44 protein-coding genes (1 of these 44 only partly in view) are annotated in these 45,629 nt (G+C 69.6%); 20 read left to right on the top strand and 24 right to left on the bottom strand.

What is annotated here, in order from left to right; all coding sequences use genetic code 11:
* Both AB0E78_RS35885 and AB0E78_RS35890 read left to right on the top strand, forming a co-directional pair.
* On the top strand, positions 1-356 hold the 3' portion of the coding sequence (locus AB0E78_RS35885; RefSeq protein ID WP_361841956.1) for a nitronate monooxygenase. It extends 1,294 nt beyond the left edge of the window; 356 of the gene's 1,650 nt are visible here — the last part of the coding sequence; the start codon falls outside the window, past its left edge; the stop codon is at positions 354-356.
* 100 nt (positions 357-456) lie between these two features.
* Positions 457-1,242 (top strand): metalloregulator ArsR/SmtB family transcription factor, encoded by a 786-nt coding sequence (locus AB0E78_RS35890; RefSeq protein WP_361841959.1) that lies wholly within the window; start codon positions 457-459, stop codon positions 1,240-1,242.
* Between the two features lie 452 nt (positions 1,243-1,694).
* Here AB0E78_RS35890 and AB0E78_RS35895 read toward each other — a convergent pair whose 3' ends face one another.
* Together AB0E78_RS35895 and AB0E78_RS35900 are read right to left on the bottom strand one after the other, a co-directional pair.
* Entirely contained in the window at positions 1,695-1,832 is a 138-nt protein-coding gene (locus tag AB0E78_RS35895) for a hypothetical protein (protein ID WP_361841962.1), read from the bottom strand.
* 129 nt (positions 1,833-1,961) lie between these two features.
* Positions 1,962-2,774, bottom strand: coding sequence for a GntR family transcriptional regulator (locus tag AB0E78_RS35900; protein WP_361842393.1), 813 nt, complete (start codon positions 2,772-2,774; stop codon positions 1,962-1,964).
* A 266-nt stretch (positions 2,775-3,040) separates the two neighbouring features.
* Between AB0E78_RS35900 and AB0E78_RS35905 the strand changes: the two genes are divergently transcribed.
* The 5 genes from AB0E78_RS35905 to AB0E78_RS35925 all read left to right on the top strand — a co-directional run bounded on the left by AB0E78_RS35905 (position 3,041) and on the right by AB0E78_RS35925 (position 9,288).
* Positions 3,041-4,309: an extracellular solute-binding protein gene (locus AB0E78_RS35905; RefSeq protein ID WP_361841965.1), complete on the top strand. Its 1,269-nt coding sequence runs from the start codon at positions 3,041-3,043 to the stop codon at positions 4,307-4,309.
* Between the two features lie 120 nt (positions 4,310-4,429).
* The gene (locus AB0E78_RS35910) at positions 4,430-5,335 is read left to right on the top strand and encodes a sugar ABC transporter permease (protein ID WP_361842396.1); all 906 of its coding nucleotides are present in this window, start codon (positions 4,430-4,432) and stop codon (positions 5,333-5,335) included.
* Positions 5,332-6,168 (top strand): carbohydrate ABC transporter permease, encoded by an 837-nt coding sequence (locus tag AB0E78_RS35915; protein ID WP_361841968.1) that lies wholly within the window; start codon positions 5,332-5,334, stop codon positions 6,166-6,168. Before AB0E78_RS35910 ends, AB0E78_RS35915 begins: the two co-directional genes overlap by 4 nt.
* A 118-nt stretch (positions 6,169-6,286) precedes the next feature.
* Positions 6,287-7,852 (top strand): beta-N-acetylhexosaminidase, encoded by a 1,566-nt coding sequence (locus AB0E78_RS35920; protein WP_361841971.1) that lies wholly within the window; start codon positions 6,287-6,289, stop codon positions 7,850-7,852.
* 65 nt (positions 7,853-7,917) lie between these two features.
* Positions 7,918-9,288, top strand: a complete 1,371-nt coding sequence (locus tag AB0E78_RS35925; RefSeq protein WP_361842399.1) for a cellulose binding domain-containing protein — start codon at positions 7,918-7,920, stop codon at positions 9,286-9,288.
* A 170-nt stretch (positions 9,289-9,458) separates the two neighbouring features.
* Here the strand turns inward: AB0E78_RS35925 and AB0E78_RS35930 are convergent, their stop codons facing one another.
* The 9 genes from AB0E78_RS35930 to AB0E78_RS35970 all read right to left on the bottom strand — a co-directional run bounded on the left by AB0E78_RS35930 (position 9,459) and on the right by AB0E78_RS35970 (position 18,086).
* The gene (locus AB0E78_RS35930) at positions 9,459-10,385 is read right to left on the bottom strand and encodes an endo-beta-N-acetylglucosaminidase H (protein ID WP_361841974.1); all 927 of its coding nucleotides are present in this window, start codon (positions 10,383-10,385) and stop codon (positions 9,459-9,461) included.
* A gap of 275 nt (positions 10,386-10,660) precedes the next feature.
* Positions 10,661-11,026 (bottom strand): hypothetical protein, encoded by a 366-nt coding sequence (locus AB0E78_RS35935; protein ID WP_361841977.1) that lies wholly within the window; start codon positions 11,024-11,026, stop codon positions 10,661-10,663.
* A 217-nt stretch (positions 11,027-11,243) separates the two neighbouring features.
* Positions 11,244-12,197: a YihY/virulence factor BrkB family protein gene (locus AB0E78_RS35940; RefSeq protein ID WP_361841980.1), complete on the bottom strand. Its 954-nt coding sequence runs from the start codon at positions 12,195-12,197 to the stop codon at positions 11,244-11,246.
* A gap of 156 nt (positions 12,198-12,353) precedes the next feature.
* A complete protein-coding gene (locus AB0E78_RS35945) occupies positions 12,354-12,815 on the bottom strand; it encodes a polyketide cyclase (protein WP_361841983.1) in 462 nt (153 codons plus the stop codon).
* A 119-nt stretch (positions 12,816-12,934) separates the two neighbouring features.
* Positions 12,935-13,840, bottom strand: coding sequence for an ABC transporter ATP-binding protein (locus tag AB0E78_RS35950; protein WP_361841986.1), 906 nt, complete (start codon positions 13,838-13,840; stop codon positions 12,935-12,937).
* On the bottom strand, positions 13,837-14,595 hold the full coding sequence (locus AB0E78_RS35955) for an ABC transporter ATP-binding protein (protein WP_361841989.1): 759 nt from the start codon (positions 14,593-14,595) through the stop codon (positions 13,837-13,839). The genes AB0E78_RS35950 and AB0E78_RS35955 overlap by 4 nt, the downstream gene beginning before the upstream one ends.
* The gene (locus tag AB0E78_RS35960; RefSeq protein WP_361841992.1) at positions 14,592-15,464 is read right to left on the bottom strand and encodes an ABC transporter permease; all 873 of its coding nucleotides are present in this window, start codon (positions 15,462-15,464) and stop codon (positions 14,592-14,594) included. Before AB0E78_RS35960 ends, AB0E78_RS35955 begins: the two co-directional genes overlap by 4 nt.
* A complete protein-coding gene (locus tag AB0E78_RS35965; RefSeq protein WP_361841995.1) occupies positions 15,461-16,516 on the bottom strand; it encodes an ABC transporter permease in 1,056 nt (351 codons plus the stop codon). The genes AB0E78_RS35960 and AB0E78_RS35965 overlap by 4 nt, the downstream gene beginning before the upstream one ends.
* Position 16,517: 1 nt before the next feature.
* On the bottom strand, positions 16,518-18,086 hold the full coding sequence (locus AB0E78_RS35970) for an ABC transporter substrate-binding protein (protein WP_361841997.1): 1,569 nt from the start codon (positions 18,084-18,086) through the stop codon (positions 16,518-16,520).
* A 434-nt stretch (positions 18,087-18,520) separates the two neighbouring features.
* Here AB0E78_RS35970 and AB0E78_RS35975 point away from each other — a divergent pair, with 434 nt between their 5' ends.
* From AB0E78_RS35975 to AB0E78_RS35995, 5 genes are all read left to right on the top strand, one after another.
* Positions 18,521-19,792, top strand: coding sequence for a serine hydrolase domain-containing protein (locus tag AB0E78_RS35975; RefSeq protein WP_361842000.1), 1,272 nt, complete (start codon positions 18,521-18,523; stop codon positions 19,790-19,792).
* Between the two features lie 262 nt (positions 19,793-20,054).
* Positions 20,055-20,894 (top strand): GNAT family N-acetyltransferase, encoded by an 840-nt coding sequence (locus AB0E78_RS35980; RefSeq protein ID WP_361842003.1) that lies wholly within the window; start codon positions 20,055-20,057, stop codon positions 20,892-20,894.
* 138 nt (positions 20,895-21,032) lie between these two features.
* A complete protein-coding gene (locus AB0E78_RS35985) occupies positions 21,033-21,443 on the top strand; it encodes an SRPBCC family protein (protein ID WP_361842006.1) in 411 nt (136 codons plus the stop codon).
* 114 nt (positions 21,444-21,557) lie between these two features.
* Complete coding sequence (locus tag AB0E78_RS35990) at positions 21,558-22,574, top strand: bile acid:sodium symporter family protein (protein WP_361842008.1); 1,017 nt, start codon at positions 21,558-21,560, stop codon at positions 22,572-22,574.
* 121 nt (positions 22,575-22,695) lie between these two features.
* On the top strand, positions 22,696-23,244 hold the full coding sequence (locus tag AB0E78_RS35995; protein ID WP_361842011.1) for a GNAT family N-acetyltransferase: 549 nt from the start codon (positions 22,696-22,698) through the stop codon (positions 23,242-23,244).
* Between the two features lie 20 nt (positions 23,245-23,264).
* Here AB0E78_RS35995 and AB0E78_RS36000 read toward each other — a convergent pair whose 3' ends face one another.
* The 5 genes from AB0E78_RS36000 to AB0E78_RS36020 form a co-directional block, all read right to left on the bottom strand.
* Positions 23,265-23,864, bottom strand: a complete 600-nt coding sequence (locus tag AB0E78_RS36000; RefSeq protein WP_361842014.1) for a TIGR03086 family metal-binding protein — start codon at positions 23,862-23,864, stop codon at positions 23,265-23,267.
* Positions 23,865-24,017: 153 nt separating this feature from the next.
* Positions 24,018-25,298, bottom strand: a complete 1,281-nt coding sequence (locus AB0E78_RS36005) for a YeeE/YedE family protein (protein ID WP_361842017.1) — start codon at positions 25,296-25,298, stop codon at positions 24,018-24,020.
* Positions 25,299-25,570: 272 nt separating this feature from the next.
* Positions 25,571-26,572 (bottom strand): serine hydrolase, encoded by a 1,002-nt coding sequence (locus tag AB0E78_RS36010; RefSeq protein WP_361842020.1) that lies wholly within the window; start codon positions 26,570-26,572, stop codon positions 25,571-25,573.
* A gap of 272 nt (positions 26,573-26,844) precedes the next feature.
* On the bottom strand, positions 26,845-27,729 hold the full coding sequence (locus tag AB0E78_RS36015) for a pentapeptide repeat-containing protein (RefSeq protein ID WP_361842023.1): 885 nt from the start codon (positions 27,727-27,729) through the stop codon (positions 26,845-26,847).
* A 98-nt stretch (positions 27,730-27,827) separates the two neighbouring features.
* Entirely contained in the window at positions 27,828-28,343 is a 516-nt protein-coding gene (locus AB0E78_RS36020; RefSeq protein WP_361842026.1) for a hypothetical protein, read from the bottom strand.
* A gap of 170 nt (positions 28,344-28,513) precedes the next feature.
* Here AB0E78_RS36020 and AB0E78_RS36025 point away from each other — a divergent pair, with 170 nt between their 5' ends.
* Genes AB0E78_RS36025 through AB0E78_RS36035 form a run of 3 tightly spaced genes read left to right on the top strand, consistent with a single transcriptional unit; the run spans position 28,514 to position 32,671 of the window.
* Positions 28,514-30,076, top strand: a complete 1,563-nt coding sequence (locus AB0E78_RS36025) for a GMC family oxidoreductase N-terminal domain-containing protein (protein ID WP_361842029.1) — start codon at positions 28,514-28,516, stop codon at positions 30,074-30,076.
* Positions 30,077-30,110: 34 nt separating this feature from the next.
* Positions 30,111-31,529 carry an aldehyde dehydrogenase family protein gene (locus AB0E78_RS36030; protein WP_361842032.1) on the top strand — a complete coding sequence of 473 codons (1,419 nt, stop codon included), beginning with the start codon at positions 30,111-30,113 and terminating at the stop codon, positions 31,527-31,529.
* A complete protein-coding gene (locus tag AB0E78_RS36035; protein ID WP_361842035.1) occupies positions 31,529-32,671 on the top strand; it encodes a M20 family metallopeptidase in 1,143 nt (380 codons plus the stop codon). Before AB0E78_RS36030 ends, AB0E78_RS36035 begins: the two co-directional genes overlap by 1 nt.
* Positions 32,672-32,745: 74 nt before the next feature.
* On the opposite strand, the gene AB0E78_RS36040 is transcribed toward AB0E78_RS36035, so the two are convergent.
* The 6 genes from AB0E78_RS36040 to AB0E78_RS36065 all read right to left on the bottom strand — a co-directional run bounded on the left by AB0E78_RS36040 (position 32,746) and on the right by AB0E78_RS36065 (position 38,597).
* Positions 32,746-33,543, bottom strand: a complete 798-nt coding sequence (locus tag AB0E78_RS36040; protein WP_361842038.1) for an SDR family oxidoreductase — start codon at positions 33,541-33,543, stop codon at positions 32,746-32,748.
* A gap of 119 nt (positions 33,544-33,662) precedes the next feature.
* Positions 33,663-34,259, bottom strand: coding sequence for an ATP/GTP-binding protein (locus AB0E78_RS36045; RefSeq protein ID WP_361842041.1), 597 nt, complete (start codon positions 34,257-34,259; stop codon positions 33,663-33,665).
* Positions 34,240-34,722 (bottom strand): DUF742 domain-containing protein, encoded by a 483-nt coding sequence (locus tag AB0E78_RS36050; protein WP_361842044.1) that lies wholly within the window; start codon positions 34,720-34,722, stop codon positions 34,240-34,242. Before AB0E78_RS36050 ends, AB0E78_RS36045 begins: the two co-directional genes overlap by 20 nt.
* Positions 34,719-35,183 carry a roadblock/LC7 domain-containing protein gene (locus tag AB0E78_RS36055; RefSeq protein WP_361842047.1) on the bottom strand — a complete coding sequence of 155 codons (465 nt, stop codon included), beginning with the start codon at positions 35,181-35,183 and terminating at the stop codon, positions 34,719-34,721. Before AB0E78_RS36055 ends, AB0E78_RS36050 begins: the two co-directional genes overlap by 4 nt.
* Positions 35,180-37,639: a nitrate- and nitrite sensing domain-containing protein gene (locus AB0E78_RS36060; protein ID WP_361842050.1), complete on the bottom strand. Its 2,460-nt coding sequence runs from the start codon at positions 37,637-37,639 to the stop codon at positions 35,180-35,182. Before AB0E78_RS36060 ends, AB0E78_RS36055 begins: the two co-directional genes overlap by 4 nt.
* Positions 37,640-37,814: 175 nt before the next feature.
* Positions 37,815-38,597 (bottom strand): MHYT domain-containing protein, encoded by a 783-nt coding sequence (locus AB0E78_RS36065; protein ID WP_361842053.1) that lies wholly within the window; start codon positions 38,595-38,597, stop codon positions 37,815-37,817.
* 420 nt (positions 38,598-39,017) lie between these two features.
* Here AB0E78_RS36065 and AB0E78_RS36070 point away from each other — a divergent pair, with 420 nt between their 5' ends.
* The gene (locus AB0E78_RS36070; RefSeq protein WP_361842056.1) at positions 39,018-39,497 is read left to right on the top strand and encodes a hypothetical protein; all 480 of its coding nucleotides are present in this window, start codon (positions 39,018-39,020) and stop codon (positions 39,495-39,497) included.
* Positions 39,498-39,638: 141 nt separating this feature from the next.
* On the opposite strand, the gene AB0E78_RS36075 is transcribed toward AB0E78_RS36070, so the two are convergent.
* A complete protein-coding gene (locus AB0E78_RS36075; RefSeq protein ID WP_361842059.1) occupies positions 39,639-40,073 on the bottom strand; it encodes an SMI1/KNR4 family protein in 435 nt (144 codons plus the stop codon).
* Between the two features lie 313 nt (positions 40,074-40,386).
* On the opposite strand from AB0E78_RS36075, the gene AB0E78_RS36080 reads away from it, so the two are divergent.
* From AB0E78_RS36080 to AB0E78_RS36090, 3 genes are all read left to right on the top strand, one after another.
* Positions 40,387-41,823: an FG-GAP repeat protein gene (locus AB0E78_RS36080; protein ID WP_361842061.1), complete on the top strand. Its 1,437-nt coding sequence runs from the start codon at positions 40,387-40,389 to the stop codon at positions 41,821-41,823.
* Between the two features lie 64 nt (positions 41,824-41,887).
* Complete coding sequence (locus AB0E78_RS36085) at positions 41,888-43,363, top strand: FG-GAP and VCBS repeat-containing protein (protein WP_361842064.1); 1,476 nt, start codon at positions 41,888-41,890, stop codon at positions 43,361-43,363.
* Positions 43,364-43,482: 119 nt separating this feature from the next.
* Positions 43,483-43,830: a hypothetical protein gene (locus tag AB0E78_RS36090; RefSeq protein ID WP_361842067.1), complete on the top strand. Its 348-nt coding sequence runs from the start codon at positions 43,483-43,485 to the stop codon at positions 43,828-43,830.
* A 109-nt stretch (positions 43,831-43,939) separates the two neighbouring features.
* Here AB0E78_RS36090 and AB0E78_RS36095 read toward each other — a convergent pair whose 3' ends face one another.
* Positions 43,940-44,899 carry a winged helix-turn-helix domain-containing protein gene (locus tag AB0E78_RS36095; protein ID WP_361842070.1) on the bottom strand — a complete coding sequence of 320 codons (960 nt, stop codon included), beginning with the start codon at positions 44,897-44,899 and terminating at the stop codon, positions 43,940-43,942.
* A gap of 208 nt (positions 44,900-45,107) precedes the next feature.
* On the opposite strand from AB0E78_RS36095, the gene AB0E78_RS36100 reads away from it, so the two are divergent.
* Positions 45,108-45,542 carry a peptidase inhibitor family I36 protein gene (locus tag AB0E78_RS36100; RefSeq protein ID WP_361842073.1) on the top strand — a complete coding sequence of 145 codons (435 nt, stop codon included), beginning with the start codon at positions 45,108-45,110 and terminating at the stop codon, positions 45,540-45,542.
* Positions 45,543-45,629 lie beyond the last annotated feature (87 nt).

Genomic DNA, 45,629 nt, shown 5'->3' on the forward strand with positions numbered 1-45,629 from the left:
CCGCCGTGCGCACAGCCCGTCGCCGCGTCTGCGACCTCGGCTACCTGCGTGCTCCCTATCGCACCGCCGGCGGCGCGATCGGCTATCGCTGTTCCGCCGAACCCGAGGCCGCCTATCGCCGCAAAGGTGGCTCGGACGCCGACACCCAGGGTCGCCTGTGCCTGTGCAACGGCCTGCTCGCCACCGTCGGGCTCGGCCAGCGTCGCCCTCGTGGAGAGGACGAGCCACCTGTCCTCACCTTGGGACAGGACCTGGACTTCCTCTCGGACCTGAGCCCGGACGGCGGCCCCTACCGGGCGGTCGAGGTAGTGGAGTGGATGACGAGGGGCGGGCGCGCAGCTGCGACCGCAGGGTAATACCGACGCATCAGGCCCCCCTCGCAGCGTCGTCCCACCTCCTCCCCGCTTGACATGCAACCAAATGGTTGCCAATTTGGTGGGGAGGGGGTTGGATGACATGGACGAGGCGTTCAAGGCGCTCGCGGACGCCAGTCGCAGGCAACTGCTTGACCGGCTGAACGAACGGTCCGGGCAGAGCCTGCGCGAACTGTGCGCTGAGCTGGACATGACCAGGCAGGCGGTGTCCAAGCACCTGGCGGTGCTGGAGGGCGCGGGCCTGGTCACAGTGGTCCGGCACGGCCGGGAGAGGCTGCACTACCTCAACCCCGTCCCCATCCACGACATTGCCGACCGCTGGATCGGCCAGTACGAGCGGGGCCGGATGGCCGCGCTCAGCAACCTGAAGCATGCCCTGGAAGGAACGGCTATGAGCAAGCCCGAGTTCGTCTACACGATCTACATCCGCACCACGCCCGAGAAGCTCTGGGAGGGACTGACCAGCCCGGAGTTCCTGAAGCAGTACCACGGAGGCTATGCACCCTCCTCCGACTGGAAGGTCGGCTCGAAGGTGCTGTGGCCGGTCGAGGACGGCGGCGAGCCGCAGGACCTCGGCCAGGTCGTCACCGAGTCGGAGCCCGGCAAGCGGCTCGCCTACACCTGGCACACGCTCCAGCCGATGCACGCGGAGATGTTCGGCATGAGCGATGCGGAGTTCGCCGAGGCGGCCAAGGAGCGCTCGAAGGTCACCTTCGACATCGAGCCGGCCGAGGAGCCGGAGCTCGGCGTGAAGCTGACCCTCACCCACGACGGCTTCACCTCGGCCGACTCCAAGATGCTCGAGGGCGTCAGCGGTGGCTGGACCATGATGATGTCGCACCTGAAGACGCTGCTCGAGCAGGCCTGACCGCGTCTCGATGGGCCACTGTCAGCGGATCGGCCGCCGCCCCTTCCTGCCTCTGCGGGTATCAGCCCGTTCTGACGGAGCGTCGTGCTGGTGACCTTGGCCTTTGGCCCTTGTGGAGCAGTCGTGTCCGTCGCCGGGCAGGCCCACGACGTGCAGTACGGGCTCTTCGCCTTCGGGGATCCGGAAAGTGAAGTTCGCTCCTGAGGGGATTGTTGTGAGGGAGCACTGGTCGCCGAAGGTCAGCGGGGGTAGGGCTGCCAGGGGCAGGCGGCCTTGTCCAGGGCGGACACCCCATCCGCGTGTGTGATCCGTGCGGGGAGGGTCCCTGTCCCCCCGACAGCCGACGGTGGGAGGTCGACGGCGTCACGCCAGGTCTGAAGGCAGATGAGAGCGACCTTGCGGCAGTGGCAGACACTCAGCTCAAGGTCTCCGTAGGCGTAGAGCCGGGGCCACTATCTGTTCCGGCTCATCGTTCCGATGTCCCAGGGGTCGCCGAGCGCTGCGGTTACATCGTTCCAGTCGGCTCCGCTGAACACCGGGCCCAGACGGCCCGTCCTGGCCATGCCGGTCAGGACATCAAGTAGCTGCACGAGGCGTAGCCTGGCAGTCGCCCTGACCAGCAGTCCAATGTCTTGATGGGTCCGCCCGCAGCATCCGACCGCTCGCCAACCGGGGTCGACGGGACGCGTGTCCTGCAAGCCCCGGCCCTGCCGCCCACTTCAGATCGCCTGCACATCGCCGTGGGTCGAGGAAGCGACCGTGTCGCGGTGGGCGAAGTCGCCGGGTGGGATGCCGGGGTGGTGGCTGGGCTGTGGTTCCGGTGCGGTCGCGGCCGGGCCGAGGGTGAGCCGGGAGACGATGCGGTAGCGGTCGCCGCGGTACAGCGAGTGCACGTACTCGACCGGGCAGCCGGAATGGTCCGAGGTGAGCCGCTCGACCAGCAGGGCGGGGGAGAGCTCGGGCACATCGAGCACCTCGGCCTCGGCCCGGGTCACCACCGTCGGCTCGATGGTCTGGATCGCTTCGCGGACGTGAACATTGTGATGCTCGCTCAAGTGCTCGTACAGATCGCCGTTCTCCAGCTCCTGCGCGGAGAGGCCGGGCACCAGATCGGCACGGATGTGCAGGTGCTCGATGGCCATCGGGGCGCCGTCGACGAGCCTAAGACGGGCCACGTAGACGATCCGGGCGGCGGGGGAGAGGCGCAGCTTGCGGCCGACGCGGGCGCCTGCCTGGATGGTGGTGAACTCCAGGAGCCGGCTGGACCAGGCGCCCCCCGCGCGCGGCACCTTCAGCCCGTGCGCGGGCGAGATCAGCTCCTGGGTGATTTTCTCCGGAGCGACGAACATGCCGCGTCCGTGTTCGCGGACGAGAACACCCGCCGCGACCAGTTCATCGACGGCCGCGCGCAGGGTGGGGCGCGAGACGCCCAGGTCCGCGCAGAGCGCACGCTCGGAGGGGATGGGATCGCCGGGGTGCTGTGACTCGACGAGCTGCAGGAGGTGGTCACGGACCCGCTCCCGTTTGAGCACCGCTCCCGAGGAGCGCCGCCCGACCCCCGCCTTTGCCGTCCCGCCCGTGTCGTTCGCGTCGGTGGTCACCTTCCGCCCCCTCTTGCCGTACGACCAGCTGTCTGACCAGTGCACCACGAAAGCATGGAGATCGACAACCAGATCATTAACTCCCGTGGTTGCAGCGGGGGTTGACGCATCCAATGGTCTATGCCAGCTTTCTCCCTCACCAGAGGTCACCTGACCAGTTAGAAGCTGGTCAGGTCCGGCACCCCCAGAGGTGAACCGTGAAGTTCCGTTTCCTTGCCGGTGTGTCCGCGCTCGTCGCGGTCGCCGGGCTCAGTGCCTGTTCGTCCGGCTCCGGTGACGGGGACTCCGCCGGCGGCAGGAAGAGCGCGATCGATGTGTGGCTGATGCGCGACAGCGTCTCGGCCGCCTTCCAGAAGGACTTCGAGAAGGGCTTCGAAGCCGCGCACCCGGACATCGACGTCCGCATCCAGATCCAGGAGTGGGACGGCATCGGCGAGAAGGTCACCGCCGCGCTGGCCAGCAACGACGCCCCCGACGTCATCGAGACGGGCAACACCCAGGTCGCCCAGTTCGCGCAGAGCGGCGGCCTGCTGGACCTGAGCGACAAGGTCGACGACCTCGGCGGCGACGCCTGGCTCAAGGGACTCGCCGAGCCGGGAGCCTGGGAGGGCAAGCAGTACGGCATCCCGTACTACGCGGCGAACCGCGTCGTCATCTACCGCAAGGACCTCTTCGAGAAGGCCGGCGTCGACGCCACCGCCATCAAGACCCGTGGCCAGTGGACGGTGGCGACGAAGAAGCTCAACAAGGGCTCACAGCAGGGCATTTACCTGCCTGGGCAGAACTGGTACACCTACGCCGGCTTCGTCTGGGACGAGGGCGGCGACCTCGCCACCGAGTCGGACGGCACCTGGAAGGGCTCGCTGGACAGCCCCCGGGCGCTGCGCGCCATGGCCTTCTACAAGAAGCTGCAGGCCCTGGGCAAGGGCCCCAAGGACTCCGACGAGGCGCAGCCGCCGCAGGCCGAGGTCATGGCCAAGGGCCAGGTCGCGCAGATCATCAGCACGCCGGGCGGAGCCAACGTCGTCACCCAGAACAACCCCGAACTCAAGGGCAAGCTGGGCTTCTTCCCGATCCCCGGCAAGACGGCCGACGTCCCCGGCGCGGTCTTCACCGGCGGCTCCGACCTGGTGATCCCGACGGTGTCGCAGCACCACGAAGCCGCGTACACCTTCGTCAAGGAGCTGACCGGCGACGCCTGGCAGAAGAAGCTGGCCGTCGCCATGAGCTACGTCCCCAACAAGACCACGCTCGCCGGCGCGGTCGCCTCCGACCCGGGCGCCTCCGCCATGGCACAAGGAGCGGCCGTGGGACACGCGACGCCTAACACGCCGGGCTGGGCCGCCGTCGAGGCCAAGAACCCCATCAAGGACTACTTGACCGCCGTCCTCACGGGAGGCGATCCGAAGCGCAAGGCCGCCGAGGCGTCCGACGCCATCACCAACGCCATGAAGTCCGGCTCCTGAAGCGCCCGTTGACTGCCCCGCACCGACCCGTTGACCGCCCCGCACCGAGAGGAGTGCGCCGTGACGATCGTCCGTGACCCGTTGGACCCGGTGGTCTCCCGCCCGCCTCGGCGTACGCCGATCACCAGCCGCCGCGCCACGACGTCCGGCATCTGGCCGTACCTGCTCGTGGCGCCCGCGGTCCTCGGAATGCTGTATCTGCTCGTCTACCCGCTGGCGCGGGCCGTCCTGATCTCCTTCCAGGACTTCGGTCTGCGCCAGCTCATCCTCGGTGACGCGCACTTCACCGGCTTCGACAACTACACGCAACTGCTGTCCGACCCCCGGTTCTGGACCGTGGTGCGCCGCACCTTCCTCTTCATGGCCGTCAACGTCGCACTGATCATGATCCTGTCGACACTCGTGGCCCTGATGGTGGAGCGGCTCGGGCGGTTCGGCCGCACGGCCGTGCTCAGCGCGCTCGTGCTCACCTGGGCGATGCCCGTGGTCGCGGCGACCACCGTGTTCCAGTGGCTCTTCCACTCCGAGTTCGGGATCGTCAACCACGCCCTCACCGGCCTCGGCTTCAGCAGTTTCGAAGGCTATCCGTGGCTGGCGCACGGACCGGCGGCGTTCGCCATCCTCGTCACCCTGGTCGTGTGGCAGTCGGTGCCGTTCGCGGCGATCACGCTGTACTCGGCGCTCACCACCGTGCCCACCGAGCTCTACGAAGCCGCGCGCATCGACGGCGCATCCGGATTCCGCATCTTCCACGCCGTCACCCTGCCGATCGTACGGCCGATCTTCATGCTCGTGCTCTCCCTCGAAGTCATCTGGACGTTCAAGGCGTTCGTGCAGATCTGGGTGATGACCCGCGGCGGCCCCGGCGACGCCACGACGATCCTGCCGGTCTACGCCGTGCAGATCGCACTGGCCCAGCAGCGCTACGACCTGGGATCGGCTGCGTCGATGCTGACCGTGCTGCTCATGTCCGGCGTGCTGATCGCCTACTTCCGCCAGATGTTCCGACAGGAGAATGAGCTGTGACGACCTCGCGCGCACTGCGCCGCCTGCCGCTCAACATCGCCGCGACCGTGACGGTCGTCGTCTGCCTCTTCCCCGTCTACTGGATGGTCACCACCGCCTTCAAACCGGCACGCGACATCCAGTCCGACACCCCTCAACTGCTTCCGCAGAGCTGGACCCTCGACCACTTCCGGCGTGCCATCGACGCGGACGGATTCGGCCTGTTCTGGCGCAACAGCGTGCTCGTCACCCTGGGTGCCGTCGCCCTCGCCCTGCTCGTCGCGCTCGGGGCCTCGTTCGCCGTGGCCCGGATGCGCTGGCGCGGACGCCGCCAGTTCATGCTCATGGTGTTCATCGCGCAGATGGCTCCGTGGGAGTCCCTGATCATCCCCGTCTACATCATCTCCCGGGACACCGGGATGCTCGACCGGCTGCCGACACTGACCCTCGTCTACTTCATGATGACGCTGCCCTTCACCGTGGTCGTGCTGCGCGGCTTCATCGCGACGATCCCGGCGGAGCTCGAGGAGTCGGCGCAGGTCGACGGCTGTACCCGGCTCGGCGCGTTCCGGCACGTGGCGCTCCCGCTGCTCGCGCCCGGCCTGATGGCCACGTCGCTGTTCGGCTACATCACGGCGTGGAACGAGTTCGCCTACGCCAACTTCCTGATCATCAAGCAGCAGGACCACCGGACGCTGCCGGTGTGGCTGTCCTCGTTCCACAACACCTTCGGCACCGACTGGGGCGCCACCATGGCCGCCTCGACCCTGTTCGCGCTGCCCGCGCTGGCGATCTTCCTGCTGCTGCAGCGGCACGTGACATCCGGGTTCGCCGCCGGCGCCGTCAAGGGCTGAGCCGCCCCTGCGTCCGACCCCCGCCGTGCCTGCCCTGCCACTGCGCCCGACCTGCCACCGCACGTGACCCGCTACAGCGCCCGTCCCGCATCCCTCCCGCCCGCACCGGAGGTCCGCCGTGCCCGCGCCCCGCCCCGCACTCGTGCCCGCGCCCACCCAACTGACCTACCGCCCGGGCCACTTCACGCTCAACCCGGACACCACACTGCGCATCACGCCGGGCGCCGAACCCGCCGCCACCCTGCTGCGCACCCTCATCGCGCCCGCCACCGGACTCCCGCTGAGCCCCGCCACCGACGGGCCGTTCGTTCTCGCCCTAGACCCCGGACTCGGCGGGCTCGGCGCGGAAGGCTACGGCCTGACGATCTCGTCCGACGCCGTCCTGTTGCGAGCCGCCCACCTCACCGGCCTGCTGCGCGGCATCCAGACGATACGTCAACTGCTCCCCGTCCAGGCTCTGGCGAACCGCGCCCGGCCGGGCGTGCCCTGGCGCCTGCCCTGCGTCGAGATCACCGACGTACCACGGCACGCCTGGCGCGGCTTCATGCTCGACGTGGCACGCCACTTCCAGCCCGTGGCATTCCTGCGCCGCTACGTCGATCTGCTCGCCCTGCACAAACTGAACGTGCTGCATCTGCACCTCACCGACGACCAGGGCTGGCGCCTGCCGGTCGCCGACTATCCGCTGCTGACCGAGGTGGGCGGACGGCGTGCCCAGTCAATGGTGGGCCCCGCCGGGTCGGGCGTCTTCGACGGGATGCCGCACGAAGGGAGCTACACAGAAAGGGAATTGCGCGACCTCGTCACCTACGCCGCCGTCCGAGGCGTCACCATCGTGCCCGAAGTGGAGATGCCCGGCCACACCCGCGCGGCCCTGGCCGCCTACCCCGAACTCGGCACCGCCCCCGGCCGCCGGCTCGACGTGTGGACCCGCTGGGGGGTGTGCGACACGGTCCTCGGCGTCCACGAGCCCGTCCTCGACTTCTGCCGCACCGTCCTCGACACCGTCCTGGACATCTTCCCCTCCCCGTACGTGCACGTCGGCGGCGACGAATGCCCCACGACCGAGTGGGCCACAAGCCCCGCCGCACAAGAACGCATCAAGGCCGAAGGTCTTGCAGGAACAGGCGAGTTACGAGGATGGTTCCTCGGCCAGGTCGGCGACCACCTCCTTGGACGCGGCCGGATCCCGACCGCGTGGGCCGAGACGGGGGAGGGCCTGCCGCCCGAGTTCACCGTCATGACCTGGCGCGATCCCGAGCACACCCGCATCGCCCTCAAGCGCGGCCACAACGTGGTCAGCAGCCAGCACAGCGCCGCCTACCTCGACTACGCCCAGTCCGCGTCCCCGGCCGAACCACCCGCCCAGCCCGGCCTCGTGGTCGATCTCCGCAGTGTTCACGACCACGACCCTCCCGAGGGCCCCGCCTCGGGAGGTGAACTCATCGGCGTACAAGCCCAGTTGTGGACCGAATTCGCCCCCACCGCGGAACACATCGACTACCTGGCCTTCCCCCGGCTAGCTGCGCTCGCCGACCGGGCCTGGCACGGCGCCTCCCCCTGGCCCCTGGCACGCGCACGCCTGATCGCACACGGCGACAGGCTCGCCGCACTCGGCGTGCGGCACGGACCGTTCGACCCGTACGTCCCCGTCCCCCACCGTTTCGGAGAGGAATCGACATGAGTCCCGCACGAAAGCCCTCCCGCCCCGCGCTCACGAGAACGGCACGCTTCGCCCTCGTCGCCCTGATGGGCTGCACCAGCCTGGCCGCGCTGCCCGCCGCCGAGGCCGGCGCCGCCGCGGGCGCCGTGTCGGTGCAGTACCACACCGGCTCCACCGGCAGCGACCAGGCCGAACCGTGGCTGAAGGTGAAGAACACCGGCACGTCCTCCGTGGCCCTGAGCGGCGTGAAGCTGCGCTACTACTTCAAGGCCGACTCGGCGAGCGCCACTTACCGCTTCGCCTGTTCATGGGCTGTGAAGGGCTGCGGCAACATCACCGGCACCTTCGGCACGCTCGCCCACCCGACCGCCACCGCCGACCGCTATCTGGAGATCGGCTTCAGCTCGGGCGCCGGTTCGCTCGCTGCCGGAGCCGACAGCGGCGACCTCCAGCTCCGGTTCTACCGCTCCGACTGGCAGTCCCTGAACCAGCGGGACGACTACTCCTTCAGCGCCGCGCAGAGCTCCTACGCGAACTGGTCGAAGGTCACCGCCCAACTGGAAGGAGCGACGGTCTGGGGCACCGCCCCCGAGGGCAACGACCCCACAGATCCGACCGACCCCACCGACCCCACCGATCCGCCCGGCCCCGGCGGGACCCTCTTCGACGACTTCAACTACACCAAGTACGACGACCCGGCCATCTCCGCGCACGGCTGGAACGTACGCTCCAACTCCGGTGGCCCCGGAGTGCCAGGAGCGACCTGGGCGCCGCAGAACGTGACGTTCTCCTCCTCCGGCGGCAACTCCGTGATGAACCTGGAGACGTCGACGGCGGGCACGGGCGAGAGCACCAAACAGACCGAAGTGCTCACCAAAGCCCTGAAGTTCAAGAACGGGACGTATGCGGCGCGCGTGAAGTTCAGCGACGCGCCCAAGAGCGGACCGGACGGGGACCACCTGGTGCAGACGTTCTTCACCATCAACGACCTCAAGGCGCCGATGGCGGACGACTACGCCGAGTACGACTTCGAGTACCTGCCCAACGGCGGCTGGGGCGAGCCGTCGAACATCCTCTACACGACGTCCTGGGAGACCTACAACCCGGACCCCTGGCAGGCAGTCAACCAGCACACCGAGAGCCGGCAGAGCTACGCGGGCTGGCACGACCTGATCGTCACGATCGACAACAACTCCATCCGCTACTACATCGACGGGCAGCAGTTCGGCACGCACGACGCCGCGTATCTGCCGGAGCGGCCCATGTCGATCAACTTCAACCAGTGGCTGATCGACCTCGCCGGACAGACCAGCACCAGCCCGCGCGCGTACGACCAGCAGGTCGACTACGTCCTGCACGTCAAGGACCAGGTCCTGACCCCCGCACAGGTAGCCGCCAAGCTGGCCGCATACCGCAGCGCGGGCACCGCCTTCGAGGACACGGTGCCCTCCTCGTGAAGTGAGAGAAGCTCACGGACAGCCGGTGCCCGCCCACCTGCGTCGTGGTGCGGGCACCCGCGTGACCGCGCCTCCGACATCGTTGTCGAAGGCGCGGCCTGCACGGTTCGCGGCCCTACGGGATGCGGCAGGCCCCAGGGGAGCGGCGTGCGACGGGACCTACCGCTGCCTTACGGCGTGTAGACGGCGCCACTGCCGTACAGATCCCTGGTGAACGCGGAGACGTCGGCGCTGCGGTCGGTGCCGTCGAGGTTGTACGTCAGATAGACGCCGTATCCCTCACTGACGGTGCGACGGGCGAGGCTGGCGGATGTGCTCTGCGAGGTTCCGCCGATCTCGACGGCCGCCGGCGACAGCTTCGACTTGGGCAGTGCGATGCCGGGGACCTGCCAGCTGCCGTAGTACGGGTTCCAGGCGTAGTCGAACTTGGAGGAGATGTTGACGCCGCCGTAGGACAGCCGGGACGCGGCCGGGCCGATGTTGTAGAGGCTGATGATCTTGTTCGGCATGTTCGCGCGCAGTGCCGTCACCAGGTGCACGAACGAGCTGGCGTTGGGCTGGCCGGTGCCGTTGTTGCCGTACTCGGCGTATTCGTCGTCGAAGTCGATGCCGTCGAGCCCGTACTTGGTCACGGTGTCCGACAGCTGCTTCGCGAAGGCCGAGGACGCCTGCTGGGACGGGAAGTTGGCGAACCCGGCACCTTGGTGGTTGCCGAGCACCGACAGGACGACCTTGATGCCCTTCTGCTGCAAGGGCCGTATCTCCGTGACAGCGTTGTCAAGGACGCGCTGCACGTTCTCGTTGAAGTGCAGATACGCCGCCTTCTTGCTCGTGTCGTAGTTGATGTTCGCCGCGAAGATCACGGCGACGTCGAAGACGTTGCCACCGCCGTTGGCGAGGGTGTACTTGCCGACATTTCGCATGCTGTTGTTGTTCACCTCGACGTACGCCACCGAGGTTGGCCCCTGTTTCGCGGCGGGAGCGGGAGCGGGGGCCGCTGCCGCGCCGGTCGTGGCGGTCGTGCCGAAGGCGAGGGCCGCGACGGCCGAGAGTGCGAGCGCGGCCACCCGCACTCTGCTCCGTACCAGAGTGAACATCGTTGATCGGTCTCCCATCGTGTGGTCGGCGCCCGGTTGTTCGGAAGCGCCGAGTGAAGCCTCCGAGTTTTCTGCGCCTGTGACTGAATCCTGAGAATCATGCGCGAACTCTTCACGGCTTACACATGCGCCTCACGACAATCTGGCGCCCGGGCCGATGAGAGGTGACGAGAGGTGAGGAGAAGTAGTGCCTTATATGGCTTCAGGCGTCAGGGTGGAGGCGGCTGAGCCGTCTCCACCCTGACGCCTGAAGTGGTGGGTCTATGAGGAAGAAGTCAGATGCGTCCATGTGTCAGCCGAGTCAGCGGTCCGCCCTGGATCTTCGCTGTCCGGCGCCCGGCGGTGAAGGAAACACCGACCACGCTGACCAGGCCCGCGGCGGCGCCTGCGGCGATGGCCTTGCGGTTCTTCACCAGGGTCCAGCCGGCGGCTGCCGTTGAGGTGACCTTGCCGGTGGCCGATGCGACCGTCTTGCTGCCGCTCTCGATGCCCGCGGCTGCGGCCTGCTTCGCACGCTGCGTCGCGTGACCGAGAGCATGCGCGCCGGAGCTGGCGGCGTCGGCCGCCTCCCCGGCGGACCCCTTCGCCTTCTCGGCGGCCTCAGCGGATTCCTGCTTGGCCTTCTGTGCAGTGGTGTTCACCTTGCGCGCCCCTGTAGTCGTGGTGGACCGCCCCTTGGCGGCTGTCGTCTTCGTGCCGTGCCGAGAGTTTCCGGCGCCGTCATCAGATCTTCTTCTCTCTTCAGCCATGCAGTCCGTGTTGCCACTCAACGCTTCGTGAAACTTGTAGTGTTCGACTCCGCTTCGTGGACCGGCAGCAGAGAACCGAGCGGCGTCAGGTACTTCGGGCCGCCGCACCTCACACCCCGGGGTCCGCCTCGACCGGCCCGGGCTTCAGGGCGCGCGCCGCCTCCAGTTGGGCCGCGAAGGACAGGCCAAGGAACAGGGCGATCGAGGTCAGGTAGGCCCACAGCAGCAAGGACATGAAGGCGCTGAGCGGGCCGTAGACGGTGTCGAAGGAGCCGCTGACCGAGAGGTACAGGCTCAGAAGTCCGGTCAGACCCGTCCACAGGATGAGGTAGACCGCGGCGCCGAACGCCAGCCATGTGTAACCGGGTTGGCGCCGCCGGGGCGCGCGCCTGAAGATGATGCTCGCCGAGACGAGGGCAAGCACGAAGCCCAACGGCCAGCGCAGCACCCCGAACACGGTGCTTGCCTGGTGCCCGACACCGAAGACCGTCACCGCCGCTGCCGCCAGGTCACGGCCCGCCACCATGATGACGAAGCCCAGCCCCAGGGGCAGGCCCGCGGTGACGGCCATGGCCAGGCCGCGCAGGTACTTCCGGTGGAAGGGGCGGTCACGTTCGTTGCCGTAGATCCGGTTGGCGCCGCGCTCGATCTGGCACATCGCCGTCGTGACGTTGGTCAGCGAGAATGCGAGGCCGAACCAGAGAGCGACTTGCGTGCCACCTCCCGCTGTACGGCGGCTGCGGGCCAGTGCCTCGTCCACGACATCGGCGCTCGGCCCTCGTGCCATGCGGTGGATGACCACCTCGGCGAAGCGGCCGACGTCCTGGGTGTGCAGCACGCTCGACAGGCCGACGAACACGATCGCGAGCGGGATGACCGCGAGGACCGTCTGCAGGGCCAGTGCCCGAGAGTGGCTGAACCCGTCGGCGTAGCGGAACCGCGTGAAGGCGTCGCGCAGCAGCCGCCAGCCCCCGTAGTGACGCAGCGCCACGAAGCCTTCGTCGCCGGAGAGCTCCTCGCCCTTCATGTCCCGCGTCTGGGGAACCGTCGTCGCCGTGCCCATACCCCGCCCCGATCCGTCGGCCGTACGCAGACAGAACGTTCCTGCGTGTCAGTACCCCGTGCCCAGGGTGCCGGCACGCAATCCGGTGGTGAGTGACGGGATGGGGGCGGGGGCGGGGGCGGGGCGGTCGAGGAAGTAGGACGCCGATTGTTTTCGCTACTCCACGTTCCGCGCCAGAATCCCGAGGGTCGCGCGGAGTGCCGCCTCGGGGATGACGGGGAAGATGCCCGCGTCCCGGTACCGTTCCTCGACCTCGCTCCAGTCGTAGTACGACGTGGCCAGCGTGCCGCCTTCGCGGGCCTCGAGTCGGTATCCGTACAGGTGCCGGATGGGAGGCTGCACCTGGCCGGAGATCGTCCATTCGATCTGGGCGTCCTGCTCAAACTTCGTGATGATCACGGTGACGTCGTACTTGCCCATCGGGTAGTCGTTCAACGCTTCACGGTCCATGTGGACGACAAATGTGTCGCCGACCCCGCGGGCAGGCTTGCCCTCGGCGGATTGCAGCATTCCTGAGCTGTCGATGGCCACATGTCCGGCCGGGTCGCACAGCAAGGCGAAGATTTTGTCCGGGGAAGCGGAAATCTGGCGCTGCACTTCGAATCGCTCTGTCGTCATGTGATCCACCCTTGCACGATCACGGAACCCGGGGCCAGCAAACGCCGGTGCTCGTGCTGGCGGGCGTATCGGCAGCGAGGTGAGCTTGACCCGCCCGCCCGCCCGCCAAGCCGGCCGGTTCACGAGGCGGCATGCAGCCAGCACGCTGCCGGGCCGAAGTCAGGCTCCCGCACCCGGCAGATGTCCATCACATGCGGGCAGCGGGGGTGGAAGCGGCATCCCGGAGGCGGGTCGGCAGGGTCGGGGACGTCGCCTGCGAGTTCAGCAGGCAGGGTCCCGAGGCCGTCGGGGTGGGGAATGGCGCGCAAGAGGGCCTGGGTGTAGGGGTGTTGGGGGGAGTTCCAGACGGCGGCGGTCTCGCCGACCTCGACGATCCTGCCGAGGTACATGACCGCGATCCGGTCGGCTATCAACCGGACCACGGACAGGTCATGGCTGATGAAGAGCAGGCCCGCGCCCGCGTCCACGGCCAGGTCGCGCATGAGAGCGGCTACCTGCGACTGGGCGGAGGCGTCCAGGGCGGAGATGGGTTCGTCGCCGATCAGCAGGCGGGGGCGGGCGGCCAGGGCACGGGCGATGGCGACGCGCTGGCGCTGCCCGCCGGAGAGTTCGTGTGGATGGCGGGTGGCGAACGAGCGGGGTAGGCCGACGCGTTCGAGCAGGTCGGCCGGGGTCTCGGAGTCGCCGCGGACGCGCAGGCCATCGGCGATCTGATCCCCGGCGCGGCGCCGCGGGTTCAGGGAGGCGTAGGGGTCCTGGAAGACCATCTGGATGCCGGTCAGCTCCCTGCGCCGCAGGCCGAGCGGGGTGACCGGCCGCCCGTCGAACGTGATGGAGCCGCCCGCCGCCGTGTGCAGCCCGCAGACGGCGCGGGCCAGCGTCGACTTGCCGCACCCCGACTCGCCCACCAGGCCCACGACTTCGCCCTTGGCGACCGTGAGGCCGGCCCCGGCGACCGCCCGGACGGCGGGCCGCCCGGGGGAGCGGTGCTCGACCACGAGATCGGTGATGCTGAGCAGGGTCACGGCAGGGCCTCCAGCAGGGAGCGGGTATAGGGATGGGAGGGCTTGCGCAGTACGGAGTCCCGCGGGCCCGATTCCACGACCAGGCCTTCACGCAGGACACTCACGTCGTCTGCGATCGCCGACATGACGCCGAGGTCGTGGGTGATGAGCAGGACGGCAAGGCCGAGTTCGTCGCACAGCCCGCGCAGCAGTCGCAGGATCCCGGCCTGCACGGTCACGTCGAGGGCGGTGGTGGGCTCGTCGGCGATGAGCACCTGTGGGTCGCAGGCCAGCGCCACCGCGACGGCGATGCGCTGACGCATGCCGCCCGAGAACTGGTGCGGGTAGCGCGTGAACGCCTGAGCGGGGCCGGGGATACGGACCTTGGTGAGGAGCTCGACGGCGCGCTCGCGCGCTTCGGCCCGGCCGAGGCCCAGGTGCAGGCGCATGTGCTCGGTCAGTTGCCTGCCCACGGTCAGCATGGGGTGCAGGCTGGTGGACGGATCCTGGAAGACCATCGCGATGTCGTTGCCGCGCACCCGGTTGAGTTCCTTGTCCGGGAGCCCGAGCAGCTCGCGCCCAGCGAGTTCGATCCGTCCGCTCGCCCGAGCTCCGGGCGGCAGAAGTCCCAGTACGGCGAAGCCCGTCATGGTCTTGCCCGACCCGCTCTCGCCCGCAAGGCCGTGCACCTTCCCCTTGCGCAGGGCGAGGTCGACACCGGACAGGATCCGCGTCCCACGGATCGTCACCCGCAGGTCGGTGATCGTGAGGGTCACAGGGCACGCTCCTTGACCTTGCGGGCGGTTCGGGGGTCCAGGGCGTCGCGCAGCGTGTCACCGAGGAAGTTGAACGCGAGGACCACCGTCAGGATCGCGAGGCCCGGGAACGTAGCCACCCACCAGCTGTCGAACACCTCCACCCCCGACGCCACCATCGCCCCCCACTCCGCGGACGGCGGCTTGGCGCCCAGGCCGAGGAACGACAGACCGGAGAGCAGCAGCAGCGCCGTACCGATGTCGAGCGTGGCAAGGACCAGGACCGGTCCCACCACGTTGGGCAGTACGTCCACCCGCAGCGAGCGCCACACCGAGAAGCCGAGCAGCCGCCCGCTGAGCACGTACTCCTGCTCACGCACGGCGAGCACGAGGCCGCGGCTGACGCGGGCGTACGTCGCCCAGGCCACGACGAGCACGGCAAGGACCGCGTTGGTGAGGCTGGCGCCGAGCGCGGCCGCCACCACCATGGCCAGGATGATCGTCGGGAAGGCGAAGACGAGGTCCGCGAGGCGCATGATCGCTTCGTCCGCCCACCTGCCGAAGTAGCCGGCGACGGCGCCGAGGAACCCGCCGATCAGGACGGAGAGGGCGACCAGGAGCAGGGTGAGCGTGATCGACACGCGAGCGCCGTACAGGACCCGGCTGAGGATGTCGCGGCCGAGCTGGTCGGTGCCGAACCAGTGCCCGGGGCCCGGTTCGGCGAGGCGGGGCAGCTCCTGGGCGAGGGGGTCGTGCGGTGCGAGGAGGGGCGCGGCGGCGGCGATCACCAGCCAGGCGAGCACCACCACGGCTCCGATGACGGCCTGCGGTCGCCGCCACGCGTCGGGCAGTCGCCTGACGGCAGTCAGTACAGCGGTCGGTCGGCTCATCGAAGCCTCACCCGGGGGTCGATCACGCCGTACAGGACGTCCACGATCAGGTTGATGGCCAGGTAGACGCCGCTCACCACCAGGCCGACGCCCATGATGGCGGGCAGGTCCAGGGCGGTGGCGCTCTTGTAGGCGTACTGGCCGACCCCCTGCCAGGCGAAGATCGCCTCGACAAGGACGGTGCCCGACAGGAGGCTGCCGAACGCGAGGCCCGCCACCGTGATGATCGGCACCAGCGCGGAGCGCAGCACGTAGCGGAAGAGGATCACCCGTCCCGGCAGCCCCTTGGCACGGCCCGCACGGACGTAGTCCTGGCCGAGCACCTCCAGGACGGCGCTGCGGGTGAAGCGGGTCAGCAGCCCGATGGTGTAGAGCGAGAGCACCAGGGCGGGCAGGATCAGGTGGCCGAGTGCGCTGCCGAAGATGTCCCACCGGCCGGACAGGGCGGCGTCCAGCGTGTGCAGGCCGGTGAGGTGTTCCGGGGCGCCGAGAGCGGGATCGACGCGACCGCTGCCCGGGGTGAGCTGCAGACGGTAGAAGAAGACGCAGAACGCGAGGAGCGCCAGCCAGAAGGTCGGTACCGAGACGCCGATCAGGCTCAGCATCCGCAGGACGTGATCCGCCGCGCGGTCCCGGCGCAGGGCGGCGATCAGGCCGAAGGCCACGCCGAGCACCAGCGACACCAGGATGGCCGCGCCCGCGAGCTCCAGGGTCGCGGGCACGAACTCCGCCAGGTCCTCGCTGACCGGTCGGTGGGACTGCTGGCTCGTGCCCAGGTCGCCGTGGAGCAGGCCCTGAAGGAACAGCAGGTACTGCTGCGGGAGCGACGTGTCGAGTCCGTGGTCGGCCCGCCACTGCGCCACGGCTGCCGGGTCGCCGAGCGCCTGCTGCCCCAGATTCGCGGCGGCCGGGTCGCCCGGCACCATGTTCGTCAGCACGAACGTCACCAGCGTGATGCCCCAGGCGAGCAGGAGCGCGATGAGGATCCGGCGGACGAGGAACCTGGTGAGCGGCCTGTCTCGGCGCCGCACGCGATCGTGAAGGGTGGTCATGTCACTTCACGCCCAGGTCAGCGATGTCGACGGTCCACACCGGGTGGTACTTGAGGCCGGTCACCGAGGTGGCCGTCACGATGTTCTGGCTGGGCTGAAGGAGTGGGACGTACGGGCCTGAGGCGTTCAGCTTGTTCTGTACGTCGGCGTAGGCCTTCTTGCGCGCGTCGTCGCCGATCACGGTGGCCGCCTTCTCGCCGGCGGCCTCCAGCTTCTTGTCGGCACCTGTCTTCCAGCCGAGGCGCAGACCCACGAGCTTGCCGGGCAGGAACACCAGGTAGCCGCTGGGGTCCGGGTGGTCAGGCCCCCAGTACCAAAGGCCCATCTCCTCCTTGCCGTTGCGGTAGTTGTCCGCGGCGGTGGAGAGAGGGGCGGGCGCGAGGTCGACGGTGATGCCGACCTCCTTGAGGTTGGCCTGGACGCGCTCGGCCAGTGGCTTCAGGGACAGGCCGTTGACGGTGAGTTCGCTCGGGTACTCCAGCTTGACCGTCGGGTTCTTCAGCCCGCTCGCCGCAAGCGCCGCCTTGGCGCCCGCCACGTCCCGCTGGGGTGCCTGCTCCGGCGGGAGTGCGCCGAGCAGTTGCGACGGGATGATGCCCGGCGCCTGCACCGATCCCTCGCCGGCCAGTTCGAGGAGCCCCTTGTAGTCGACGCCCTTGCGTACCGCTTCGACGAACTTCGGGTTCGAAGTCGTCTTGCTGATCGCCTTGTTCCGGGTGGCGAGCAGGAAGATCACGTTGGCCGACGCGGTCCGCGTCACCCGCAGACTGCCGGGCATGCTCTTGGCCTGGTCGCCGGAGAGGTTCAGAGCCACCTGGCTGTCGCCGCGCTGCACGTTGAGCTTCTGCGTCGCCGCTTCGACGTTGCGTATGACGACCTTGTCGTACGCGGGTGGGGAGCCGTAGTACTTCTTGTTCGCCCGCAGCACCACCTGGTTGCTGACGTTGAAGGAGTCGATCACGTACGGTCCCGACCCGGCCGACGCGGAGTTGAGGTACTGCTCCGCCTTGTCCTTGGCATCGGTCGTCGCGCCGTGCTCCTTGGCGACCTCGCTGTTGAGGATCCCGAGCACGGGGTTGGGCAGGATGTACGGCAGAGCGGGGTTGGGCTTCTTCGACGTCAGCGTGATGGTGGAGTCATCGCTCTTGGCCACCTGCACCCCGTCAAGGAGGAACGACGGGTTGCCCTTCATGTCGCGCAGCCGGGTCAGCGAGAAGACCACGTCGTCGGCGGTGAGCGGGGAGCCGTCGCTGAACTTGGCCCCCGAACGGAGCTTGAGCGTCAGGACCTTGCCGTCGTCCGACAGTTTGAACGACTTGGCCAGCGCCGGTACCGGCTTCGTCACGTCGCCGCCCTCGAAGGTGAGCAGCGTGTCGTACACCGCCTTCCCGATGAAGAGGCCGGTCGCCTCGTACATCCGTCCCGGGTCGGCCGTCTTGAGGTCGAAGGACGTGTCGATGACCAGAGTCCGGCCACCGGCGGCCGGCGTGCGCGAACCGCCGCCGGAGCAGGCGGTCAGGGCGAGTGCGGACGCGAGCAGCAGGGCCGTCAAATGCGTGCGGGGCGTCATGAATGGACCTCCAGGTCGTACGGCAGCGCGGGGCAGACGAGGTCGTGGGGGTGTGGGTGTGGGTGGTGCGGGCCGTGGGGGTGTGGGTGGTGCGGGTCGCCCAGGTCGTGGCGGGGTGACAGCGAACGGTAGGGCAGCTGCGGGGGCGCCTCTTCGGACCGGTGCACGAAGGGGAGTGCACTCGTATGTGCCGTCGGACAAAGGTCATGCGTCCTTGGCGGGTGCGGGTGCGGGTGCGGGTGCGGGTGCGGGTGCGGGCGCGGGTGGGGGTGCGGCCTTAACCCGGTCGGGTTTGTGCTGCAGCACCATTCGGTGCACGGGATTTGGGCCTGCTGCCCTTAGCCAGGGGGTGCCGGGGCCGGGGACGATGTCGGCTCCCGGGAGGCATTGCCCGGGAGTACGCAACTGCCAGCCTCGCTACGAAAGGAAGCCCCATGTTCCGTCGTTCCAGAGCTGTCCTCATCGCGAGCATCGCGGCTATGGTCATGGCCGCGACACCGGCTGTGTCCGTGGCCGAGTCCGCGTCCGCCTCCGCGGAGCCCGTGAAGGGGAACGACGCCGTCCAGCGTGCGCTCGACCGAGCGGTGAGCGAGGGAGGGGCTCCCGGCATGCTCGCCGAGGTCAAGGACGGCAAGAGCAAGTGGTTCGGCTCCGCCGGCGTAGCCGACACCGCGACCGGCCGCAAGCCGCAGGCCGTGGACCGGTTCCGGATCGGCAGCACGACCAAGACGTTCACCGCCACCGTGCTGCTGCAACTGGTGGGGGAGGGACGGCTCCGCCTCGACGACAGCGTCGAGAAGTGGCTGCCGGGCGTGGTGAAGGGCAACGGGCACGACGGCAGCAAGATCACCGTACGGCAGCTGCTCAACCACACCAGCGGCATCTTCAACTACACCAACGATCCGGAGGTCGTGGCCAAACTGGTCGGTCCGGGCTTCCTCGAACACCGCTTCGACAGCGTCCGCCCCGAGCAGCTCGTCAAGACGGCGATGAGCCATGCGCCGGACTTCGCGCCGGGCACCTCGTGGGCCTACTCCAACACCAACTTCATCCTCGCCGGGATGATCGCGGAGAAGGTGACGGGACGCCCGCTCGCCAGTGAGGTGACCCGGCGGATCATCGCGCCGCTCGGCCTGACCAACACGTATCTGCCGGGCCAGAGCACCAGCATCTACGGGCCGCACGGAAAGGCCTACTCCAAGCTCCTGCTCCCCGACCCCACGGCTCCGGTCCATGACGTGACCGAGCTGAACGCCTCGTGGGCCGGCTCGGCCGGGGACATGATCTCCACGTCCGGCGATATCACCCGGTTCTACACCGCCCTGCTCAGCGGCAAGTTGCTGCGTCCCGCCGAGCAGAAAGCCATGTTCACCGCCGTTCCGACTGTGAACTGGATCCCGAACACCGGGTATGGGCTCGGCATGATCACCCAGAAGCTGTCCTGCGGTGTGCGGGTATGGGGACACGGCGGCACGATCCACGGCTCGCTGTCGTGGTCGATGGGCCTGCGCGACGGCTCGAAGTTCGCCAGCACCCACATGAACGGTGACTGGGTCGACCAGGGCGGCATCTCGGTCGACGTGATGCAGTCGGTCTTCTGCCCCGACTCTGCCTCTGACTCTGCTTCCGGTGGCGGTGCCGGTACGGGAGGCGACTCCAAGGACAGGACCGCACGCCCGGCGGCTCGCCCCTTGCAGCTGTTCTGACCGGCCGTCAGCGCGCCCCCGCCCGCCTCTGCCTGGAGCATCCGGAGATCGGATCGCCCTGGGCAGAGGCGGGCGCGGGGTGCAAGCACCGGCTCCGGAAACCGGCGTTCGGGGCACACCACCGCTGATCAAGGCCACTGATCACCATCACTGATCACCACCACCGAGGAGTCGACGGGATGAGTTCGCGGGAGTTCCAGGGTCGGCTGTGCCGTCGGACACCGGCGAGGCGACCGGTACGCGAGTTGATCGGAGAGGAGGCGTGAGCGGACTCATCGAAGCGTCCGTGACGGCGTCCGACCTGGCTCAGCGACGGTCCGGCGTGGTCATCAAGGAGTTGTCGCAGGAGACGGAGTTCCGGGCCGCCTGCGCCCTGCTGGACAGGGTTTGGCGGCCTCCGGCGGGCAACCCGCTGATCACCACGGCGCTGCTGCGGGCCTTCCAGCACTCGGGCAGCTATGTGGCCGGCGCCTACGAGGCCGACCGGCTGACCGGCGTGTGCGTCGGCTTCCTCGCGGAGGCCGGGCTGCACTCGCACATCGCTGGCGTCGACGCGCGGGCCCGTGGCCGGAACGTCGGGTTCGCGCTGAAGGTCCACCAGCGGGCCTGGGCGCTGGAACGCTCCATCACCAAAGTGACGTGGACGTACGACCCGTTGGTCAGCCGCAACGCCTACTTCAACCTCGCCAAGCTGGGCGCGGTCGCCGATGAGTACCTGCCGGATTTCTACGGCGTGATGGACGACGGCATGAACAAGGGACAGGGGTCCGACCGGTTACTCGTCGCCTGGCACCTGGCCGCCCCGGCCGTCGCCGAGGCCTGCGTCCGACCGCGGGACCAGGCAGCTGTACCTCCGGACGCTGCGGTAGGCCTTGATGCGGATGCCGAAAGGCTGCCGGTCCTGGGTCCCCTCGACGGCCCCTGCGTCACCGTACGGATCCCCTCCGACATCGAGGCACTGCGCAGGGAACGACCGGAGGCCGCCTACGCCTGGCGGGCGGCGCTGCGCAGGGCCCTCGGCGGGTTCCTCGCCGAGGGCGCGGCCGTCACCGGGTTCACCCGCGACGGCCGGTACCTCGTCGAACGCAAGGCAGAGGGATGAGGATCGGCGGCGCGAGACGGCGGCGGGGCGTGGTGCTTCAGGACCCGGTCGCTACTGGATCGGGTCGGCGTGGACGGTGCACCGCATGGTCCGATTCGTTCAAGACCGCGATGGCACCGGCCCGCTAACGTCATCGTCATGATCAGTACTGACAAGGAATCACGGCACCTCAGTGTCCGCATCGACCGCACCGCCGCGGACGTCTACGCCTTCGCGTCGGATCCCGCCAATCTCCCCGCCTGGGCCCACGGCCTGGGAGAGGCCGTCGAACGGCGGGGAGGCGAGTGGGTGGCGGAGTCGTCCCCGATGGGTCGGGTCGTGGTCAGCTTCGTGCCCCGCAACGACCTGGGGGTGCTCGACCACCATGTGACGCTGCCGTCCGGGCAGACCGTCTACAACCCGGTCCGCGTGATCGCCGATGGCAAGGCGTGCGAGGTGGTGTTCACCATCCGCCGGCAGCCGGAGGCGAGCGACGCGGAATTCGAGCGGGACGCAAGCACGGTCGTCGCCGACCTGACCCGGCTCAAGGGGCTGCTGGAGTCCGCGTAGGACCAATGGCGCAAGGCGTCGTCTTGACCACGTCGTGAACCGCGCCCGCTGCGGTGCGCGGGCACAGGCTGCACGGCCGTGGACTTTTCAAGCAGCCTCACGGAGGCTGTTCACGTGGACTCGCCGCTGACCACCTATCTGCTGCCTGCCGTCCTCGCCGTGATCATGTTCGGTCTCGGACTCGGCCTGTCCGTAGTCGACTTCCGCAGGGTCGCGGCGTACCCGCGGACTGTGGCCGTCGCACTCACCTGCCAGCTGGTGCTGCTGCCCGCCGCCTGTCTGGGCTTGGTCATGGTCTTCGACCTGGGTCCCGCGCTGGCCGTGGGCATGATGCTGCTCGCGGCCTCTCCCGGCGGCACGATGGCCAATATCTTCAGCCATCTCTTCGGCGGTGACGTCGCCCTCAACGTCACGTTGACCGCCATCAATTCGGTGATCGCCGTCGTCACGTTGCCGATCGTCGTGAATCTCTCGCTCGATCACTTCATGACCGGTACGGACGACGCGCTGGGACTGCGCTTCGACAAGACGTTGCAGGTTTTCCTCGTCGTGCTGGTTCCGGTCGCTGCGGGAATGTGGGTCCGACAACGCCATCCGGATCTTGCGGAGCGTTCCACCCAGGTGGTCAAGGTGACGGCGGTCACCGCGCTCGTCGCCATCGTCATCGCCGCGGTCACCGCCGAGCGGGAGAACGTGCTCGGCTATCTCGCCGACATCGGCCTCGTCGTCTTCCTCTTCGGCGCGGTCTCCCTTGTCCTCGGCTATGGTGCGACCCGGCTGGGCCGTGGCGACCACCGTCAGTCGGTCGCCACCTGCTTCGAGATCGGCATGCACAACACCACGCTGTCGATGGCCATCGCCCTCAGTCCCTCACTGCTGGACAGCACTCGGATGGCCATTCCCTCGGCGGTGTACGCGGTGGTGATGTTCCCCATGGCCCTGACCGCTGGGTTCTTGCTGCGTCGCATCGCCTCGACCGGGAGCGTCGCCGTCGGCACGGGAGCGCCTACGGCGTCCGCTTCCACGGGCTGGAGGCGGGGGAAGGGGGCGGGCCCGTGGTCAGCACGGAAGCGGTCCGCGCCCGGCGGAAGGAAACGTGACCCCAGCGACCGGGCCCGCCGGGAGCCTTGAGCCGCACCTGGCCCCGCCGATCACCGATCATCGATGGCCGATCACCCGATCACCGATCGTCAAGTCCGCCGGAGCAGTAAAGCGGTGGACAGTCCTCCCGTGCTGGGTGACCATCGCCGCGATGAACAACGAACCTCTCTCCCTCCCCAAGCGCGTCCGCTTCGTCGAACTCAGCGCAAAGGCGCTGCGGGCGCTTGCCGACGGTGACCTCGCCGGCGGCAGCGCCGAGGCCGGGGTCGCCCTCGACGAACACTTCGTTGGTGACCGGGCCCGCTGGATCTTCGGCTACCGCGCCGACCAGCTGGCCAAGGACCCCTCTGCCGCGCCCTGGATCACGCGAGCCGCAGTATCAGTGCCGGACGGGGCCGTCGTCGGCGACGCGGGGTTTCACGGGCCACCGGACGAGGGCGGCCTGGTCGAGGTCGGCTACACCGTCGTGCCCCGGTACCGGCGCCAGGGCTATGCCCGCGCCATGCTGAGGGAACTGCTCGTCAGGGCCGCCGCTGAACCCCGTGTCAGGACCGTGCGCGCCAGGATCGGATCCGACAACATCGCTTCTCTGGCCTCCATCGAAGGCTTCGGCTTCACGCGCGTCGGAGAGCAGGGGAACGAGCACGACGGACTCACGCTCATCTTCGAGCTCCCGGCAGACGCAATGCGGGCCGGGTGACTTACGACTGGCGGACCCGCTCAGCGGCCCATGAGCCGCAACAAGCGGGCCTGCCGGGACTCCGCAGCAAGGGGCGGGGCCTCTGGGGCGGCGAAGAAGCGGTGAGCGGTGTCGGCGGAGACAGGTGACTCCGCCAAGTCGGCGTAGATGTCGGTGAGGTGGTCCTCGATCCAGGCGACGAGCCCGGGGTCGAGTTCCTCGGGGGCGTTGATGGCATGGGCCAGATCCCAGGTGTGCATGGTCGCGTCCGTGGTGCGGACGGCGAGGGCCTGTTCTCCGCTCACCGGGCCGAGGGGGTAGTCCAGGATCTGCTCGAGGGCACCGGGCCTGCGGAACGCCGCGGCGCACTCCCGCACCGACCGCATGTACGCGCCCAGCGGATCGCCGCCCAGGGCATCGGTGTCTCGCAGCCGGATGAATTCGGCGGCCGAGCCACCGTCCAGCAGGGAGACGTAGTTGAGGTTTCCCCGAGTCATGTGATTGACGAGGTGGTGTACGTCCCATTCTGTGCAGGGGGTCGGCGCCGACCACTGCTCGGGCCCTACCGCGCGAAGCCTGCGCGTGAACTCGGAACTGGCGAGCAGATAGCGGTCGACGATGCCGGCGAAGGGGGATGACATAGCCGCAGCGTAGGAGTGCCGAGGGGGGACGTGCTGGCGGAAAACAGACGTCGAACCCCCTGGAGGCACGCTTGCGGCCTGGATCGGCGGATGCCTGCGTAAGAACAGCGCGCCGACGTCGGGTAGTTGGGGGTGGTGGTGCAGGCCGTCAGGTCAGCAGACGCTGTCCGTCGGCTTCGGGTTGCCCAGGCCGAACAGCGGGCGCAGACGCAGGCCCGCCCAGGTGCCGAGGATGGCCACGATGGCCCAGATCCACCCGTGGAGGGATCCGGAGGCGATACCGGCAAGGTAGGCGCCGATGTTGCAGCCGCCGGCGAGGCGGGCGCCGACGCCCATCAGGATGCCGCCGATGACAGCGGCGAGCGCCGTGCGGGCGGGGATGTTGCGGTGCAGCTGCCACACGCCGCCCGCGGCCGCGGCGACGGCCGCGCCGACCATGATGCCGATGTCGGTGAGGCTGTTCTTGTCGGCGAGCACCGGCCCCGACAGCTGGGCCGCGCTGTCGGGCTGCTGCCAGAACGCCCAGGTCTCCGGCGAGCCGCCGAGCGCGCCCACGACCTTCGAGCCCCACAGGGCGAACGCGCTGGTGACACCCCAGGCGCCGCCCGAGACGAGCAGTACACCCGCGCCGAGCAGGGCTAGCACGACGGCTCCCGCGGCCAACGGCCAAGAACCCCGCACAGTACGGCGGAGGGCGCCGCGCGCTGATGGCGGGGTGCCGACCGGCGGGGGAGTGCGGCGGGCCTGCACGGCACGGGCGATGAACCAGATCCCGGCGAGTACCGCGATCGTCACCGCCCATGAGCCGAACCAGCCGATGTGGTCGGACATCACGTACGGGTCGAGCGCGGGCAGCTTGTTCCAGAGGCCGAACTGCCAGGCGGCGAGGGTGGAACCGGTGATGAAGCCGAAGAGGGTGAGCACGATGGTGCCCTGGCCGGAACCGACGGCGAAGAGAGTCCCCGAGGCGCAGGCGCCGCCGAGCTGCATGCCGATGGCGAAGAGGAAGGCGCCGATGAGCAGCGCCACTCCGATCGGCCCGGCGCTGGGCGCGGGGACGGAACCGAACAGGCCGCTGCCGGTGCCGATGACCAGGGCGAAGAGGGTCGCGGTGGTGCCGAGCAGCAGGGTGTGGGCACGCAGCCCGGTGCCGTTGCCGACGGCCACCAGCTGCCGCCAGGCGGAGGTGAAGCCGAACCGGGAGTGGAACAGGGCGAACCCGAGGCCGATGCCGAGCAGCAGGAGGACGCCGGGCTTGGCCCCGTGCTCCGCGAAGACATAGCCGGCGAGGGCGACCCCGATCGCGCCGGCGACCGCCAGCGGCACCCGCCGGACCGGTGGCGCGGCCTCGGTCGCAGGGGCGGGAGCGGAGGTGGGAGCAGGGCTGAGCAGGGCGGTCCGGGACGGCGCCCCGGCAGCGGGAGCGGTGGTCAAGGGGGTCTCCGGGAACGGGAGGGGGGATCGGACAGGCGGTGATCGCGTGAGCGCAGAGCGCGAGGCGTCAGCGGCGACAGAGTGCGTCGTCGACGCTCCACTGCGTGGCCGCGAAGAGCGCGAGAGCGAGCTGACGAGCGAATCCGAACATGCGCACCACCATAGGCATCCCCGTAGAGATCCCGGAGCGCCGTCTCACATAGAGAACATGCCAATGAGACGGCGGCATCGGTCAACCCTGGTGGATCGACCAGCCCCGGTGGACCGTCCGGTCAGTGGGCGAAGCCCCAGTCGAGCATCTTGGTGGCGTCGTCGAAGCGGTTCTTGTCGGCCCCGATGATCGCGCCGACCAGGGTGCGGTTGTCTCGCTCGGCGGCGAAGACGAGGGAGTAGCCGGCCTCCGCACCGCTGCCGGTCTTGATGCCCAGGGCGCCGTCGTACGTGCTCAGCAGTTCGTTGGTGTTGTCCCAGGTGTAGTACCGGGTGTGACCGTTGGCCGCTGGAGCCTCGGCCTTGAACTGCTTGTTCTTCACGACGTCGGCGAACACCGGCTGCAACATCGCGCGCTGGCCGAGCTTGGCCAGGTCGCGGGCGGTGCTGCGGTTGTCGCCGTGCGAGATGCCGTCGAAGGAGTCGAAGTGCGTGCCGGTCATGCCCAGTTGCCGCGCTTCGGTGTTCATCTGGTTCTCGAAGTCGGCGATCCGAGCCTCCGTGGTGTCTCCGGAGCCGAAGTTGTCGGCCAGGGCCATCGCGGCGTCTGCCCCGGACGGGATCAGCATGGCGTGCAGCAACTGCCTGACGGTCAGTTTGTCGCCGGTCTGGAGGTCGGCCGTACTGGCGCCGGTCGCCGTTACGTAGTCCCGGTACTCCTGCTTCACCGTGATCTGCCGGTCCAGCCACTCCGGGTGCTTGAGTACCACCACGGCAGTCATGATCTTGGTGGTACTGGCCATTGATACGCTCTCGTCAGCCTTGGCCCCGGCCCACAACTCCCGCTCCTGGCTGCCGTCGCGGGCGTCAAGCAGGAAGGCGTGGTCGGCCTTGATGCTGGGGGCGTCCTCGACTCTCGTGTCCAGCGTGCCCTGGTGCTGACCGGCGGGAGCAGCGGCCTCACCGCTCGCCCGGTTGCTCTCATCGGCGGATTGCGTGGCACTGGGGGTGGCTGCCTGGGCGATGCCACCAGCGGTGATCGGCAGGATGGCCCCGAAAAGCGCGACTGTCGCGACCCGGGCCCCCGTGCGGTGCAGCCGGTTGGGGCGGGCGTGGGAACCCATGATGCGTCCCTCCTCCCGGCGCGGGGCGCCGGCTTGTGACAGAAAATCGGTGCATGCTGAACCTACTTAGATGTGGGCGGACATCTCAAGATCGCTCTGTCATAGCCGGGTAACAGGACTGACCACCATGAAGATGTGGTGCAGGTATTCGCCGGGTTCCATGAGGAGACTTGCGCGGTGCGGTGCGCCGCCGAGGTTGCGTACGGGTGCGCTGGGCGCCCGGGCCATCGCGTACCTGGCTTTACGGCGGGAAGGCGTCCATGGAGGTCGGGTCAGGGGCGTGAGAGAAGGCGGCGTACGAAGGCGTCGGCCTCGGCCTGGCTGATCTCGACGTGGTCGGTGTCGTTGTGCCCGAGTTCGTAGAGGCGCAGGTACTCGGTGGGCTCCCAGCGCAAGTTGCGGGTGAAGGCCTCGTCCCGTACGAGGCGTCCGGCGCGGCGGCGCCGGACGACGCCGCTGGGGTGGCTGCGGGGGAACTCGTCGTCGATGCGGGCGTAATACGTCGTGGTGCCGGCGGGGGAGTTGAGGACGTGGACGGCTGCGCCGCGCTCGGTCAGCCACAGTTCGAGCGCGAGGCCGGCCAGCTCGTGCCGGGTGCCGTCCGGGGTGGTGAGACAGGCGGGCCCGAAGACGGTGCCGCTCATCCCGGCCACGCGCGTCTCGTCGTCGAGGGTGGCCTGGAAGCTGGTGTCCGCAACGGAAACGTCGGTCAAGTCGGCGCCTTCCAGACGGGTGTTGCCGAGCAGCGAGGCACCGTTCAGCCGGGCCGCGCGGAAGCAGGCTCCGCGCGCGTCGACGTCGTACAGTTCCGCGCTGCCCAGGTTGGCACCGGTCAGATCCGCGGCGCGCAGGATGGTCTCGGTGAGCTCGGCCTTGACCAGCACTGCCCGCGTCAGATCAGCGCCTTCCATGTCTGCCCACCCGAGGTTCGCCCGGTACAGGTCCGCTTCCCGCAGCCGGATGCCGCGCGCCACGGATGGGCAGAACAGGGCCAGGCCGAGATCGGTGCCGGAGAGATCGGCGCCCGAGAGATCCAGGTAAGTGGCGTCCAGGGTGCTCTCGTCCGTCGCGGCAGCCCAGGTGCTTAGGACGGCGGCTGCCTTTCGATCCCCCGGCAGCCGGTGGATCCGGCGAGAGTCCTGGTCGTCGACAGTCATGACCGCGGTGCGCCCTCGACTGCGCCCTCGACCGTGTCGATCGCAGGAGTGTCAGCCATGCCTGGATGCTAATGCAGAGGTACCGGAGGTGTGCCCCGTCACGCCTCCGGCGCCTGGCTCGCCGTGAACTCCGCAAGGAGCACTTCGAGCCGCTGCGTCATGAAGGCGTAGTACTCGACCATCCGCCGCACGCGCTGCCGCTGCTCAGGTGGGAGTCCCTCGGCCCGCCCCTGGGCCCGCTCGGCCAGGGCGTGCAGTTGCGCGGTCTGTTCGAGCTGGTGCTGCAGGCAGCCCACCCAGGCATCGTCGCGCCAGCGGAAGACGAACTGACGCGACCCTGTGGGCTTGTACCGCTCCACCGTGCCGTTGGTGATGAGCAGGCGCGTCGTCTCCGACATCGAGCCCTTGCTGGCGCCGAGCACCTCCATGAGCTGCGCGAGCGTCAGAGGGGCCCGACTCGTCATCAGGACTCCCGCGGTACGCCCGGCCATCCGGGGCCACCCCATAGCCTGGCCGATGTGCAGGCCGAAGTCCTCGATGAGCGCGGCCGCGCCACCGGATCCCGCGCTACCCGATCCCGCGTCCCCGGATCCCGCGTCCCCCACTGCCGACACCCGCGCCTCCTCGGATCAATGGTCCATGAACCGATGAGATCGGTCCATGCGATCGGTCAATGTGAATTGAACGTTCACTCTTGACTGAACTTTGAGCTGGTTGCAGTCTACCTTTCACGGCGATCCGAGTCTGTCGCGGATCTCGCTCATCTGACTGCCGGAGGTGCCGTATGCCCGAAACAGGCTGGGATCTGATTGTCGTGGGTGCCGGGTCGGCGGGGGCCGCGCTGGCCGCCCGGTCGGCCGCCGCCGGGCGGCGTGTGCTGTTGCTCGAAGCCGGACCCGACTACCGCTCCGCCGAGATGCCGGAGGTCTGGCGCTCCCCGAATCCGGTCCGGGCCCTGCTGGACCCGACCGCCGCGCAGGAACTGGTGTGGCCCGGCCTGAACGCCACCAGGACCGATCGGCAACCGCAGATCCCGTACTGGCGCGGCCGTGGCGTCGGCGGGAGTTCGTCGGTCAACGGGCAGATCGCGATTCGCCCGCCGATGGAGGACTTCGACGACTGGGCCGCCGCGGGCTGCCCCGGCTGGTCCCGCGAGGACGTGCTGCCGTACTTCGCGAAACTGGAGAACGACGCGGAGTTCGGCTCCGAGCCGTACCACGGGCACGCCGGACCCACCCCCATCTTCCGTACGCCGCAAGCCCGTTGGGGCGGCGCTGACCGCGCACTCCACGAGGCGGCACGCGCCGCGGGGTACTCCTGGGCACCGGACGTGAACGCCCCCGGTGCGACGGGCGTCTCGCCCTACCCGATCAACTCCCGGGCCGGGCGCCGGGTCTCGGTCAACGACGCCTATCTGGAGCCCGCCCGCGACCTCGCGACCCTGACGGTACGCGGCGGGGCCCTGGTGGACCGCGTCGTGTTCTCGGGCAACCGCGCGGTCGGTGTCCGCGTACTGGCCGACGGGGCGACGGTGACCGAATACGGCGACGAGATCGTGCTGAGCGCCGGTGTGATCCACTCTCCCGCCGTGCTGTTGCGCTCCGGCATCGGCCCGTCCGCCCAGCTGCGTGCGCTGGACATCGCCGTACGGGCGGACCTGCCCGTCGGCAGCGGCCTCCAGGACCACCCCATGATCGTCCTGGAACTTCCGCTCACCCGGGAAGCTGCCATCAAGACGCCCGACGACCGGCACACCAACGTCTGCGTCCGCTACACCAGCGGACCCGGCGCGCACGTGAACGACATGATGTTCGTGTCGCTGAACCAGAACGTGCTGTCCATGGCGGCGGCCGACACCGATCTGCCCGCGGGCGGGGTCGGGGTGTGGCTGAACCAGACGTTCTCCCGCGGTCACCTCGCTCTCGTCTCCGCAGACCCCACCGTGCAGCCCCAGGTCCACGAGAGCATGCTGTCCGACGCCCGCGACCTGACCCGACTGCGGGCAGGCGTAAGGGAGTTGGCGGCGCTCGCCGCAGGCGCGGAGGTGGCATCGATCGTCCGGGCTCCCGTCCCGCAGCACAACGCCGCCCTGTTCGCCGCACTCGACGACGACGGACGCCTGGACGACCACCTGCTGACCCATGTGGTCGACGCGCAACACGGCACGAGCACCTGCCGCATGGGATCTCCGGATGACGCGACGACGGTGGTCGATCCGGCCTGCCGCGTGCACGGCCTCGAGGGGCTGCGCGTGGTCGACGCCTCCATCTTCCCGACCGTCCCCCGGGCCAACACGAATCTTGCCGCGATCATGGCCGGGGAACTCATGGCGGACCGCCTCCACTGACCTCCTCAACGGCCCACGAAGGAGCACCAGTTCCATGCAGACCTTGCAGAACCTGATAGCGGGCACGTGGCAGGAATCGGCCGACAAGACCCTCCATGCCCTCATCGATCCCGCCACTGAAGAGCTCGTCGCCCACCGGCCCGGGGGATCGGCCAAGGACGTCGACGACGCCGTCCGCGCCGCCGTCGACGCGCAGCCCAAGTGGGCCGCGCGGACGCTGGCCGAACGGATCGAACTGCTGCACCGCTGGGCCGACACGGTCACGGAACACGCCCTGGAACTTGCCGAGTTGGAGTGCCGGGAGATGGGCAAGCCGGTCGGCCTCGGTCGGACGTTCATCGAGGGCGCGGCCCTCGGGCTGCGCGCCGCCGCCGACCAGGCCCACTCCTACGCGTTCGAGCAGAGCATCCCGGGCCCCGGTGGGAGCACCACCCGGATCGTGCGGCGGCCGCTCGGCGCCGCCGCCGTGATCACCCCGTGGAACTTCCCCGTGCCGATGGTGCTCGGCGCGATCGGCCCCCTGCTGGCCGCGGGCAACACGGTGGTGGTCAAGCCGTCGGAGCGCGCTTCGCTGTCCGTGGTCCGGCTGTGCGAGCTGCTCGACCCGCCACCGGGCTTGCTGAACCTGGTCCTTGGTGACGCCAGGGCCGGCATCCCGCTGGCCGAGCACGAGGACGTACACCTCGTGCACTTCACCGGCTCCGTCACGGCCGGACGCGCTGTCGGGGCCGCCGCGGGCGCTCGGCTGCACCGCAGCGTGCTCGAACTCGGCGGCAAGGACCCGGTCGTGATCGACGCCGACGCCGACCCGGTACGGACGGCGGCGGCGGTCGCGTTCGGTGCGTTCGTCAACTCCGGCCAGATCTGCACATCCATGGAGCGCATCTACGTCCACCGCGCCATCGCCGAACCCTTCATCGAGGCGCTCGTGGCGCAGGCCGCCGGCCACGTGCTAGGCGACGGCCGCGACGAGCGGACCACGCTGGGCCCGCTGGTCGACCGGCCCCAGCGCGACCTCGTACACGGGCACGTCGTCGACGCCGTGGCACGCGGCGCCACCGTCCGTACGGGCGGCACTGTCCCTGAAGGCCCCGGCTTCTTCTATCCGGCGACCGTGCTGACCGGCGTGGACGAATCGATGGCCGTACTGCGCGAGGAGACCTTCGGTCCGCTCGCCCCGGTCGTCGTGGTCGACTCCTTCGAGGAGGGCCTCGACCGCGCCGCCCGGTCCCGGTTCGGCCTGGCCGCCACCGTCTACACCGAGAACGCCGACCACATCGCGGCAGCCGAACGGCTGCCCGTGGGCGTGGTGTGGGTGAACCAGTGGCAGGGCGGCGGCCCTGAACGGCTATATGAACCGGCGGGCATCAGCGGCATGGGTGCCACCGGGGCCCACGCCGCCTACGACGCCGCCACCCGTCCCGCCTCCATCCACATAGCCGAGGCCGGCTGATGACCGCTCCTCGCACATCGGACAAGGGCCAGGTCGCCGCCCAAATTCAGCGCGGCAGTGCGGAGTTGGTGTCCCTGTCCCACCGCATCCACGCCCATCCCGAGCTCGCCTTCGAGGAGACCCTGGCAAGCCAGTGGGTCGCAGAGGCACTCGACGGCGCGGGTTACGAGGTCCGGCACGGCTGCTACGACCTGTCCACCGCCGTGCACGCGACGATCGGCAGCGGCCCGGTCCACGTGGGGATCTGCGCGGAGTACGACGCCCTGCCCGGCATAGGCCACGCCTGCGGTCACAACATCATCGCCGCCTCGGCCGTCGGCGCCGCCGTGGGCCTTGCCGACGTGGCGGACGACCTCGGACTGACCGTCTCCGTGTTCGGCACCCCCGCCGAGGAGGGCGGCGGCGGCAAGGTCCTCATGCTGGAACGCGGCGCCTTCGACGGTCTGGACGCCGCGATGATGGTCCACCCCGCGGCCACCGAGATGGCAGCCATGCCCGGCCTGGCCGTCTCCCAGTTCGACATCTCCTACCAAGGCCGACCCGCTCATGCCGGGGCCTGGCCCGAGGAGGGGGTCAACGCACTCGACGCGATGACGCTCGCCCAGGTCGGCATCGGACTGCTGCGCCAGCAGACGCGCGGCGACGACCGCATCCACGGCATCGTGACCGACGGCGGCAGCGCGGCGAACATCATCCCCGACCGCACCGACGGCCGGTGGATCGTGCGCTCCGCGACCCGAGAGGCCCTTGACCGGCTGACCCCGCGCGTCCACCGCTGCTTCGAGGCGGGTGCACTCGCCACGGGATGCGACCTGACCATCAGCGCCGGCGGCCCCGACTACGCGGACCTGCGCCCCGATCCAGCACTGCTCTCGCTGTACCAAGCCAACGCCGAGGCGCTCGGCCGCAGCTTCCCGCCGCTCCCGCCGGGTGGCGCCGTCGGCGCCGCGACCGACATGGGCAATGTGTCCCACGTCGTGCCGAGCATCCACCCCATGCTCGGCCTCGACTGCCCAGGCACCGTCAACCACCAGCCAGAGTTCACCGCCGCCTGCATCACCCCCGCCGCTGACCGGGCGGTGCTCGACGGGGCGACGGCACTGGCCTGGACGGCTGCGGATCTGGCGCTGGGGAGGCGCTAGGCGTGCCGTTCGTGTGTAGGGGCGGGGTCTGCGGCCGTCCGGGCGTTGCCACTTGCTCTCATTGCGAGCTTGGCTCACCCCAGACCACCATTGCTCTGGAGAAGCTGGCCGTTGATCCACCCACCCTCCGCTGAGCAGAGAAACGAGACGAGATTCGCGCAGTCCTGCGGCACACCGAGGCGTCCCAGCGGAGTGAAGCGGATCATGTCCGCCTTCTGCTCCTCAGTCATCCACCCGGTGTCGGTAGGTCCGGGATTGATCGCGTTGCAGGTCACTCCCAGGCGGGCGAGCTCATGGGCGGCGGCCAACGTGATCCGGTCCATCGCTCCCTTGCTCGCCCCGTACGGGAGATTGCCTGCGGTGTGATCGCTGGTCAGGCTGACGATCCGTCCGCTGCCATGCTGTCCGCGAAACCGCAGCCCGTACTCCCGGATCAGCAGCCAGGTCGCCCGCGCATTGACCGCGAAGTGCAGGTCGAAGCTCTCCACCGTGGTGTCCAGCAAGCCGGAGTCAACCGACTCGCAATGGCAGAGCACCAGCGCGGTGACGTTCCCCAACTCGCGCTCGACATCGTCGAAGAGCTGAGCCGGCACGGCCGGGTCGCTCAGATCCGCTTCGACCGCAAGCGTTCTCGCCCCAAGGGAAACCACCTGCTTCCGCAACTCTTCGGGCGCACCCGCCTCCGTTCCCCACTCCATGCGCGCGTCATACGGAGTCCAGTACGTGAAGGCCACGTCCCAACCGGCCCGGGCCAGCTCCAGCACCACGGACGCCGCGATCCCCGCCGACCGTCCTGCCCCCGTGACCAGGGCAAGCGGGCGCCCCGCCTTCCCCACGTCCTGCCGGCTCCCCACGCCCGTCGCACCAGTCATGTTCCTCATCCTGGGGCTCCGCCCCGCACAAGGCACGCGATTTTCCCGGGCCCTGCCACGCTCACACCCTTTGAGAGGTACGGACCCTTCCGAGCTGGAGCAGGCACCGTGCCCGGGCCTCAGCGGGCGACAAGCTCCTGGCTCAGGACGTGTTCGACCAGGGAGATCAGGACCTCCTTGCCGGACTCCCGGTCACGTACGTCGCAGAGCAGGACAGGCGTGTCCGGGTTCAGGTCGAGCGCGCGGGCCACTGCCTCCGGGGTGTGGCTGCGGATCCCGTCGAAGCAGTTCACGGCGACGATGAACGGGATGCCGCGGCTCTCGAAGTAGTCCACGGCCGGGAAGGAGTCCGCGAGCCGGCGGGTGTCGGCGAGGACGACCGCGCCGAGCGAGCCCGTGGCCAACTCGTCCCAGACGAACCAGAACCGGTCCTGGCCGGGCGTACCGAACAGATACAGGGCGAGGTCGTCGCGCAGGGTGATGCGGCCGAAGTCCATGGCGACCGTGGTCGTGGACTTGGTGGCCACTCCCTGCAGGCTGTCCACCGGGCGTGACGCCTCGGTGAGGGGTTCCTCGGTACGCAGGGGACGGATCTCGCTGACCGACTCCACCAGCGTGGTCTTCCCGACGCCGAAGCCGCCGGCGATCAGGAGCTTGAGCGCGGTGAAGTCGGCGGGCGCCGAATGCCGCGTGCGGTCAGAGTGCGCGGAGGCCATTGATCACTTCTCGCAGGAGGTGGGCGGGCGGACGTTGTTTCCCGGTCTCGGTGCCGGTGCCGGTGCCGGTGCTCGTGCCGGTGCTCGTGCCGGTTGCGGTGAACTCGGGCGGGCTGATGTGGATCAGGCCCTGCGCCGTGAGATCGCCGAGCAGGACCCGGACGACACCGAGGGGCAGTCCCGAGTCTGACGCGAGGTCCGCGACAGGGCGCGCCCCTTGGGCACACAAGGCGAGCAGCGCGCGCCGCTCGGGCGGGAGCGGGCCGCGCGGGGTGGCGGCGGTGGGCCGGACGATCGCCATCAGGTCGACGCGCTCGGCGCCGTTGTCCGTACGGGCGCGGCCGGCGGTCATGGCGTAGAGCCTGACCAGAGGCCCGGCCTCTTCGTCGTAGCGGTCGGTCCAGGCCTCGGCGGAGCGGGCGTCCGGGCCGCCGGCGTGGCGGTGGGGTGGCCGGTCCGTCATGAGTCCTCGCCGTCCGGCGCCTGCGTGCCGTCCGTCCGCAGCGGCACGCTCAGGTGTTCGCGCACCCGGTCCACCAGCAGCGCCATCTCGTACGCCACCAGGCCGATGTCGGCGTGGCCGTCGGTGAACACGGCGATGCAGGAGCCGTCACCGGCGGCGACCACGAAGAGGAAGCCGCCCTGCAGCTCGACCATCGTCTGTACGACGCCGCCCGCCTCGAAGTGCCGGCCCGCTCCCTTGGCGAGCGAGTGGAAGCCGGAGGCGATGGCGGCGAAGCGCTCGGATTCGTCGCGGCCCATCCCGTGCGAGGTGCCGACGCACAGACCGTCGGTGGACAGCATGACCGCGTGGCGCACTTCCGTGACGCGGTCCACGAGGTCGTCGAGGAGCCAGTCGATGCGACCGGCGCCGTGGTCGTCGCTGTGGTTGCCCAGGGTGGTGACGGAGTAGGTCGGCGTCATCGGTCTTGGGACCCTTCGTCGTTCGCTGCGTGGTGGCGGGGCGGGGCGTCGGGGGCGCCGGGTCCGGCGGCTGGTTCGTCGCGGGTGGAGGAGGCACGGGTGGGGGAGTCGCGGGTGGAGGAAGCGCGGCGCCGGCCGGAGCGCAGCGACGCCATCGTGGCGCGGGCGGCTTCGGGGGAGCGGGCGACCGGACCTTGCGCGGGGTGCGGGCCCGCGCTCGCGTCCTCGTCGTTGCGCAGTTCGGGCGCGAGGCTGGCCTGACGCACCCGGCGCGGCAGTCCGTCTTCTTCGTCCGGTACGGGCATGGGCCGCGCGGCGGGTGCGGGCGGGGTCACGGGCAGCTCGGGCGCGGCGTGCCGGGCGCGGACGGGGAGTTGGCGGGGCGCCGGGTCGCTGTGCGACAGGCGCGGTCGCGCCTCGGGTGCGGCCGCCGGTTCCTGGCCGCGGCGCCGCTGGGCGGGAATGCGCGTGACGGTCGGCTCGGGGGCCGGTTCGGCGCCGGGCTCCACCGCGCGTTGCGGCTCCTGCTCGGGCAGGGGCCGCAGGCCGGGGTGCGGAGCCTCCAGGAGCTGCTGGGGGAGGAAGATGACCGCGGTGATGCCGCCGTACACCGAACGGCGCAGAGTCACGTCGACGTGCAGGCGTTCGGCGAGGCGGTTGATGACGAACAGGCCGAGCTGGCGCGAGTCGAGCAGGTCGATGTCCGCGGCCTGGATCTTCTCGTTGGCCGCGGCGAGCGCCTCGTCGCCCATGCCGAGACCGCGGTCCTCGATCTCCAGGACGGCGCCCGCCCCGACCTCCTCACCGCGCACCACCACGGGGGTGTGGGGCGGCGAGTAGGCGGCGGCGTTCTCGGTGAGTTCCGCGATGAGGTGGATGAGGTCGGCGACCGCCGTGCCGGCCAGCCGCAGGTCGGGGATGTCGTGCAGCTGGACCCGCTGGATGTCCGCCGTCTCCGCGATGCCCGCGCGGACCGTGTCGATCAGCGGGACCGGGTTGCGCCAGGCGCGGCCGGGCGCGGAGCCGGAGAGGATCAGCAGGGACTCGGCGTGGCGGCGCATCCGCGTCGTCAGGTGGTCCAGGCGGAAGAGGTCCTCCAGGTCCGTGGGGTTCTCGGTGCGGCGCTCCATGGTGTCGAGGAGTTCCAGCTGCCGGTGCAACAGCACCTGGCTGCGGCGGGCGAGGCTGACGTACACGCCGGAGACACCTGTCAGCACGGCGGCGCGGCCCGCGACGGCGCGCAGCGCGGCCCGTTGCACCGTGGTCAGCGCCGCGCCGACCTGGCCGATCTCGTCCCGGACCGGGTCCTGCGAGAGCGGGGCTTCCTTCTCCAGATCCAGTCCGTCGCCGCCGTGAATACGGCGGATGGCGGCCGGCAGCCGCTGGGCGGCGAGGTCGAGTGCGGAGTTGCGCAGTCCGGTCAGGTCGTCGACGAGGCCGCGTCCGATGCGTACGGACAGCAGGAGCGAGAGGATCACTCCGAGCAGGCCGAGGAATACGGCGAGACCGGAACTCCCCAGGTTCGACAGGGAGTACGGCTGTGCGTCGGCGCCCGTGTCGATCGTGCCGCGCTCCGCGGTGGCGAGCCCGGACAGGGTGGGACCGGCGAGGGAGTTCCAGTGTTCTGCGGTCACCGCGGTGGCGGCGCCGGAGGGAGCGGCGGCGAGGACGTCGTCCTGGGCGGTGGCGAGGTCGGCGGCGGCGCGGGAGCCGAGCACCTTGCGATAGGCGGCGGCGTCCTCGGCCCGCAGGTCGGACACCGCTGCGTGGGCGAAGGCACGCTGCTCGGCGACGTCGCCGACGAACGCACGGTGCTGGGCCGCGGACATGGCCCCGCTCGCTTGCGCGGCGCCGAGTTCAGCGTCCTGACGGCTCAACGCCTCGCGGGAGCGGGCCAGTTCGAGCACGGTACGGGTGTCGGAGGCGCGGTCGGGCTGGTCGGCGCCCGCGAGCTTGGAGCGGACCGCGAAGGCCCGGTCGATGGCCGTGCCGTAGTCGGAGAGCACGGCGGAGGCGTCGCGGGCGCTGTCGCGCCGCTCACTGAGCGCCCCGGCGCTCGTGAGCAGGGAGTGGACCCGGCCGGGCAGCGCGGCGTCGAGGGCCGCGAGGTCGGTGCTGCTGGAACGGACACCGGCACGCAGCGCCGTGACGGCCTTGTCCGTACGGGCCTGCGCGGCGTCGAAGTCGTGGCGGGCGCTGCCGCCGGGCGTGGCCTGGTACTTCAGGGCCGCGGCCCGCTCGCCCTGTACGGCGGAGGTGAAGTGCGCGACGGGCCGCACCAAGGTCGAGTTGATCTGGCGCAGTTGCTCGGTGGAGGAGACCTGGGAGGCGGTGGTGACGGCCGCGTGTCCCCACAGCGCCATCAGCGAGAGGACCGGCACGGTCAGCAGGGTGACGACCTTCGCGCGGATCGATTTGGGGCGCCAGCGTTCGGGCACCAGAGGGCGTACGGGCATGACGATGGGTCTCCTTGGCGGTGCAGGAGTGTGGGGACGCGCGGGCTGCGTCGGACCCCGGGAAACGCGGCGCTCCGGCGCACGTGGGGGCGGGCGTGCCGCGAGTGGGCGGCGGAGGGGAGAGGGGGAACGGGCCGGGTCGGCCTGACGGCCTCCGGGCGGCCCCCGGCGGCGGTCAGGCGACCGGGAGTTCGACCTCGTGCAGCGGGCGGGCCGCGGCCTCGCTCTCGGCGCGCTCACGCGCCGTGGGGGACAGCGCGACGAACGCGCAGGTAAGGAAGAGGAAGGAGCCGAGCACCACGGCGAGCGGCAGGATGAAGGCGGTGGCGCTCGCGCCCTGCAGGGGTGCGGTGCTGGCGTGCACGTCCAGCGTGACGGCAGCCATGCCCGTGTAATGCATGCTGCTCACCGCGAGCCCCATGACGAGCGAGGCGATGGCTGCGACGGCGGGCCCGCGCACGGACAGTGCGGCCCACAGGGCGGCGGATGCGGCGGCGATCGCGATGCCGACGGAGAGCGCGACGAGCGCGGGGTCGTACGAGAGCGAGCCGTTGAGCTGGACGGCGGCCATGCCGATGTAGTGCATCGCGGCGACACCGAGCCCGGTGCCGACGCCGCCCAGTGCGATGGAGCGCACCCGGGAGCTGCCGTAGCCGGCGGTGAAGACGCCCGCGCCGACGACGGCGATGGCGACGACCAGGCTGAGCAGGGTCAGCGGGATGTCGTAGCGGATCGCGGTGCCGTCGACGGTGTAGCCGAGCATCGCGATGAAGTGCATGGTCCAGATGCCGGCGCCGATGGCGACGGAGGCACTGATCAGCCAGTTCCGCTTGGACCGCCCCCCGGCTGCCAGAGCACGCACGGTGCAGCGCAGTCCCAGCGCGGCACCGACGACGGCCATGACGTACGACAGGACCGGAGTGGCCCAGCCTCCTGCCATGTGGTGCATGTGACCCACGGGATTCCTCTCACTAGCTGTGTCGGCCCCCCGGCGACCCGGGACGCTAGCACGCAGTGGATCTCCAGCCAGGGGGCACGAAATTTGCTTCTTGTGAGGGTTACCGAACAGTAAAGCCCGAGTTCACAGGCCTGCACGCCCATAGGTCCCTCACTGATTGCACACATCGCTGCGACTCTTGTCACGCCGCGTATCGAACCCCTCGCGACACCGGGGGCGAGACGCCCAGTTCCGGATATCCGGGACATGGCGGTGCAGTCTCCACTGGGAAGGTTCGCCGCGGTGCGGGTTCAGATCGTTCAGGTCTGCGAAGTGTCCTGAACTGGCCATCCAGGAAAGGACCGGGCACGGGTTTCGTGCCCCCGTTCATGGGGGGAGTGCCGCTGGTGCCGGCGCACTGGATCAGACAAGCTGCGGCGCATGGACTGGATACCCTTGCTCTCCACACTGGTCGGCGCCGGCATCGGCATCACAGCCACTCTGATCGCCGATCGCAACCGGTGGCGGCGTGAGGAGTCCAGGCACGCTCTGGAACTGCGGCGCGAGGTGTACACCGAGTTCGTTTCCGCCCTCAAGGCCGCAGGCGAAGAGATACGGGCCGTCGCCTTGGGCGATCACATGTCCGGGTCGGCGCGTGATGCGGCCGTGCGAGAGGCCGTCCGCAGTACCGGCATCTATACGGCAAGTGAACGTCTCTGGCTCGTGGGCCCGCCGCAGGTGGTGGACGCGGGGAACCAGGCTTTTCACTGCCTGCGGACGATACGTGACGCCTACGCCCGAGGAGTGGCCGTCGATTCCGCCGAAGCGGCCCCTCTGGTCGCGCAGCGGCGCGCGGCCATGGCTCGGATGCGTCGCCTCATGCGGGAGGACCTGGGCATCGCGCCCCTGGGAATCGAGTGATCGTCACCATCCGGCGGCGACCCGAACGCGCTGCCCGACTTCGAGCAGGGCCGGGGGCTGTTCAACAGCGAGTCCTACCACCTCGCCCACACCCGGACCCAGGCCCAGGCCCGCAGGGACGAAACCCCGAAAACTGAATACTCAGTCCCGCCACCAGTCCCCGGAGTCCTCCAGAGCGCGACGCAGGTAGTCGTCCATTCCGTTCGCCACCATTGAGCGCCCGTCCGTCTCGTGATCCCAGACGAACACATCGTCACGCAGCGGGACCCTGACGAAGGCGAACTGGTCGCCACCGCTGTTGTCACCAAAGAACATCAGCGGCTCAAAGGGCATATAGACCCCGGCGAAATCTGCAGAGGCACGGAAGGACGCGTTCTCCTTGGCGATCCGCTCAGCACTCCACACCACGTCGGTGTCGTAGTGCCCGCGCACCCCATTGCACTCACGGAGCAAGAAGGCGAGATCCTCGGGAAGCGGCTGCACCAGCGCACGCTCGACCTCGGCCAATGCCTCACGGGTCGCCGGCTCAGCGAGCTCCGCATCTTCCATCACTTCCAGGATCCGTTCACGCCACATCCCGCGAGCATCTCAGGACCTCGAAGATCGCGACACCCCGGTGACCGGCAGAGTCAGCAAGGCGAAGCCCGCACCGGAGCTGAGTGGAAGGGGCAGCGGCTGGGGCGCCGACCCGCCTCTGCGCCTGCTGCCTGCTGATGCCTCTTGCGAGCAGGCCTCGCGTCGAACTCCCAGTGAGGTAGGCCACGTTCATCCAGCGGCCGCTTTCGCACAACCTTTCGTACGCCTCATGGGTCACACCTCCGCAAGCCCTTCCCCCTCACTTCCCCATCACCTCCCCCTCATTTCCCCCTGCGACTACCGGAGTTCCCCTGTGCGTGTACGTACCCTGGCCGCCACCGCCACCGTGGCGGCACTGACCGCCGCCGGTCTGACCCTGCCGCTCGCCGGGAGCGCCGCGGCCGTCACTACTGCGAGGTTCGACTTCAACGGTGACGGATACGCGGACATCGCGGTCGGCATGCCCAACGCCACGGTGGACGGCAAGGCCAAGGCCGGCTACGTCAGCGTGATCTATGGAGGGCCGCAGAGCCCGAGCCAGTCCACCGGCGTCATCAGCCAAGCCGAGGCCGGCATACCCGGCACGCCCGAGGCGGGTGACCGCTTCGGCTCCTCCGTGGCACCCGTAGACGTGAACGGCGACGGTGTCTTCGAGCTGGCGGTCGGCGCGAGCGGCGAGTCGCTCACCTCCGAGCAGCTCAGGGACGAGGGCACCATCACCGTCCTGGACGGCTCGGGGTGGAACATCAAGGGCACCACCGTGGCCAGGGGCACGGGCGAGTTCAGCAAGATCGGCGACTCCATCGCCACGGGCGACTACGACGGTGACGGCGACACGGACCTCGCGTACGGCGAAAGGGGCGAGGAGCGCGGCTCGCTCCGGTTCCGCCCGGGCCCGCTCACCGCCGACCCGGTGACCACCACCACCCTGCGCAGCTACGGCATGGGCGGTGCCACCCGCGACCTGGCCAGCGGCGACTTCGACGGCGACGGCCGGGACGATCTGGCCACCACCTGGCAGGCCATGGAGGATTCGGGCACCTTCATCACGCGCTGGGACGACCAGGCCAAGCCCGCACAGTGGTGGGCTGACGCCGACCGTGGCAGCGCGCTGACGGCGGCCGACTTCGACCGGGACGGCACGGACGACCTCGCGGTCGGCCTCGTACAGCCCAACCCCGAGTCGGAGACCACGCATTGCGAGGACCGGCTGGGTGGTGCGGTGCTCCTGCTCAAGGGGTCGAAGACCGCAGACTTCGGCACCGACAACGAGTGCATCACCCAGTCGAACCCCGAGGTCGGCGGCGCCGCCGAGGAGGGCGACGACTTCGGCGCCGCGCTGGCCGCGGGCGACCTGAACGGCGACAGCCGCCCGGAACTGGTGGTCGGCGTTCCCGGCGAGGACGTGGGCAGCGTGAAGGACGCGGGCGGGTACGTCACCATGAACGGCACGGAGCACGGCCTCTATGGCGGTGTGGCCCGCAGCCAGAGCACCCCGAACATGCCCGGCACCGCCGAGGCCGGCGACCGCTTCGGCGCCAGGGTGGCCGTCGGCGACTACAACCGCGACGGTCTGTGGGACACCGCGGTCAGCGCGCCCGGGGAGAACGACGGTGAGCCCAGGTCGGGTGGTGTGTGGTTCGCGCCGAGCAGCACCGAAGAGACGTACCCGCTGGGCAAGTCGCTGACCCCGTTCGGCTTCGCGCTGCCCCACGGGGCCATCAAGTACGGCGAAGTGATGGGCAGTTAAGGGTCCGCTGACCCTGCCCTCCAGTAGGTGAACTCATCTTCCCGCTTCGTGATGTGGAGTACCTGTGCGCAGTAAGAGACTCTCGGCTGCCCTGTTCGGCGCCGCCACCGTCCTGGTGTCGGCGGCGCTCACCACTCCGGCGGGCGCGGCGCCGTCGGCGGCCGTCCAGGGGCCCGACTTCAACGGTGACGGGTACGCGGACGCCGTGGTCGGCGTGTCCCGCGGCGACGTCGACGGCAAGAAGGCCGCGGGCTTCCTGCACGTGCTGTACGGCGGATCGAGCGGGGCGGGCACCTCTACTGCCTCGGTCAGCCAGGACAGCCCGGGCGTGCCGGGCACCAGTGAGGACAACGACGGGTTCGGCGGTTCCGTCGCGACGGCAGATGTGGACGGCGACGGCTTCACCGACGTCGTCGTCGGGGTGAGCGGCGAGGACGTCGGCAGCGACCCGGCGGCGAGGGGCCACGGCGCTGTGGTCGTTCTGTACGGCTCGTCCAGCGGCCGCTTCGAGCGCGGCAGGACGATCGCGCAGGGCCCGGCAGGCAGCGGCGCCGGGGCCTCGCTCGCCGTGGGTGACTTCACCCAGGACGGCGCCGTGGACGTGGCGGTGGGCCTGCCCCACGGGGAGTTCGGCGAGGTCACCCTGCGGCCGGGCCCGCTCACCGAGGACAAGCCGCTGACGAGCCTGCTGCACACCGGCTTCGGCGGTACCGCGGGCCGGTTGGCGGCCGGGGACTTCGACGGGAACGGCAAGACGGACCTGGCGATTTCCTCGTACTCCAACGACTACTCGCGCACCACCCTGTGGCGTTGGAACGGCGCGGCCCTGCAGGAGTACTGGAAGTCCCCGGCCACCGGCTACGACATCGCCGCGGGCGACTTCGACGGCAACGGCGTGGACGACCTGGCGCTCGGGCACTGCCTGATCACCGCCGAGGCCGACCGGCCCACCGGGGCCTGCGGCCCGAATGAGCTGGCCAAGGGCGGCAAGGTGCGGGTGTTCTACGGAGGCGGGGGCGCCGAGGGGTTCGGCACTCGCACCCACACGCTCAGCCAGGACACCGCGGGCGTCGCGGGAACGGCGGAGGACGCGGACAACTTCGGCATCAAGCTGGCCGCGGGCGATCTGACCGGGGACGGCCGGGACGACCTGGTGGCGGGCACGCCCGCCGAGGCCATCGGCACGGCGGATCGTGCCGGTTCGGCCACCGTACTGACCTCGGGACCGGACGGTCTGCTCGACGCCTCGGGCACCGCCAGGTCGGCGGCCTGGCACCAGGACTCGACCGGCATCCCGGGCGCGGCGGAGGTCAACGACGAGTTCGGCTCGGCGCTGGCCCTGGGGGACTATGACGGTGACGGGGACGGCGATGTCACGGTCGGCGTCTACAACGAGGACAGCGCGGAGTACGACCAGAACCGGAGCACCGGCGGTGTGTGGACCCTGCCGAACGGTGCCGGCGCGGGCTCCAAGGCGCTGACGGCACGGTTGTTCGGCCTGCGGGGGGCGCTGTACTACGGGCACATATTGGGCCGATGAGTCTTTGGTGACCCGGACGGCGCGCATCGCATGGGAAGCCCTCTCCCGCGACGGCCGGGTCTTCGGCGTGGTCGCTGAGATCGACGTCCTGACCGGAAGCTGACAATGGGGGAGGCGCCATGGATGGTGCCCGTGTGTTCCGTGAGGCGTGGATCGTTGCCGTGAAAATGCACCATCCGGGGGAGCCGGAGCCGTCGTTCGTGGCGCCGTGGGCCGAGACTCCGGAGTGGGAGCGTGCGGCTGCCGGTGCCGTGTACGAGCAGATCGTCCAGTTCGTCTCCGTCTCGGACGGCGCCACTCTGTGGCTGACGAAGGAGGAGAAGAGCCGGTTCGTGGACATCGCGTGGACCGCGCAGTTGTACAAGTACTTCGGCGCACCCGAGCCCGCCGACGTCTTGGACTACGACGATCTGCCCCAGTGGCAGCGCGAGACGTACACCGACATCTTCGAGGTCATCGAGCACTGACCGCTCGTCCCTGTTCCCACGCCTCTACGGACGCAGGCCGTTGGGCTCATGCACGTACCTGCTCCGAGCCTGGGGCTTCTCGGGGCTGCCACTGCGAGCGGCCACCCTCTTACCCGGCGGTACCTGCTCCCCGCAGCAGTTCCAGGCCGAGCGGTGTGCAGGAGTGCCAGACGGCCTTGCCGTCGCGCTGGGTGACGATGAGGCGGGCGTCCCGGAGTGTCTTGGTGTGCTCGGAGGCGGAGGACTTGCTGATGCCCAGCTCCTTGGCGATGTCCGACGTGCTGTGTTCACGCGGCAGAAGGTCCAGGATTGCTGCCCGCGTGCGGCCCAGCAGGACACCCAGGGGATCGGCAGGGACCTCTTCCAGCAATGGAAGCGCGGTGACGCCCGGATAGATCAGGATGCTGGGCGCGTCGTCGTACAGAGCCACCATCGGCCTGGACCACAGGACGGACGGCAGGAGCACCACGCCGTGACCCGATAGGGCGAGGTCGGTGTCATCGGGTCGAGGGAAGGCGAGTGTGGTTCCTTCCCACTTGCCGCCGCCCGCGAGTCCGGCCAGTGTCGTACGGATGCCGTCTCTGGCCAGAAGCCGTGTACGCCAGGCGCGTTCAGCGTGAAAGCCGGCCTCGATACGGCTCCAGGGCTCGTTGACCAGCGCTGAGTGCGCCGTACGCAGGGCGTGTTCGAGGATCTGCCAGGCCCCCCGCTCCTGAGCGGCGAGATCCTTGATCCACGGGGTGACCGGACGGTGCGTGGGGCACACCCGGTCGAGTTCGGCCCGCACACGGGCGGGGGGTGTCGCTCGGATCCGGTGGAGCCCGTCCTCAAGCCCTTTGCTGAGTGGGTCGAGGAACATCGGGCCCCGCGCCGTGGGAGGTACCAGACCGAACAGGGCGGTCGTCTCGCGAGGCAAGACCTCCCGTGTTTTCCGCTGCCAGCGAGCGAACTGCGCGACCGCCCCTCGCTGGAGCAACGCCACGGCGAAGCCCAGTTCCATCAGCGGCGCGGGATCGGCCGCGAACGTCACTCGTAGCAGGTCTTCGGCAGTGAAGTGCAGCCGCAGCAAACGTCCTCCCCCCATTGGTCAAACGGGCCGCGCGACTTTCAACTTCCTTTCTTCCGCAGACAGTTCGGCTACAGCCGAAACCATCGCGGCCTCCGATACGAAGTGGCGAGCATGAAGCGCACGAACACGACCGATGTTCTCGGTGGCCTCGGCATGTCAAAAGGGGCTGCCCAGCCAGATTGTGGTCACGAAAGAAAAGAGGACAGTCATGCGAAAGACGCTGGCCGCAGCCGCAGGATCCGCGCTGCTGGTGCTCGGCGGTCTCACCGCAGCACCCGCCACGGCGAACTCCGACAACAACGCGGAGCCGCTCATCACCTGTGCGGCCGGGGATACGTGCTTCTGGGTGAACAGCAACTACGGCGGGGCTCGGGGCCACGTCGCGGGCGACAACCCCAACTTCAGGAGCTTCACGCAGAGTCAGTGCCGCGGCGGCACCTGGAACGACTGCATCAGTTCCATCGCCAACCGCGGCAGGGACTGCACGGTCTACTACTGGACGGACGCCGGTTACAACGGCCGCTATCACAGCCTCGGCAGGAACGACCAGGTTCCCGACTTCGGGGCGGCGCCGCCCGTCGGATACAACGACCCGGCGTTCAACGACACGATCAGCTCCAACCACTGGTGCACGCCGAAGTGATGAGGCGCCCCCCAAGGGTGCTGTGGCTCACCATGGCCGCTCTTGCCGCGGTGGGCGGCGGCGCCGCGGCGCACCCCGACCCCGCGG

Source organism: Streptomyces sp. NPDC032198 (genome assembly GCF_040636975.1).
In the GTDB taxonomy this organism is placed as follows: domain Bacteria; phylum Actinomycetota; class Actinomycetes; order Streptomycetales; family Streptomycetaceae; genus Streptomyces.

What these genes read in the sequence shown, in the direction of transcription:
- AB0E78_RS36075 (WP_361842059.1), bottom strand. Translation starts at nt 40,073, where the DNA reads ATGTGGCGTGAACGGATCCTGGAAGTGATGGAAGATGCGGAGCTCGCT.
- AB0E78_RS36070 (WP_361842056.1), top strand. Translation starts at nt 39,018, where the DNA reads ATGGACTGGATACCCTTGCTCTCCACACTGGTCGGCGCCGGCATCGGC.
- AB0E78_RS35945 (WP_361841983.1), bottom strand. Translation starts at nt 12,815, where the DNA reads ATGACGACAGAGCGATTCGAAGTGCAGCGCCAGATTTCCGCTTCCCCG.
- AB0E78_RS35965 (WP_361841995.1), bottom strand. Translation starts at nt 16,516, where the DNA reads ATGACCACCCTTCACGATCGCGTGCGGCGCCGAGACAGGCCGCTCACC.
- AB0E78_RS35960 (WP_361841992.1), bottom strand. Translation starts at nt 15,464, where the DNA reads ATGAGCCGACCGACCGCTGTACTGACTGCCGTCAGGCGACTGCCCGAC.
- AB0E78_RS36045 (WP_361842041.1), bottom strand. Translation starts at nt 34,259, where the DNA reads ATGGCCTCCGCGCACTCTGACCGCACGCGGCATTCGGCGCCCGCCGAC.
- AB0E78_RS35940 (WP_361841980.1), bottom strand. Translation starts at nt 12,197, where the DNA reads ATGGGCACGGCGACGACGGTTCCCCAGACGCGGGACATGAAGGGCGAG.
- AB0E78_RS35975 (WP_361842000.1), top strand. Translation starts at nt 18,521, where the DNA reads ATGTTCCGTCGTTCCAGAGCTGTCCTCATCGCGAGCATCGCGGCTATG.
- AB0E78_RS36040 (WP_361842038.1), bottom strand. Translation starts at nt 33,543, where the DNA reads ATGACTGGTGCGACGGGCGTGGGGAGCCGGCAGGACGTGGGGAAGGCG.
- AB0E78_RS35995 (WP_361842011.1), top strand. Translation starts at nt 22,696, where the DNA reads ATGAACAACGAACCTCTCTCCCTCCCCAAGCGCGTCCGCTTCGTCGAA.
- AB0E78_RS36035 (WP_361842035.1), top strand. Translation starts at nt 31,529, where the DNA reads ATGACCGCTCCTCGCACATCGGACAAGGGCCAGGTCGCCGCCCAAATT.
- AB0E78_RS36030 (WP_361842032.1), top strand. Translation starts at nt 30,111, where the DNA reads ATGCAGACCTTGCAGAACCTGATAGCGGGCACGTGGCAGGAATCGGCC.
- AB0E78_RS36050 (WP_361842044.1), bottom strand. Translation starts at nt 34,722, where the DNA reads ATGACGGACCGGCCACCCCACCGCCACGCCGGCGGCCCGGACGCCCGC.
- AB0E78_RS36025 (WP_361842029.1), top strand. Translation starts at nt 28,514, where the DNA reads ATGCCCGAAACAGGCTGGGATCTGATTGTCGTGGGTGCCGGGTCGGCG.
- AB0E78_RS36000 (WP_361842014.1), bottom strand. Translation starts at nt 23,864, where the DNA reads ATGTCATCCCCCTTCGCCGGCATCGTCGACCGCTATCTGCTCGCCAGT.
- AB0E78_RS36055 (WP_361842047.1), bottom strand. Translation starts at nt 35,183, where the DNA reads ATGACGCCGACCTACTCCGTCACCACCCTGGGCAACCACAGCGACGAC.
- AB0E78_RS36060 (WP_361842050.1), bottom strand. Translation starts at nt 37,639, where the DNA reads ATGCCCGTACGCCCTCTGGTGCCCGAACGCTGGCGCCCCAAATCGATC.
- AB0E78_RS36010 (WP_361842020.1), bottom strand. Translation starts at nt 26,572, where the DNA reads ATGGGTTCCCACGCCCGCCCCAACCGGCTGCACCGCACGGGGGCCCGG.
- AB0E78_RS35890 (WP_361841959.1), top strand. Translation starts at nt 457, where the DNA reads ATGGACGAGGCGTTCAAGGCGCTCGCGGACGCCAGTCGCAGGCAACTG.
- AB0E78_RS35985 (WP_361842006.1), top strand. Translation starts at nt 21,033, where the DNA reads ATGATCAGTACTGACAAGGAATCACGGCACCTCAGTGTCCGCATCGAC.
- AB0E78_RS35930 (WP_361841974.1), bottom strand. Translation starts at nt 10,385, where the DNA reads ATGTTCACTCTGGTACGGAGCAGAGTGCGGGTGGCCGCGCTCGCACTC.
- AB0E78_RS36015 (WP_361842023.1), bottom strand. Translation starts at nt 27,729, where the DNA reads ATGACTGTCGACGACCAGGACTCTCGCCGGATCCACCGGCTGCCGGGG.
- AB0E78_RS35970 (WP_361841997.1), bottom strand. Translation starts at nt 18,086, where the DNA reads ATGACGCCCCGCACGCATTTGACGGCCCTGCTGCTCGCGTCCGCACTC.
- AB0E78_RS36090 (WP_361842067.1), top strand. Translation starts at nt 43,483, where the DNA reads ATGGATGGTGCCCGTGTGTTCCGTGAGGCGTGGATCGTTGCCGTGAAA.
- AB0E78_RS36100 (WP_361842073.1), top strand. Translation starts at nt 45,108, where the DNA reads ATGCGAAAGACGCTGGCCGCAGCCGCAGGATCCGCGCTGCTGGTGCTC.
- AB0E78_RS35925 (WP_361842399.1), top strand. Translation starts at nt 7,918, where the DNA reads ATGGGCTGCACCAGCCTGGCCGCGCTGCCCGCCGCCGAGGCCGGCGCC.